Source organism: Xanthomonas sp. LF07-6 (genome assembly GCF_034105445.1).
In the GTDB taxonomy this organism is placed as follows: Bacteria; Pseudomonadota; Gammaproteobacteria; order Xanthomonadales; family Xanthomonadaceae; genus Xanthomonas_A; species Xanthomonas_A sontii.
Genome location: NZ_JAXGGI010000001.1, coordinates 630,661 through 684,705, shown reverse-complemented (window position 1 = coordinate 684,705; position 54,045 = coordinate 630,661). Strand labels below are relative to the sequence as shown.

The 54,045-nt window shown below is 70.0% G+C and carries 54 protein-coding genes and 1 riboswitch (1 of these 55 only partly in view); of the genes, 19 read left to right on the top strand and 35 right to left on the bottom strand.

Going from position 1 to position 54,045, the window contains the following annotated elements:
- Window positions 1-78: 78 nt before the first annotated feature.
- Window positions 79-1,242 carry a zinc-dependent alcohol dehydrogenase gene (locus SLW56_RS02815; protein WP_017910142.1) on the top strand — a complete coding sequence of 388 codons (1,164 nt, stop codon included), beginning with the start codon at window positions 79-81 and terminating at the stop codon, window positions 1,240-1,242.
- Window positions 1,243-2,066: 824 nt separating this feature from the next.
- Here the strand turns inward: SLW56_RS02815 and SLW56_RS02810 are convergent.
- Window positions 2,067-4,181 carry a catalase gene (locus SLW56_RS02810; RefSeq protein WP_320694318.1) on the bottom strand — a complete coding sequence of 705 codons (2,115 nt, stop codon included), beginning with the start codon at window positions 4,179-4,181 and terminating at the stop codon, window positions 2,067-2,069.
- Window positions 4,182-4,413: 232 nt separating this feature from the next.
- Window positions 4,414-7,275 (bottom strand): aminomethyl-transferring glycine dehydrogenase, encoded by a 2,862-nt coding sequence (gcvP, locus tag SLW56_RS02805; RefSeq protein ID WP_295915470.1) that lies wholly within the window; start codon window positions 7,273-7,275, stop codon window positions 4,414-4,416.
- A gap of 102 nt (window positions 7,276-7,377) precedes the next feature.
- Window positions 7,378-7,482, bottom strand: a riboswitch (glycine riboswitch).
- Window positions 7,483-7,770: 288 nt separating this feature from the next.
- Here gcvP and SLW56_RS02800 point away from each other — a divergent pair.
- From SLW56_RS02800 to SLW56_RS02790, 3 genes are read left to right on the top strand one after another with little or no spacing between them, the layout of a single operon-like run.
- Window positions 7,771-9,021, top strand: a complete 1,251-nt coding sequence (locus SLW56_RS02800; protein WP_267116810.1) for a multidrug effflux MFS transporter — start codon at window positions 7,771-7,773, stop codon at window positions 9,019-9,021.
- Between the two features lie 50 nt (window positions 9,022-9,071).
- A complete protein-coding gene (locus SLW56_RS02795) occupies window positions 9,072-9,482 on the top strand; it encodes a hypothetical protein (protein ID WP_017910138.1) in 411 nt (136 codons plus the stop codon).
- 4 nt (window positions 9,483-9,486) lie between these two features.
- Window positions 9,487-10,017, top strand: coding sequence for a GNAT family N-acetyltransferase (locus tag SLW56_RS02790; protein WP_017911298.1), 531 nt, complete (start codon window positions 9,487-9,489; stop codon window positions 10,015-10,017).
- A 30-nt stretch (window positions 10,018-10,047) separates the two neighbouring features.
- Here the strand turns inward: SLW56_RS02790 and SLW56_RS02785 are convergent, their stop codons facing one another.
- The 3 genes from SLW56_RS02785 to SLW56_RS02775 all read right to left on the bottom strand — a co-directional run bounded on the left by SLW56_RS02785 (window position 10,048) and on the right by SLW56_RS02775 (window position 14,630).
- Window positions 10,048-12,066 carry a M2 family metallopeptidase gene (locus tag SLW56_RS02785; RefSeq protein WP_295932766.1) on the bottom strand — a complete coding sequence of 673 codons (2,019 nt, stop codon included), beginning with the start codon at window positions 12,064-12,066 and terminating at the stop codon, window positions 10,048-10,050.
- Between the two features lie 126 nt (window positions 12,067-12,192).
- Window positions 12,193-13,854 (bottom strand): phosphoethanolamine transferase, encoded by a 1,662-nt coding sequence (locus tag SLW56_RS02780; RefSeq protein ID WP_267093665.1) that lies wholly within the window; start codon window positions 13,852-13,854, stop codon window positions 12,193-12,195.
- Window positions 13,851-14,630, bottom strand: a complete 780-nt coding sequence (locus SLW56_RS02775; protein ID WP_148828813.1) for a phosphatase PAP2 family protein — start codon at window positions 14,628-14,630, stop codon at window positions 13,851-13,853. The genes SLW56_RS02780 and SLW56_RS02775 overlap by 4 nt, the downstream gene beginning before the upstream one ends.
- Before the next feature lie 304 nt (window positions 14,631-14,934).
- On the opposite strand from SLW56_RS02775, the gene SLW56_RS02770 reads away from it, so the two are divergent.
- Both SLW56_RS02770 and SLW56_RS02765 read left to right on the top strand, forming a co-directional pair.
- Window positions 14,935-15,636: a response regulator transcription factor gene (locus tag SLW56_RS02770; protein ID WP_010340248.1), complete on the top strand. Its 702-nt coding sequence runs from the start codon at window positions 14,935-14,937 to the stop codon at window positions 15,634-15,636.
- Entirely contained in the window at window positions 15,626-16,939 is a 1,314-nt protein-coding gene (locus SLW56_RS02765; RefSeq protein ID WP_267093666.1) for a HAMP domain-containing sensor histidine kinase, read from the top strand. The genes SLW56_RS02770 and SLW56_RS02765 overlap by 11 nt, the downstream gene beginning before the upstream one ends.
- An 11-nt stretch (window positions 16,940-16,950) precedes the next feature.
- Here SLW56_RS02765 and SLW56_RS02760 read toward each other — a convergent pair whose 3' ends face one another.
- From SLW56_RS02760 to SLW56_RS02740, 5 genes are all read right to left on the bottom strand, one after another.
- On the bottom strand, window positions 16,951-17,448 hold the full coding sequence (locus SLW56_RS02760) for a hypothetical protein (protein WP_152243701.1): 498 nt from the start codon (window positions 17,446-17,448) through the stop codon (window positions 16,951-16,953).
- 125 nt (window positions 17,449-17,573) lie between these two features.
- Complete coding sequence (gene minE / locus SLW56_RS02755; protein ID WP_017910131.1) at window positions 17,574-17,831, bottom strand: cell division topological specificity factor MinE; 258 nt, start codon at window positions 17,829-17,831, stop codon at window positions 17,574-17,576.
- A 2-nt stretch (window positions 17,832-17,833) separates the two neighbouring features.
- Window positions 17,834-18,643, bottom strand: coding sequence for a septum site-determining protein MinD (minD, locus tag SLW56_RS02750; protein WP_010340244.1), 810 nt, complete (start codon window positions 18,641-18,643; stop codon window positions 17,834-17,836).
- A gap of 36 nt (window positions 18,644-18,679) precedes the next feature.
- Window positions 18,680-19,441 carry a septum site-determining protein MinC gene (gene minC / locus SLW56_RS02745; RefSeq protein WP_148828815.1) on the bottom strand — a complete coding sequence of 254 codons (762 nt, stop codon included), beginning with the start codon at window positions 19,439-19,441 and terminating at the stop codon, window positions 18,680-18,682.
- 2 nt (window positions 19,442-19,443) lie between these two features.
- Window positions 19,444-20,037 (bottom strand): GNAT family N-acetyltransferase, encoded by a 594-nt coding sequence (locus SLW56_RS02740; RefSeq protein WP_010341204.1) that lies wholly within the window; start codon window positions 20,035-20,037, stop codon window positions 19,444-19,446.
- 140 nt (window positions 20,038-20,177) lie between these two features.
- Here SLW56_RS02740 and SLW56_RS02735 point away from each other — a divergent pair, with 140 nt between their 5' ends.
- The 4 genes from SLW56_RS02735 to SLW56_RS02720 all read left to right on the top strand — a co-directional run bounded on the left by SLW56_RS02735 (window position 20,178) and on the right by SLW56_RS02720 (window position 24,106).
- Entirely contained in the window at window positions 20,178-21,368 is a 1,191-nt protein-coding gene (locus tag SLW56_RS02735; protein ID WP_152240199.1) for a sensor histidine kinase, read from the top strand.
- Window positions 21,368-22,009, top strand: a complete 642-nt coding sequence (locus SLW56_RS02730; protein WP_017907693.1) for a response regulator transcription factor — start codon at window positions 21,368-21,370, stop codon at window positions 22,007-22,009. The genes SLW56_RS02735 and SLW56_RS02730 overlap by 1 nt, the downstream gene beginning before the upstream one ends.
- A 457-nt stretch (window positions 22,010-22,466) precedes the next feature.
- Complete coding sequence (locus SLW56_RS02725; RefSeq protein ID WP_320694317.1) at window positions 22,467-23,633, top strand: polyketide cyclase; 1,167 nt, start codon at window positions 22,467-22,469, stop codon at window positions 23,631-23,633.
- Window positions 23,634-23,734: 101 nt separating this feature from the next.
- Window positions 23,735-24,106: a DUF423 domain-containing protein gene (locus SLW56_RS02720; RefSeq protein ID WP_267093667.1), complete on the top strand. Its 372-nt coding sequence runs from the start codon at window positions 23,735-23,737 to the stop codon at window positions 24,104-24,106.
- A 58-nt stretch (window positions 24,107-24,164) separates the two neighbouring features.
- On the opposite strand, the gene SLW56_RS02715 is transcribed toward SLW56_RS02720, so the two are convergent.
- The 12 genes from SLW56_RS02715 to SLW56_RS02660 all read right to left on the bottom strand — a co-directional run bounded on the left by SLW56_RS02715 (window position 24,165) and on the right by SLW56_RS02660 (window position 33,744).
- Complete coding sequence (locus SLW56_RS02715) at window positions 24,165-25,601, bottom strand: FAD-binding oxidoreductase (protein ID WP_320694316.1); 1,437 nt, start codon at window positions 25,599-25,601, stop codon at window positions 24,165-24,167.
- Between the two features lie 40 nt (window positions 25,602-25,641).
- The gene (locus SLW56_RS02710; protein WP_267093669.1) at window positions 25,642-26,238 is read right to left on the bottom strand and encodes a hypothetical protein; all 597 of its coding nucleotides are present in this window, start codon (window positions 26,236-26,238) and stop codon (window positions 25,642-25,644) included.
- A complete protein-coding gene (locus SLW56_RS02705; RefSeq protein ID WP_267093670.1) occupies window positions 26,235-27,044 on the bottom strand; it encodes a D-alanyl-D-alanine carboxypeptidase family protein in 810 nt (269 codons plus the stop codon). The genes SLW56_RS02710 and SLW56_RS02705 overlap by 4 nt, the downstream gene beginning before the upstream one ends.
- Window positions 27,045-27,126: 82 nt before the next feature.
- Complete coding sequence (locus SLW56_RS02700) at window positions 27,127-27,945, bottom strand: APH(3') family aminoglycoside O-phosphotransferase (protein ID WP_152240195.1); 819 nt, start codon at window positions 27,943-27,945, stop codon at window positions 27,127-27,129.
- Window positions 27,946-28,191: 246 nt separating this feature from the next.
- On the bottom strand, window positions 28,192-28,785 hold the full coding sequence (locus SLW56_RS02695) for a hypothetical protein (protein WP_320694315.1): 594 nt from the start codon (window positions 28,783-28,785) through the stop codon (window positions 28,192-28,194).
- On the bottom strand, window positions 28,782-30,107 hold the full coding sequence (locus SLW56_RS02690; protein WP_267093672.1) for an alpha/beta fold hydrolase: 1,326 nt from the start codon (window positions 30,105-30,107) through the stop codon (window positions 28,782-28,784). Before SLW56_RS02690 ends, SLW56_RS02695 begins: the two co-directional genes overlap by 4 nt.
- A 1-nt stretch (window position 30,108) precedes the next feature.
- A complete protein-coding gene (locus tag SLW56_RS02685) occupies window positions 30,109-30,285 on the bottom strand; it encodes a DUF4177 domain-containing protein (RefSeq protein ID WP_267093673.1) in 177 nt (58 codons plus the stop codon).
- A complete protein-coding gene (locus tag SLW56_RS02680; protein ID WP_148828821.1) occupies window positions 30,282-30,461 on the bottom strand; it encodes an Arc family DNA binding domain-containing protein in 180 nt (59 codons plus the stop codon). Before SLW56_RS02680 ends, SLW56_RS02685 begins: the two co-directional genes overlap by 4 nt.
- Entirely contained in the window at window positions 30,458-30,748 is a 291-nt protein-coding gene (locus SLW56_RS02675) for a hypothetical protein (RefSeq protein WP_267094141.1), read from the bottom strand. Before SLW56_RS02675 ends, SLW56_RS02680 begins: the two co-directional genes overlap by 4 nt.
- A 13-nt stretch (window positions 30,749-30,761) precedes the next feature.
- The gene (locus SLW56_RS02670; RefSeq protein ID WP_026143690.1) at window positions 30,762-31,634 is read right to left on the bottom strand and encodes an SPFH domain-containing protein; all 873 of its coding nucleotides are present in this window, start codon (window positions 31,632-31,634) and stop codon (window positions 30,762-30,764) included.
- A gap of 342 nt (window positions 31,635-31,976) precedes the next feature.
- Window positions 31,977-32,603, bottom strand: coding sequence for a DapH/DapD/GlmU-related protein (locus SLW56_RS02665; protein ID WP_295941976.1), 627 nt, complete (start codon window positions 32,601-32,603; stop codon window positions 31,977-31,979).
- Complete coding sequence (locus tag SLW56_RS02660) at window positions 32,593-33,744, bottom strand: aromatic ring-hydroxylating dioxygenase subunit alpha (protein WP_267093676.1); 1,152 nt, start codon at window positions 33,742-33,744, stop codon at window positions 32,593-32,595. The genes SLW56_RS02665 and SLW56_RS02660 overlap by 11 nt, the downstream gene beginning before the upstream one ends.
- A 194-nt stretch (window positions 33,745-33,938) precedes the next feature.
- Between SLW56_RS02660 and purT the strand changes: the two genes are divergently transcribed.
- Window positions 33,939-35,126 (top strand): formate-dependent phosphoribosylglycinamide formyltransferase, encoded by a 1,188-nt coding sequence (purT, locus tag SLW56_RS02655; protein ID WP_017916348.1) that lies wholly within the window; start codon window positions 33,939-33,941, stop codon window positions 35,124-35,126.
- Between the two features lie 78 nt (window positions 35,127-35,204).
- Here the strand turns inward: purT and SLW56_RS02650 are convergent, their stop codons facing one another.
- From SLW56_RS02650 to SLW56_RS02620, 7 genes are all read right to left on the bottom strand, one after another.
- A complete protein-coding gene (locus SLW56_RS02650; RefSeq protein ID WP_267093677.1) occupies window positions 35,205-35,840 on the bottom strand; it encodes a hypothetical protein in 636 nt (211 codons plus the stop codon).
- Complete coding sequence (locus SLW56_RS02645) at window positions 35,837-36,478, bottom strand: hypothetical protein (RefSeq protein ID WP_223875685.1); 642 nt, start codon at window positions 36,476-36,478, stop codon at window positions 35,837-35,839. The genes SLW56_RS02650 and SLW56_RS02645 overlap by 4 nt, the downstream gene beginning before the upstream one ends.
- 7 nt (window positions 36,479-36,485) lie before the next feature.
- The gene (locus SLW56_RS02640) at window positions 36,486-37,241 is read right to left on the bottom strand and encodes a PhnD/SsuA/transferrin family substrate-binding protein (protein ID WP_320694314.1); all 756 of its coding nucleotides are present in this window, start codon (window positions 37,239-37,241) and stop codon (window positions 36,486-36,488) included.
- Window positions 37,238-37,738 (bottom strand): PAS domain-containing protein, encoded by a 501-nt coding sequence (locus SLW56_RS02635; RefSeq protein WP_017916351.1) that lies wholly within the window; start codon window positions 37,736-37,738, stop codon window positions 37,238-37,240. The genes SLW56_RS02640 and SLW56_RS02635 overlap by 4 nt, the downstream gene beginning before the upstream one ends.
- 10 nt (window positions 37,739-37,748) lie before the next feature.
- Complete coding sequence (locus tag SLW56_RS02630; RefSeq protein ID WP_017909884.1) at window positions 37,749-38,132, bottom strand: roadblock/LC7 domain-containing protein; 384 nt, start codon at window positions 38,130-38,132, stop codon at window positions 37,749-37,751.
- Window positions 38,133-38,453: 321 nt separating this feature from the next.
- Window positions 38,454-39,686, bottom strand: coding sequence for an endonuclease/exonuclease/phosphatase family protein (locus SLW56_RS02625; RefSeq protein ID WP_295908331.1), 1,233 nt, complete (start codon window positions 39,684-39,686; stop codon window positions 38,454-38,456).
- A 91-nt stretch (window positions 39,687-39,777) separates the two neighbouring features.
- Window positions 39,778-40,539 (bottom strand): arginyltransferase, encoded by a 762-nt coding sequence (locus tag SLW56_RS02620; protein ID WP_295959804.1) that lies wholly within the window; start codon window positions 40,537-40,539, stop codon window positions 39,778-39,780.
- Between the two features lie 200 nt (window positions 40,540-40,739).
- Between SLW56_RS02620 and SLW56_RS02615 the strand changes: the two genes are divergently transcribed.
- Window positions 40,740-41,342 (top strand): EF-hand domain-containing protein, encoded by a 603-nt coding sequence (locus SLW56_RS02615; protein ID WP_043092804.1) that lies wholly within the window; start codon window positions 40,740-40,742, stop codon window positions 41,340-41,342.
- 361 nt (window positions 41,343-41,703) lie between these two features.
- Here SLW56_RS02615 and SLW56_RS02610 read toward each other — a convergent pair whose 3' ends face one another.
- From SLW56_RS02610 to SLW56_RS02600, 3 genes are all read right to left on the bottom strand, one after another.
- Window positions 41,704-42,225: a DUF2007 domain-containing protein gene (locus SLW56_RS02610; RefSeq protein WP_017908863.1), complete on the bottom strand. Its 522-nt coding sequence runs from the start codon at window positions 42,223-42,225 to the stop codon at window positions 41,704-41,706.
- Between the two features lie 10 nt (window positions 42,226-42,235).
- Complete coding sequence (gene tesB, locus SLW56_RS02605; RefSeq protein WP_010341175.1) at window positions 42,236-43,144, bottom strand: acyl-CoA thioesterase II; 909 nt, start codon at window positions 43,142-43,144, stop codon at window positions 42,236-42,238.
- 72 nt (window positions 43,145-43,216) lie between these two features.
- Window positions 43,217-43,996 carry an enoyl-CoA hydratase/isomerase family protein gene (locus SLW56_RS02600; RefSeq protein WP_320694313.1) on the bottom strand — a complete coding sequence of 260 codons (780 nt, stop codon included), beginning with the start codon at window positions 43,994-43,996 and terminating at the stop codon, window positions 43,217-43,219.
- 34 nt (window positions 43,997-44,030) lie between these two features.
- On the opposite strand from SLW56_RS02600, the gene SLW56_RS02595 reads away from it, so the two are divergent.
- Complete coding sequence (locus SLW56_RS02595) at window positions 44,031-44,477, top strand: copper chaperone PCu(A)C (protein ID WP_320694312.1); 447 nt, start codon at window positions 44,031-44,033, stop codon at window positions 44,475-44,477.
- A gap of 217 nt (window positions 44,478-44,694) precedes the next feature.
- Here SLW56_RS02595 and SLW56_RS02590 read toward each other — a convergent pair whose 3' ends face one another.
- Window positions 44,695-45,102: a thioesterase family protein gene (locus SLW56_RS02590; RefSeq protein ID WP_017912417.1), complete on the bottom strand. Its 408-nt coding sequence runs from the start codon at window positions 45,100-45,102 to the stop codon at window positions 44,695-44,697.
- Window positions 45,102-48,101: an excinuclease ABC subunit UvrA gene (gene uvrA, locus SLW56_RS02585; RefSeq protein WP_017916358.1), complete on the bottom strand. Its 3,000-nt coding sequence runs from the start codon at window positions 48,099-48,101 to the stop codon at window positions 45,102-45,104. Before uvrA ends, SLW56_RS02590 begins: the two co-directional genes overlap by 1 nt.
- A gap of 296 nt (window positions 48,102-48,397) precedes the next feature.
- Here uvrA and rplU point away from each other — a divergent pair, with 296 nt between their 5' ends.
- The 3 genes from rplU to cgtA all read left to right on the top strand — a co-directional run bounded on the left by rplU (window position 48,398) and on the right by cgtA (window position 50,307).
- The gene (gene rplU, locus SLW56_RS02580) at window positions 48,398-48,718 is read left to right on the top strand and encodes a 50S ribosomal protein L21 (protein WP_010341170.1); all 321 of its coding nucleotides are present in this window, start codon (window positions 48,398-48,400) and stop codon (window positions 48,716-48,718) included.
- A 12-nt stretch (window positions 48,719-48,730) separates the two neighbouring features.
- On the top strand, window positions 48,731-48,991 hold the full coding sequence (rpmA, locus tag SLW56_RS02575; RefSeq protein WP_010341169.1) for a 50S ribosomal protein L27: 261 nt from the start codon (window positions 48,731-48,733) through the stop codon (window positions 48,989-48,991).
- Between the two features lie 260 nt (window positions 48,992-49,251).
- Window positions 49,252-50,307 carry an Obg family GTPase CgtA gene (gene cgtA, locus SLW56_RS02570; RefSeq protein WP_017916359.1) on the top strand — a complete coding sequence of 352 codons (1,056 nt, stop codon included), beginning with the start codon at window positions 49,252-49,254 and terminating at the stop codon, window positions 50,305-50,307.
- 121 nt (window positions 50,308-50,428) lie between these two features.
- On the opposite strand, the gene rpsT is transcribed toward cgtA, so the two are convergent.
- A complete protein-coding gene (rpsT, locus tag SLW56_RS02565) occupies window positions 50,429-50,701 on the bottom strand; it encodes a 30S ribosomal protein S20 (RefSeq protein ID WP_010341167.1) in 273 nt (90 codons plus the stop codon).
- A gap of 116 nt (window positions 50,702-50,817) precedes the next feature.
- Here rpsT and murJ point away from each other — a divergent pair, with 116 nt between their 5' ends.
- The 3 genes from murJ to ileS all read left to right on the top strand — a co-directional run.
- The gene (gene murJ, locus SLW56_RS02560; protein ID WP_152236244.1) at window positions 50,818-52,410 is read left to right on the top strand and encodes a murein biosynthesis integral membrane protein MurJ; all 1,593 of its coding nucleotides are present in this window, start codon (window positions 50,818-50,820) and stop codon (window positions 52,408-52,410) included.
- Between the two features lie 309 nt (window positions 52,411-52,719).
- The gene (locus SLW56_RS02555; protein ID WP_267093681.1) at window positions 52,720-53,718 is read left to right on the top strand and encodes a bifunctional riboflavin kinase/FAD synthetase; all 999 of its coding nucleotides are present in this window, start codon (window positions 52,720-52,722) and stop codon (window positions 53,716-53,718) included.
- A 6-nt stretch (window positions 53,719-53,724) separates the two neighbouring features.
- Window positions 53,725-54,045, top strand: partial view of an isoleucine--tRNA ligase gene (gene ileS / locus SLW56_RS02550; protein ID WP_320694311.1) — the 5' portion only. It continues 2,511 nt past the right edge of the window; the window shows 321 of its 2,832 coding nt (coding positions 1-321); it begins with the start codon at window positions 53,725-53,727; the stop codon falls past the right edge of the window.

The following is a 54,045-nucleotide window of genomic DNA, read 5'->3' as shown; positions in this document are numbered from 1 at the left end:
TCACGGCGTGGTCACCGACGATGCACGGCATCGGCGGCGACACTGCGGGCACGTGTTCGCAGACGAAAGGACCTACCCATGCAAGCTCTGACCTATCACGGCACCCGGGACGTGCGCGTGGAAACCGTTCCCGACCCGGTGCTGGTCGAGACCGACGACATCATCCTGCGCGTCACCGCCACCGCGATCTGCGGCTCGGACCTGCATCTGTACCGCGGCAAGATTCCCGATCTGCACACCGGCGACGTGCTCGGGCACGAGTTCATGGGCGTGGTGGAAGACGTCGGCCCGGACGTGCAGCGGGTGAAGAAGGGCGACCGCGTGGTGATCCCGTTCGTGATCGCCTGCGGCGAATGCTTCCATTGCCGCCTGACCGAATATGCCGCCTGCGAGACCACCAACACCGGCAAGGGCGCGGCGCTGAACCAGAAGGGCATCCGCCCGCCGGCGGCGCTGTTCGGCTACAGCCATCTGTACGGCGGCGTGGCCGGTGGCCAGGCGGAGTACGTGCGCGTGCCCAAGGCCAATGTCGGCCCGTTGGTGGTGCCGGACGTGCTGCACGACGAGCAGGTGCTGTTCCTGTCCGACATCCTGCCCACCGGCTACCAGGCCGCGGTCAACGCGGGCGTGCGTCAGGGCAGTACCGTGGCGATCTTCGGCGCCGGCCCGGTCGGGCTGATGACCGCGGCCTGCTGCCGCATGCTCGGCGCCGAGCGGATCTTCATGGTCGATCGCTATGCGTACCGGCTCGACTTCGCCCAGCGCACCTACGGGGTGATTCCGCTGAACTTCGAGGAGATCGACGATCCGGCCGACATCATCGTCGGCCAGACCGACGGGCGTGGCGTGGACGCCAGCATCGACGCGGTGGGCTTCGAAGCCAAGGGCAGCACGGTGGAGACGGTGATGGCCACGCTGAAGCTGGAAGGCAGCAGCGGCACGGCGCTGCGCCAGTGCATCGCCGCCACCCGCCGCGGTGGCACGGTCAGCGTGCCCGGCGTGTATGCCGGCTTCATCCACGGCTTCCTGTTCGGGGACGCCTTCGACAAGGGGCTGAGCTTCAAGATGGGCCAGACCCATGTGCAGCGCTTCATGCCCGAACTGCTGGAGCACATCGGCGAGGGCCGGCTGCGGCCCAACGAGATCATCACCCACCGACTGAGCCTGGCCGAGGCGGCGCAGGGGTATTCGATCTTCGACAAGAAGGAGCAGGATTGCCGCAAGGTGATCCTGACGCCGTGACCGTGGTGTGGCTGGGTGCCCCATGGCGGGTCACCCGGCCCCGGGGCCGCGCCTGAAGGTGTCGGAACGGGCGTAAAGCATGGTGCGTTGCACAACCTGCGAGGCGGTCCTGCGCGCCTGGGCATGGGCGTTCGGCCTGCCTGGCGCGAATGGGGGACATAGCGCCAACCGTCCGTCGCGAGCAGGTGAAGATTTCACACCTCCTTCACCTTGCTCCGATGTAGACGCGCCGCCCCGAGGCTCGGGATAAGTTTTTCCCGCCGTCGCCGTCAGGCGGCCACGCGGGAGTGGTCTGCCTGCTTCTTGTCAAGTGCGTGACAAGCTTTTTGACCACGAATCAATGACTTGGATGTTCCGGTGCGGTGAGGGTGGCATCGGCGGCTTGTCCACAGGGGGTGTGGATGACTTCTGCATAAGGTTGTGGATAAGGCCGATGCCGGCCCGTGACACAACAGTGTCAAGAGGGGTGGCGAAAAATTGACCAGGCGATTTTGCGGCCGCGATTGGGCCGGACCTTTGACCCTGTGCCGTGACCCCGCGGGGTGCACATCCGGGTCGTGGTCTGGGCGTTGACCACGGGCGCCGATCGCCTCGCGGTCGTATGGGTGCCTGTGTCGCACGGCAGTCCGGAGAACGCGCGGGTGCGACCATCAGGCGAGGGTGTGGCTGTCCCGAGGCGATCGCGTCGCCGAGTGCCGAAGATCCCGGGCCGCGGCCGGCGTGTGGCCGGGGTTCGCGAGCTGGCGAGTGAGGAGCCCTGTCAGCTTTCCCGGCATCGCCATGGCGCCAGCCGTGCGGCGCCATGGCGGAAACCGCTGCCCTGCTCAGGCCAGCAGGCGCAGCTTCGGCTCGCGGCTCCACTGCCGGGTCTTGGCCGCGGTCACGAAGCCCTTGCTGTCGCTGGCTTCGACCACCCCGGCATCCTTCTGCACGTTCCCGGCCTTCAGCAGCGGCTGCGCGCCGGCGTCGGCGGCGATCGCCTTGAGGTGGGCGGAGGCGTTGCTGACGAAGTCGATGGCCGCCGACTCCTTGCTCAGCCGCTTGCCGGCCTCGGCCGACAGCACTACCGCCACCGCGTCGAACACGAACGAGGGTGTGCCGGCCAGCTGGCCGTCGGCGGCCAGGCGTTTGCCGTCGCTGAGGACGGCGCCGCCGAGCTTGGGCGCGACGATCTTGACCGCCGCGCCGGCGTCGGTGGCGGCCTTGCGCAGGTCGCGCACCAGTTTCGCGTCCGAGCCCTCGTCGATCAGGATGCCGATCGCGCGGCCCTGCAGCGTCGGCTTCATGCGGCCGATGAGCTGCAGCGCCGGCGACAGCGGCAGGTCCTGCGGCGCGACCGCGGCCGGCGGCGCCGGCGGCAGCGCGTCCAGGCCCAGGCCGTCGGCGACGCGTTGCGCCAGCTTGGGATCGACGTGGCGCAGGTGCCCGACCACCGCCTCGCGCACGTGCGCGGTGTCGACCTTGGACAGCTCGAACACCAGCGCCGAGGCCACGTGCGCCTGTTCCGGCTGCGTCTGGCTGCGGTAGAACATCCGCGCCTGGCTGTAGTGGTCGGCGAAGCTCTCGGCACGCACGCGGCCCTTGGCGCCGTCGTCGGGCTGGGTGCGGTGGCTGACGAAGCCGCGCGCGGTCTCGCGCGGGCTGTCGGCCTGCAGCGAGCTGGGTTCGTAGGCGACGCGGCCCTTGGGCACGCCCATCTGCATGTGGCCGTCGCGCTGCATGTTGGCGAACGGGCACTTCGGCGCGTTGATCGGCAACTGGTGGAAGTTCGGCCCGCCCAGGCGGCTGAGCTGGGTGTCCAGGTACGAGAACAGGCGGCCCTGCAGCAGCGGGTCGTTGGAGAAGTCGATGCCGGGCACGATGTTGGCCGGGCAGTACGCCACCTGCTCGGTCTCGGCGAAGAAGTTGTCCGGCCAGCGGTCCAGCACCATGCGCCCGACGATCTGCAGCGGCACCAGTTCCTCCGGGATCAGCTTGGTGGCGTCCAGATGGTCGAACGGGAAGGCGTCGGCCTGTTCCTGGGTGAACAACTGCACGCCCAGTTCCCATTCCGGGAAGTCGCCGCGTTCGATCGCCTCGAACAGGTCGCGGCGGTGGAAGTCCGGGTCGGCGCCGGCCAGCTTCACCGCCTCGTCCCAGATCGTGGACTGCAGGCCGAGCTTGGGCCGCCAGTGGAACTTGACGAACGTGCTGCGGCCCTCGGCGTCGAGCAGGCGGAAGCTGTGGATGCCGAAGCCTTCCATCATGCGCAGCGAGCGCGGGATGGTGCGGTCGCTCATCGCCCACATGATCATGTGCAGCGATTCGGGCATCAGCGAGACGAAGTCCCAGAACGTGTCGTGTGCGCTGGCCGCCTGCGGAAAGCCGCGGTCCGGCTCCATCTTCACCGCGTGGATCAGGTCGGGGAACTTCAGCGCGTCCTGGATGAAGAACACCGGGATGTTGTTGCCCACCAGGTCCCAGTTGCCTTCCTTGGTGTAGAACTTGACCGCGAAGCCGCGCACGTCGCGCGGCGTGTCCACCGAGCCGGCGCCGCCGGCGACGGTGGAGAAGCGGGTGAACACCGGGGTCTTCACTCCGACCTCGGTGAGCAGCGCGGCGGTGGTGTACTTGGCCAGCGACTTGGTCAGTTCGAAGTAGCCGTGTGCGGCGCTGCCGCGTGCGTGCACAATGCGTTCGGGAATGCGCTCGTGGTCGAAGTGGGTGATCTTCTCGCGCAGGATGAAGTCTTCCAGCAGCGTCGGCCCGCGCGGGGTGGCGCGCAGCGAGTTCTGGTTGTCGGCGACCGGAATGCCCTGGTTGGTGGTCAGCGGCGGATGCGTGCCGCCGGCCTGCTGGTGCAGTTCGTCGCCATGGCCGCGCTGATCGGCGGGCGCGGCGGTGGAGGCGAGGGCGGTGGACGATGCGGAATCGCTGGGCGTGCGCTTGCGGCTGGCCATGGGAGATCGCTCCGGTGCGTGGCGGAAGAAGGCGTCGCGGTGGGGTGCCCGGTGCGTGAGGATGCGGGCGCGGCGGAAGTCCCGATCCTGGGCGGCGCGGCGTGAACGAGCCGTGCAACGCGCCGCATCGCGCGCACTTGTCTACCTCGGTACGCGCACTGCGCACGCATAAAAAAACCCAGCCTCGCGCACGAGGCTGGGTCTCGGGTGCAGCGTCGAACGAGAACGCGGCTCAGACCACCGCGTCTTCCTTGTACGCATCCACCGGGATGCACGCGCACATCACGTTCTTGTCGCCGTACACGTTGTCCACGCGCGCCACCGGCGGCCAGTACTTCTGCTGCTTCAGCGTCGGCAGCGGGAACGCGGCCAGCTCGCGCGGATAGGCGTGGGTCCACTCGCTGGCGGTGACCTGCGCGGCGGTGTGCGGGGCGTGCTTGAGCGGGTTGTCCTCGCGGTCCAGGCGGCCGTCCTCGATCGCGGCGATCTCCTCGCGGATCTGGATCATCGCGTCGATGAAACGGTCCAGCTCGTGCTGCGATTCGCTCTCGGTCGGCTCCACCATCAGCGTGCCGGCGACCGGGAAGCTCAGCGTCGGCGCGTGGAAGCCGAAGTCGATCAGGCGCTTGGCGATGTCCTCGGCGCCGATGCCGCTGGTCTTCTCCAGCGGGCGCACGTCGAGGATGCACTCGTGCGCGACCAGGCCATTGCGGCCGGTGTACAGGGTCTTGTAGTACGGCGCCAGGCGCTTGGCGATGTAGTTGGCGTTGAGCAGCGCGACCTGGGTGGCCTTGCGCAGCCCGCTGTTGCCCATCATGGTGATGTACATCCAGCTGATCGGCAGGATCGAGGCGCTGCCGAAGCTGGCGGCGCTGACCATGCCGACCTCGCCGTCGCCGCCCAGGGTCTTGGGCAGGTACGGCGCCAGATGCGCCTTCACCGCGCAAGGGCCGACGCCGGGGCCGCCGCCGCCGTGCGGGATGCAGAAGGTCTTGTGCAGGTTCAGGTGCGACACGTCCGAGCCCCACTTGCCGGGCTTGGCCAGGCCGACCAGCGCATTCATGTTGGCGCCGTCGGTGTAGACCTGGCCGCCGTGCGCGTGCACCGCTTCGCAGATCGCCACCACGTCTTCCTCGAACACGCCGTGGGTGGACGGGTAGGTGATCATCAACGCGGCCAGACGGTCCGAATACTTCTCGGCCTTGGCGCGGATGTCGGCGACGTCGACGTTGCCGTTGCCGTCGCACTTGGTCACCACCACGGTCATGCCGCACATCTGCGCCGAGGCCGGGTTGGTGCCGTGCGCCGATTCGGGGATCAGGCAGATGTCGCGATGGCCTTCGCCGCGGGCGCGGTGATAGGCGCGGATCGCCAGCAGGCCGGCGTACTCGCCCTGCGCGCCGGAGTTGGGCTGCAGGCTGACCGCGTCGTAGCCGGTGCACTCGACCAGCATCGCTTCCAGTTCGTCGATCAGCTGCTTGTAGCCGACGCTCTGCTCGGCCGGGGCCAGCGGATGGATCGCGCCGAACTGCGGCCAGGTCACCGGGATCATCTCGGCGGTGGCGTTGAGCTTCATGGTGCAGCTGCCCAGCGGGATCATGGTGCGATCCATCGCCAGGTCCTTGTCGGCCAGCGCGCGCATGTAGCGCAACAGTTCGTGCTCGCTGTGGTGGGTGTTGAACACCGGGTGCTGCAGGAACGCGCTGTGCCGCAGCAACTGCGGCGGCAGCGCATCGGCGGTGGCGGCGTCGAGCGCGTCCACGTCGGCCTGCGCGCCGAACAGCTGCGCCAGCGCGACCACGTCGGCGCGGGTGGCGGTCTCGTCCAGGCTGATGCCCAGCGACGCGCTGTCGATCGCGCGCAGGTTGATGCCGGCCACGCGCGCCTTGGCGTGGATGGCCTCGGCATCGACGCCGGTGACGTGCAGGGTGTCGAAGAAGCGCTCGCCGACGGCGACGCCGGCACCGCGCAGCGCTGCGCCGAGGATCGCGGCCAGGCGGTGGGTGCGGCGGGCGATGCGCACCAGGCCCTCGGGGCCGTGGTACACCGCGTACATCGAGGCCATCACCGCCAGCAGCACCTGCGCGGTGCAGATGTTGGAGGTGGCCTTCTCGCGGCGGATGTGCTGCTCGCGGGTCTGCAGGGTGAGGCGGTAGGCGGGGTTGCCGGCGGCGTCGATCGACACGCCGATCAGGCGGCCCGGCATCGAACGCTTGTAGGCGTCGCGGCAGGCCATGAACGCGGCATGCGGGCCGCCGAAGCCGAACGGCACGCCGAAGCGCTGCGAATTGCCGACGACGATGTCCGCGCCCCATTCGCCGGGGGCGGCGATCAGGGTCAGCGCGAGCAGGTCGGTGGCGACGGCGACCAGGCCGCCTTGCGCATGCACCGCGTCCGCCAGCGCCTGGTGATCACCGATGTGGCCGAAGCTGTCCGGATACTGCAGCAGCACGCCGAAGCACTCGGCCTGCAGCGCTTCCTCCGGCGTGCCCACGCGCAGCACGATGCCCAGCGGCTCGGCGCGGGTGCGCAGCAGTTCCAGGGTCTGCGGGTGCACCGCGTCGTGCACGAAGAAGGTGTCGGACCTGGACTTGGCCGAGCGCTTGGCCAGGGTCATCGCCTCGGCCGCGGCGGTGGCTTCGTCCAGCAGCGAGGCGTTGGCGATCTCCATGCCGGTGAGGTCGGCGCACATGGTCTGGAAGTTGATCAGCGCTTCCATGCGGCCCTGCGAGATCTCCGCCTGGTACGGGGTGTAGGCGGTGTACCAGGCCGGGTTCTCGAGGATGTTGCGCAGGATCACCTTCGGCGTGTGGGTGCCGTAGTAGCCCTGGCCGATGAAGCTGCGGAACACGGTGTTCTTGTCGGCGATGGCGCGGATCTTGGCCAGCGCCTCCTCCTCGGTGATGGCGTCGGGCAGCGCCAGCGCGGCGGGCGACTTGATGTTGCCCGGCACGATGGCGTCGGTCATCGCCTCCAGCGAGTCGTGGCCGACGGTGCGCAGCATGTGCGCGATCTCGGCGTCGTTCGGGCCGATGTGGCGCTCGATGAAGGCGCAGTGGTGTTCGAGGTCGCGCAGCGAAGAGGTGTGAGACATGGCAGTCGTCCGGCTGAGGAAGGCACGAGGAGGCAGGGACGCGCGCAAGGCCGTCGTCGGGCCGCAGCGGCGGGCACGATCGACGGGAAGCACGCGTCTTCCCAATGCCCCTCTGTCCTTTTGCCTGAGAGTTTGGAAGCGGCGGCTGGCGCTGCGCTTCGTGCCCCTTCGGCGCCGGGTTTGACCGGTCTCTCCAGAGTCTTGGTGCGGGTGGTATCGGGCCTGAGCGATTACGGGCGTTTGCGCCTTCGGCAGCGGGTCGCCCCGCTTCTCCCACCTTGCTGCGCCGCGATTATAACGTGGCCGGCGGCGCCCACGGCGGGCCGCGCGCACCCACGCCAGCCTGAATGGGCAAGCCGCGGCGGATGCGCGCCTGCGGCCGCAGCGCGTATCATGGCCGCACTCCCTTTTCTCGCGCCCGTCCATGCCGGACGGCGTCGCCGCGCGTGCGCCCTTCCTGCGGCCGCCGCGGCCGGCTTTCAGGATGATGTCCCCATGACGCTCCCGTCCGTGTCCACACGCCGCATGGCCCTGTTGCTGGCCGGGCTGGCGATGTTCGGTCCGTTCTCCATCGACACGATCTTCCCGGCGTTCCCGCAGCTGGCGCAGCGCCTGCATGCCGATCCGGTGGCGATCCAGCAGACGGTGAGCGTGTACCTGCTGGCCTACGCGCTGATGGGCCTGGCCCACGGGCCGCTGTCCGACGCGTTGGGACGGCGCCGGGTGATCGTGGCCGGGCTGGTCGTGTTCATCCTGGCCTCGGCCGGCTGTGCGCTGTCGCGCGACCTGCCGACCCTGCTGGTGTTCCGCGCGCTGCAGGGCGTCTCGGCCGGCGTCGGCATGATCGTCGGTCGCGCGGTGATCCGCGATCTGTTCCACGGCGACGATGCGCAGCGGCTGATGAGCCAGGTGTCGATGATCTTCGGCATCGCCCCGGCGATCGCGCCGGTCATCGGCGGCTGGATCCTGGGCAGCGGCCGCGGCTGGCCGACGATCTTCTGGTTCCTGGTCGGCTTCTCCTCGCTGTTGCTGGTCGCGACCCTGCGCTGGATGCCGGAGACCCATCCGCCGCAGGCGCGCACGCCGCTGGCGCCGCGCACGCTGCTGCGCGACTACATCGGCATCGCGCTGAATCCGCGCTTCCAGCGCCTGGCCGCGGCCGGCGCGTTCAATTTCGGCGGGGTGTTCCTGTACATCGCCTCGGCGCCGGTGTTCATGATCGACCTGCTGGGCAAGACCGAGCGCGACTTCGCCTGGCTGTTCCTGCCGACCATCGGCGGTATGACCCTGGGCGCGTTCCTGTCCGGGCGCATGGCCGGGCGGCTCGGGCCGATGCGCCAGGTGCGCTTCGGCTTCGTCTGCTGCGGCCTGTCGATGGCCGGCAACATCGCCTACACCGCGCTGGCGCCGGCCATCGCGCTGCCCTGGGCGGTGCTGCCGATCTTCTTCGCCGGCCTGGGCACCGCGCTGATCTTCCCGATCCTGGCGCTGGCGGTGCTGGACATGTATCCGCGCCAGCGCGGGCTGGCCTCCTCGCTGCAGGCCTTCACCCAGTTGATGGTCACCGTGCTGGTGGCCGGGGTGCTGTCGCCGCTGCTCAGCGGCCATGCCCTGCACCTGGCGCTGGGCTCGGGCGCGTTCTTCCTGCTCGGCTGGGGCTTCTGGCGTTGGGAGCGGCGCAGCGGCAAGCGCCTGCCGCGGCCGGATGCGCAGGTGCCGCGGCTGGAACCGGCCGACCCGCTGTGAGCATCGCCGCGGTTGGGCTATCGTCGTCGGGTCATCGTTGAGGAAACCGCATGTCCATCCAGTCCAAGCAGCGCCGCGACCTGCGCAAGAAGCTGGCCGAGCGCCTGCGCCACCGCGCCGAGGGCGCCGCGCCGGCCGCGCCCATCGAACCGCATGCGGAACTGCGCGACCAGCAGCGCACCTTGCTGGCCGGCATCGTGCGCCGCGACGGCGAGTGGGTGCTGGGCATGGACGGGCGCATCGCCGGGCAGAGCGAGAGCGCCGCGCAGGTGCTCTCGCTGATCATGCAGGCGGCGGAGCTGCACGAGCGCGCCGGCACGCCGGTGCGGCTGATGTACTCGGACGCGCTGAAGGACGCGGCGCAGGCCGATGCGCAGGCGCAGGGCCTGAGCTTCGAGGAGTTCAAGACGCGCCACGCCCAGGTCATGCGTCGCGACGACGGCGCGGCGGCTCCGGCTTGAGGCCATGGGCCAGAGCGCCGGCCAGGCTGCGCAGGAGGCCGTGTCGCTGGCGCGGGTGCGGCGCCGCGACGGCATCGCGCTGATCCAGGCGCACCGCGCCAGCGTCGCCCTGCATCACCCGTGGACCTATCCGTTCACCGATGTGCCTGGCTTCGAGGCCTGGTACGCGCAGACCCTGGACGGCAGCAACATCGCCCTGCTGGCGCGCGAACGCAGCAGCGGCGCGCTCGCCGGCCTGTTCACCTTCAGCCAGGTGGTCGGCGGTTGCTTCCAGAGCGCCTATCTCGGCTACCACGCCATGGCCGGCTGCGAAGGCCGCGGACTGATGACGCATGCGCTGCGCCTGTGCGTGGCTTACGCCTTCGCCGAACTGGGCCTGCACCGGGTGGAAGCCAACATCCAGCCGGACAACACCCGCTCGCTGGCGCTGGCGCAGCGCGCCGGCTTCCGCCGCGAAGGCTATTCGCCACGCTACCTGCGCATCGGCGGGGTGTGGCGCGACCACGAGCGCTGGGCGCGGCTGGCGGACGACTGAGCTGGCGGTGGCCCATGCGGCTGGCAGCGCTCAATGCCGAGACGGTGGCGTGGTCGGGGCCGGCGTAGGGGATGCGGGCGAGGTGGTTTGCGCCGAGACAGGCGCCGACGCCTCCCATCCGCACATCCGCCCCTGGTTCTGCTGCTTGAGCCATTCTTGCATTGGCGCGAAGTATTCCAGCAGCGGGCCGGCGTCGATGCGCTCGCTGCCGGTCAGTTCCTTGAGCGTGGCCTGCCACGGCTGGCTGGCGCCACGTTGCAGCATCGACCAGAACTTCTGTCCGGCCTCCTTGTTGCCGTAGAAGGTGCACTCGTACAGCGGGCCCTTGTAGCCGGCGGCGTCGCACAGGCTCTTGTAGAACTGGAACTGCAGGATGTGCGAGAGGAAGTAGCGGGTGTAGGGGGTGTTGGCCGGCACGTGGTACTTGGCGCCGGGGTCGAAGAAGTCCTCGCCGCGCGGCGTCGCCGGCGCCACGCCCTGGTACCTGGCCTTCAGCTCCCACCAGGCCTGGTTGTAGCGGTCCGGGGCGATCGAGCCGTCGAACACGCCCCAGCGCCAGCGGTCGATCATCAGCCCGAACGGCAGGAACGCGACCTTGCTCAGCGCCATGCGCATCTGCGCGTTGATCAATGCTTCGCGGCCCACCTGCGGTGCGTCGACCAGGCCGATCGAATGCAGGTACTGCGGGGTCATCGCCAGCACCACGGTGTCGCCGATGGCTTCGTGGAAGCCGTCGTTGGCACCCGCCTGGAACAGCGGCGGTAGCGGGTTGTAGGCCAGGTCGTAATAGACGTGGCCGAGTTCGTGATAGATGGTGGTGAAGTCCTCTTCGTTCGGCTTGACGCACATCTTGGTGCGCACGTCGCCGGCCATGTCCATGTCCCAGGCGCTGGCGTGGCAGACCACGTCGCGGTCCAGCGGCTTGATGAACTGGCTGCGCGTCCAGTAGCTGTCGGGCAGCCTGGGCATCGCCAGCGAGGTGTAGAAGTCCTGCGCGCGCTCGGTCATCTGCCGTGCGCTGAGCAACTGCGCCTCGCGCTGGGCCATGAACCGCGCTTCCGGCGAGGTGTCGCCGTTGCGCCGCGCCAGCGCCGCGCTCAGGTTGCCCTGGTACTGCCGCTCCAGTGCGTCGGTGATGTCCAGGCTGCCGGCGCCCGGGTAGGGCTGCAACAGGTCCCACAGGTTGCTCCAGTCCTGCTGCCACATGTTGCCGAGCAGGTGCGCCGGCAGCAGGCCGCCGGGCAGTTCGCCCTTGTCCTTGCCGTATTCGGCGTCGAGCTTGCCGCGCGCGTAGCAGTGCAGTTGTTCGTACAGCGGCTTGACCTGGGCCCACAGCCGGTCGGTCTCGGCGGCGAGCTGTGCCGGCGGCATGTCGTAGCCGCTGCGCCAGAGTGCGCCGGTGTCGGCGTAGCCCATGTCGCGCGCGCCTTCGTTGACCAGTTCGACGAAGCGCTGGTAGTCCTTGCGCATCGGTTGCACGGCGGCGTGCCAGCCCTGCCAAGCATCCAGTTGCTGGTCGTAGTCGCGGCTGCGGCGCAGCACGTCCTCCAGTTCGCCCAACTGCCGGCAACGGCGCGCGTCGCCCTCGCCGGTGCAGTAGGACGCGGCACCGTACGCGCCTTCCATCTTCGTCGCCAGCGCGGCCAGTTCGCCCAGCCGTGCCGGATCGCGTGGCGCCGGCATCGCGGTCATCTGCTGCAGCAGGCGCAGTGCGCGGGCGCTGTCGGCCGACATCGGCTTGCCGTCGTAGCGCCGGGCCTGCGCGATCCAGCCGTTGAGCGTGGTCAGCCAGCGCGCGTTGGCCCTGGCCGCCAGTCGCTCGCTGTCGCCGTTGATGTAGGTCGCCGACAGCCACTGCGCCGCGGTCAGTTCCGGCAGCAGCGCGCGGTACTCCTCGTTGATGCGGGCGACGAACTGGTCGGCGCTCTCGCCCTGGGGCTGGGCCGCGGCGGGGGCGGCGGTGTCGGCCGCGGGTTCCTTGCGGCAGGCGGACAGCGTCAGCAGGCTCGCGCCGAGGCACAGCGCGAGCAGCGGAGAGCGATGGGTCACGGCGAATCCTTGCAGGGCGATTGCCCGGAAGGCTAGTGGCCCGCCCGCACCGCCGCAAGTTCGGGCGGCGCGCTCTGGGTCGCGCCGCCGCGTCCGCTTACGCCACGAGCGCGCGTGGGCCGGCGGTCATTGCGGCTTGGCGCACTGCGCGAACAGGTCGCGCGCATGGTCGTAGACGCCGGTCCTGACCTGCATCAGGCCCAGCACCGACGGGAACAGGTTGTCCTGGTCGGCGTAGCGGCGCGACCGCGCCTGCAGGCAGGCCAGGTCCAGGCCGCGCGCGCTGGCGAAACCCGGCGAGAACCACATCACCATCGGCACGTGGGTCTGCTCCTGCGGCGCGATCGCGTAGGGCACGCCATGCAGGTACAGGCCCTTCTCGCCCAGCGACTCGCCGTGGTCGGAGAGATAGATCATCGCCGTGTCGTAGTCGGGCATCGCCTGCAGCGCGTCGATGGTGCGCGCCAGCAGGTGGTCGGTGTACAGCAGCGAATTGTCGTAGGCGTTGGTGATCAGTTCGCGGCTGCAGTTGCCCAGGTCGGCGGTGTCGCAGGTCGGGGTGAAGCGGCGGAACGCGGCCGGGTAGCGCTCGAAGTAGCTGGGGCCGTGGCTGCCGAGCTGGTGCAGCACCACGACGCGGTCGCCGGGCTTGGCGCGCACCTGCGCCGCCAGGTCCTGCAGCAGGATCTCGTCCATGCAGCGTCCGTCCTTGCACAACTGCGGATCCTTGGCGTCGTCCAGGTGCTGGATCTGCAGGCCGTCGCACACGCCCTTGCAGCCGGACTGGTTGTCGCGCCACAGCGTGCTGATGCCGGCGTGCTCGAGCACGTGCAGCAGCGACTGGTGCTTGCGGATGTTGCTCTCGTTGTAGTCGTGGCGGCCGAACGGCGAGAACATGCACGGCACCGACACCTCGGTGCTGGTGCCGCAGGAGTGCATGTCGGGGAAGTTGATCACGTCGCGCTTGGCCAGCTCCGGCGTGGTCTGCCGTGCATAGCCGTTGAGGCCCCAGTTCTGCGCGCGGGCGGTTTCGCCCAGCACCACCACCAGCAGCCGCGGCTTGCTGCCCGGCGCACGCGCGGTGGCCTTGGCGTCGTGCTCCAGCGGCAGTTTCGGCGCCTTGCGCGTGGGGCTGTCGGACTTGAAGTTCTGCCGCAGCGCGACCAGGTAGTTGATCGGCGTGGCCAGGTAGCGGATCTCGCGATGGTTGCGCATCATCGCCGACAGGTCCTGGAACGACAGCATCGCAGCGACGCCGCCCAGCGCCAGCATGCCCACCAGGAAGCCGGCGCGGATCGCCAGCGCCTTCAGCGGCGAACGCCGGATCAGCCGCACCCGCCACAGCACCAGGATCGGCAGCGCCGCGTAGAACAGCAGCGGCGCGATCAGCGCCGGGGTCATCAGCTCGCGCGATTCCTTGTGGTCGGTGGCCAGCACGTTGCGCAGCATGTCCGCGTCCAGGTAGACGCTGTAGCTGTTCATGTAGTGCGCGGCGAACGCGGTGGTGATCAGCAGCACCGTCAGCACCGGCTTGGCGATGCCGCGCCACAGCAGCAGGCCCAGCAGCAGGCCGTGCACCGCCAGCAGCAGCAGGAACAGCGACAGCGCCAGCTTCACGTCGCCGCCGTGGCCGCTCATCGCGCTGCGCCAGAACATGCCGTTGCAGGCCAGGGCGAAGAACGCGCTGGCCGCCAGCGCCAGCATCTCGTTGCTCAACTGCGGGCGCCAGGCCCACCAGCGGGCGCGGGAGGCGGTGGACGGCGAGGGCGGGGCGACGGAATGGCTCATGCGGCGGAATCGTTGGTAGTGGAAGGGCGTCGATCGGCCTGCGACAGGGTCGCGCGCGGCCACAGCATCGCCCGGTACAGGCCCAGTGCCACGCCCCAGCACAGGGCCAGCGTCCACAGGTCGTGCGACATGAAATGCGCGCCGCGCAGCTGTTGGCCGAGACCGAACAGCAGGCCTCCCCCGAGGCCGATCGCCAGCGCTGGCCAACGCCAGGCCGGCTTGAGCGCCAGCGCGACGAAGTACAGCCCCACCCAGGCATAGCCGGCACTGGAATGACCGGCGGGGAAGCATACCCCGCGCGGCATGCCCGCCGGGCGTGTCTCGAACAGGCCCACGAAGATCCGCTCGCCGCCATAGCGGACCAGGTCCCAGGGGCAGTCCATGTGGGTCACCGACTTCAGCAGCGACACCACGCCGGTGCTCAGCGCCACCGTCAGCAGCAGGTACAGCAGCGGCAGCCGGTAGCGGCGGGCATCCGGACGGCGCCAGGCCCACACCGCCAGCGCGGCGGTCACCGCCCATGCCGCCGCGCTCAGCATCTTGCCGTCGTGGTGGATCAGGCTACGGGTCAGCGCAGCATCCTTCAGCGCCCACTGTCCGCCTTCCCAGCGATACAGCAGGTCGGCGATCCAGAAATCCCCGCCCAGGCCCATCAGCACGCCACTGGCCAGCAGCACCAGCGCCAGCGGCACCCAGAGGTGGAACAAATAGAAATGCCGGCGTGCGCCGAGGTGGGGCGCCGCCGCAGCGGACAATCGCAGGGGCGTACTGATCATGGTCGACGAAAGCGGCCAGGGACGGCGGGAAAGTGGGGGCATGGTCGGGTTGCCGGTGTCGGATAGCTGTCGGAACTGCCGGTGAGAGGGCCAGGGCTTCAGCGAAGGTTGCGCACCGCCGCACTGATGCAAGCGCCGGGCCATACAAGTCCGTGACCGGCAGGAATGCCAGCCTGAGGATGTCGTGTTGGGATTCCTTCCAGGGTTTGTCGAGATTCGATCAAGGGCGCGCGGCCGTTCTGACTTCGTTCCGACACGCTTCCGCTAGCATGGGCAGGTCCGTCCCCCGAATTCGAGCGCGCCCATGCGGCTGCTGGTCATAGAAGACAACCGGAACCTGGTCGCCAATCTGTTCGACTACTTCGAGGTGCGCGGCCACACGCTGGACGCGGCGCCCGATGGCGTGACCGGCCTGCACCTGGCCACCACCCAGCGCTACGACGCGCTGATCCTGGACTGGATGCTGCCGCGCCTGGACGGGCAGCAGGTGCTGCGTGCGCTGCGCGAGGAGCACCATGCCGACGTGCCGGTGATCATGCTGACCGCGCGCGACGAGCTGCCGGACAAGATCGCCGGCTTCCGCGCCGGCGCCGACGACTATCTGACCAAGCCGTTCGCGCTGCCGGAACTGGAAGTGCGGCTGGAGGCGCTGCTGGTGCGCGCCAGCGGCCGCGGCCGCAGCAAGCTGCTGCGCGTGGGCGACCTGCAGCTGGACCTGTCCACGCTGGAAGTGACCCGTGGCGGGCGCACCCTGCATCTGTACCCGGCCTGTCGCAAGCTGCTGGAGGTGCTGATGCAGGCCAGCCCGGCCGCGGTCACCCGCGATCGCCTGGAGCAGGCGCTGTGGGGCGACGAGCCGCCGGACGGGGACATGCTGCGTTCGCACATCTACGACCTGCGCCGCAGCGTCGATGGCCCGTTCGCGGCCAAGCTGATCCACACCCTGCCGCGCATCGGCTACCGCCTGGCGGTGGTCGGCCCCCACGAGGGCGAGCATGCCGACTAGGGCCGGGCTGCGGCAGCGGCTGACCCTGTGGCTGGTGGGCTACGCGGCGCTGCTGTCGCTGGCGGTGTTCGTGCATGGCTACATCGTCAACGACCAGGCCGAGCAGCTCACCTGGCGTTCGTTGCTGACCTCCGAGCTGGACCACTTCCTGGCGCGCAGCGCGGCCGACCCGGACTATCGCTGGATCGACACCCGCACCGTGAGCCTGTACGGCGACGAGGGTGGCGCACCGCTGCCGCCGGCAGTGACGGCGCTGGGTCCGGGCCTGCACGACGAAGTGCAACTGGAAGGCAGCGAGAAGGTGGTGCTGGTGCAGGACGTGCGCGGCCGCCGCCTGGCGCTGGCGCTGGACATCACCGAACTGCACGACCACGAGGACAACCTGGCGCTGTGGATGCTGGTGTCCAACGCGGTGGCGGTGCTGCTGCTCGGCGCGCTGGTGGCCTGGGGCATGGGCCGGGTGGTGCAGCCGCTGATCGACATGGCCCAGCGCATCGGCAGCCTGCGCCCGGACCGGCCCGGGCAGCGCATCGAGGTGCATCCGCGCGCCAGCGCCGAGCAGGTGGTGATTGCCGAAGCGCTGAACGACTACCTGGCGCGCAACGACCTGTTCGTGGAGCGCGAGCGCGCCTTCATCGACAGCACCAGCCACGAACTGCGCACGCCGGTGGCGGTGATCGGCGGCGCCGCCGAGCTGGCGCTGGAGCAGCACGACGTACCGCCCAGCGTGCGCAACCAGTTGCTGCGCATCCGCCGTACCGCCAGCGGCGTCGGCCAACTCATCTCGCTGCTGCTGGTGCTGGCCAAGGATCCGGCGCGGATGGCGCGTGGCAGCGACCTGGTGCGGCTGGACCAGTTGTTGCCGGAGATCGTCGAGGACCACCGCCACCTGTGCGCGGACAAGCGCCTGGAACTGGCCCTGGCGCCGATGCCGCCGTGCGAGGTGGAGACGCCGCTGGCGATCCTGCAGGTCGCCATCGGCAACCTGTTGCGCAACGCCATCGAGAACAGCGACAAGGGGCAGATCCAGATCACGATGTTGGCGCCAGGCGTGGTCTGCATCGACGATCCCGGCCACGGCATGAGCCCGGAAGAGATCAGCGCGATCTACATGCGCATGGCGCGCGGCGGCGGCAGCCGCGAGGGCAGCGGCATCGGCCTGGACCTGATCGCGCGGCTGTGCGAACACCTGGGCTGGGCACTGCACCTGGATTCGCTGGCCGGCAGCGGCACCCGTGCGACACTGGACCTGAGCAGCGCGCTGAAGCGCCCCGGCGCGTCGCCGCCGTCGCCCACGTCGTAAGGACGACGGGGCTAGGCTTGCGCCGGCAGCAGCCCGCGTTGCGCCAGCCAGGCGCGCGCGTCGTCGGCGTCCTGCTCGAACCAGGCGCGGGTGGAGCCCAGCCGGTAGGTGTAGCCCCAGGCGTCCATGTCCGCCATCAGCCGCGCGCGGCCCACGCCGGGCAGGGCGTCGGCCAGCACGATCTGCAGGTAGCAGGTGGCGTCTTCTTCTTCCACCGAGTCGGTGGCGTCGGTATGCACCTGCGCGCGCCGCTGCGGCGGCAGCACGATCAGGTGGCAGGCTTCGTGCAGCAGCGAATGCACCGGCGTGTCGTCGCGCACATAGACGTCGCTGGCGATCACCCCCGCCTCCGGCTCGCCCCAGTAGCTGCCGGGAATGGCGGCGCCGTCGGCGACGCGGTGCAGGGTCAGCCCGTAGCCGGCCAGCAGCGCACGCGGCGCGTCCAGGCCGATCGCGCCCACGGTCAGCACCTGGGCGGCGGCAGCGGGGAGGGCGGCGTCGGTCTGCATCGTGTGGAGGTCGTCGGGATGGAAAAGGCGCGGAGGGCGCGCCCGATCACGGCAGGCGGGCGCGTCGCGGCGCCTGCCCGGATCGACGCGTCAGCCGCGGCGGCTGCCACGGCCGACGCGCGGCCTCAGGGCGTCGGCCCTTCCGGCAGGGCGACGGAGATGTCGAGCACGTCGTGCTCGCCGTCCTTGACCAGGTCCACCTTGACCGCGTCGGCGTCGATGTTGACGTACTTCTTGATCACTTCCAGCAGCTCGCGCTGCAGCAGCGGCAGATAGTCCGGGCCGCCGCGCTGGCTGCGTTCCTGCGCGATGATGATCTGCAGGCGGTTCTTCGCGGTCTCGGCGGTGTTCTTCTTGGTCTTGAGGAAATCGAATAGTCCCATGCTCACCCTCCGAACAACTTGGTGAAGAAGCCCTTCTTCTCCACGGAGATGAAACGCATCGGACGTTCCTCGCCGAGGATGCGCGCCACGGCGTCCTCGTAGGCCTGGCCGGCCGGGGATTCCGCGTCCAGGATCACCGGCTCGCCCTTGTTGGAGGCGTTGAGCACGTCGCCGGATTCGGGGATCACGCCGATCGCCTTCAGGCCGAGCACTTCCTCCACGTCGCCGATGCTGAGCATCTCGCCGGTTTCCACGCGCGCCGGGCTGTAGCGGGTCAGCAGCAGGAACGCGGGCAGGCTCTTGCCGCTCTCGGCCTTGTGGGTCTTGGAGTCGAGCAGGCCGAGGATGCGGTCGGAGTCGCGCACCGAGGACACTTCCGGATTGACCACCACCACCGCGCGGTCGGCGAAGTACATCGCCAGGAACGCGCCCTTCTCGATGCCGGCCGGCGAATCGCAGACGATGTAGTCGAAGCCGTCGGCGGCCAGGTCCTTGAGCACCTTCTCCACGCCTTCCTGGGTCAGCGCGTCCTTGTCGCGGGTCTGCGAGGCGGCCAGCACGAACAGGTTGTCGAAGCGCTTGTCCTTGATCAGCGCCTGCTTCAGCGTGGCTTCGTTGTGCACCACGTTGACGAAGTCGTACACCACGCGGCGCTCGCAGCCCATGATCAGGTCGAGGTTGCGCAGGCCCACGTCGAAGTCGATCACGGCGACCTTCTTGCCGCGTCGCGCCAGCCCGCAGGCCAGGCTCGCGCTGGTGGTGGTCTTGCCGACGCCGCCCTTGCCGGAGGTGACAACGATAATTTCAGCCAAAGGACTATCTCCTGATACGTTCGAGGTTGGGCCGCGTCAGTCTTGCGCGGCGATCATGATCTGGTCCTGCTCCAGCCAGACCTGGACGGCCTTGCCACGCAGTTCCTTGGGAATATCGTCCAGCACCTTGTAGTGGCCGGCAATGGCGACCAGTTCGGCGTGGAAGTCGCGGCAGAAGATCCGCGCCTCGGTGTTGCCCTGGGCGCCGGCCAGCGCACGGCCGCGCAGCGTGCCGTAAATGTGGATGCTGCCGTCGGAGATCACCTCGGCGCCGGCGCCGACGGTGGCCACCACGGTCAGGTCGCAGTTCTCCGCATACAGCTGCTGCCCGGAGCGCACCGCGCTCTTCTGCATGCGCCCGGGTTGCGGCCGTGCCGCCGGAGCGGGCGGCGGCGGAGGCGGGGGCGGCGGCGAGACCGGTGCCGCCGCCGCAGCGGGCGCGCCGCCATCGAAGCGCTCGTACTGTGCGCGGAACTTGGCCAGCAGCGGCAGCCCCAGCGCCACCGACAGCTCCTCGATCTCGCGGGTGCCGTAGGCCAGCGCCACCGGCAGCACGCCGGCGTCGCGCAGGCCGTCCAGCAGCGCCTGCGCGGTGGCCACGTCAGGGGTCTGTGCCAGCCCGCCGAAATCGATGATCACCGCGGCACGGCCGAACAGCTTGGGCGCGCGCTGCACGCGCTCGCGCATCTCCTGGCTCAGCCGCGCCACGTCCAGCGTGCGCACGCGCAGGTTGGCGATGCCGACCTGGCCGATCTTCAGTTCGCCGGCCTGCTCGAAGTCCAGATTCACCGACGACACGCTCAGGTCCCGGTCGGGCGCTGCGCCCGCTGCAGACGATGGGCGTGGCCGGCCCAGGGCAGGTCGGGCAGGGTGTCGCCGTAGGTTTCGCGCACCCAGGCGTAACTGCACAGATCCTTCAACAGCATGCTCGCACGCACCTCCACTTCGTTCATCGTGTTCTGGCCCACTTCGCGGAAACCGAAGCTGCCATGGAACAGCAGCGCCGCATCGGCGCCGTGATCCAGGAAAACCTCGCACGCCAGTTGCGGGTAGCGCAACTCGGCGTAGCTCTGCACGTCGGCGTAGAACGCCCGGCCGACGCCGCCGCCGCGGCGGCGGCTGGCCACCACGATGCGGTCGATATAGAAAAACTGCGGGTAGCGCTCGCGGAACCAGGCGAAGTTGCTGCTGTCGTGGTCGCTGTCGCTGCCGAAGCCGACCAGGAAGCCGGCCAGGTTGCCGTCGCGCTCGGCGACGCGGAAGTACTCTGCGGTTTCGTAGAAGCGGTGCAGCTTGGCCGAATCCAGCGGCAGGATCGCCAGTCCGGCGTTGTTGTTCAGGGCCAGGACCGAATCGAGCTCGTGCTCGCGCACGTCGCGGATGACGATCGACATTGAGACTCCATTGCTGATGCGCGCGCGGCCCCGTGCGGACCGCAGGGGCGGATTATCGCACGCGCGACCCGGGGCGGCGAGCCGCGCCGGCATGACTTCCGTGGGAGTGCAATGCGCGCCGTTCATCCTAAGATGGCTGCATGTTGGGATATCTCAGCCATACCCGCGTCCTGCGCTATGCCGGCCTGTTCACCTGGGCCGTCATCTGCATGCCGTTGCTGTACCTGTACTGGGAGCCGGTCGAGGAATCGGGGCGGATGCCCAGCGGCGAGGTGTGGCTGCTGCTGGCCAGCTACCTGGGCTTCGGCGTGGTCTATTTCCTGCTGACCCGGCGTCTGCACAGCGGCGACGGCGTGCGTTGGTACGACCGCGGCATGCTGGTGCTGCTGACCATCTGCGCCCTGGCGGTCGGCTACCTGCACCGCTCGGGGCTGGGCAGCATCCTGATGATGGTCGCGGCCGGGGTGATCCCCTGGCTGCTGCCGGTGCGCGCCGGCGTGGCCTGGCTGCTGCTGAGCCAGCTGGCGGTGCTGCCGGTGTACCTGACCATCGGCTTCCCGCCGTTCGAGGCGCTGATGCAGTCGCTGCTGTACGGCGGCTTTTCCATGTTCATCTTCGTCACCAGCCTGGTCGCGCGCCAGCAGACCCAGGCGCGGGAGGAGCAGCGCCAGCTCAACGCCGAGTTGCGCGCCACCCGTGCGCTGCTCGCCGAGAGCGCCCGGGTCAACGAGCGCACGCGGATCTCGCGCGAACTGCACGACCTGCTCGGCCACCACCTGACCGCGCTCAGCCTGAACCTGGAAGTGGCCGGCCATATCACCGAGGGCCGTGCGCAGGAGCACGTGCAGCAGGCGCATACCCTGGCCAAGCTGCTGCTGACCGACGTGCGCGAGGCGGTCAGCCAGTTGCGCGACAGCGGCGCGATCGACCTGGCGGCGGCGCTGCGGCCGCTGGCCGAGCGGGTGCCGTCGCTGCAGATCCATCTGCAGGTGGAGGAGCCGCTGACCGTGGAGGATCCCGAGCGCGCGCACGTGTTGCTGCGCTGCACCCAGGAGATCATCACCAACGCGGTGCGCCACGCCCAGGCCGACAATCTGTGGATCGAGGTGCGCCGCGACGGCCCGCAGGTGGTGATCCAGGCGCGCGACGACGGCCGCGGTTGCGAGACCCTGGCCCCCGGCAACGGCCTGCGCGGCATGCGCGAGCGCCTGAGCCAGTACGGCGGCAGCCTGGACGTGGCGGCCGCGCCGGGTGCCGGCTTCCGCCTGCGCGCCGCGGTCCCCGGCGCCGCCACCTTGCTGCCGCCTGCCGTTCCCCAAGGAGTGTTGTGATGATCCGTGTGTGTCTGGTCGACGATCAAACCCTGGTGCGGCAGGGCATCCGCTCGCTGCTGGCGCTGGACGGCGGCATCGAGGTGGTGGCCGAGGCCAGCGATGGCCGCCAGGCGGTGGAGCTGATCCCGCAGGTGCTGCCCGACGTGGTGCTGATGGACATGCGCATGCCGTCGATGTCCGGGCTGGAGGCGCTGCAGACGCTGTCGCGCGCCGCCGCGCTGCCGCCGACCATCATCCTGACCACCTTCGACGACGACCAGTTGGTGCTGGCCGGGCTCAAGGCCGGGGCCAAGGGCTATCTGCTCAAGGACGTGTCGCTGGAGCAACTGGTCGGCGCGATCCGTACCGTGGCCGCTGGCGGCTCGCTGGTGCAGCCGGCGGTGACCCAGCGCCTGCTGTCCGGCCTGGAGCATATGCGCAACGACTTCGTCAGCCTGGACCGGCCCGACCCGCTGACCGACCGCGAGACCGAGATCCTGCGGCTGATGGCCAGCGGCTTCTCCAACAAGGAGATCGCCAACTCGCTGGGCGTGGCCGAGGGCACGATCAAGAACCACGTCTCCAACATTCTCTCCAAGCTCGGCGTGCGCGACCGGACCCGTGCGGTGCTGAAGGCGTTCGAGCTGCAGCTGGTCTGACCGAGCAGGATGCCCCCGCCCGGCGCCGCAGGTGGTCTGAACGAGACAGGATGACGGCCGGCGGAGGCGGGTCGCGCGCACGCCGGCCGGGTCCCGTGTCACCGGAGGCCATGCAAACCGTGCCGGCATGGCGTTGTCGCGCCTGTCGCGCGCAGGCAAGTGGTCTGGCCTCGGCTTGGCGTGGCCCGGACACTTCCGGCTGTCCGAGAGTGCCGCCGTTGCTCGATTCGATGCGGGCAGGTCCTGAGTGCGTCGGCCTGTCCGCCGCCGTCGCCGGGACAATGGTCTGGTCGTCCCCAGCGCCGCGCGCACCGGCGTTGCCGGCACCGCGCAAGGCCGTTGCGGCGCGGGGCGAAGCGGCATTCCGTGATGTGCTGACCACGGACAGCGAAGCCTGCTAGGATGGGCGCTTCGCTTCATCAACCCGGCCGTGGGATCGGCCCCGGAGACCTCCTGAATGACCCGTATTATCGAGTTCCTGATCGCCCTGGGGATCGTGGCTGGCCTGTTCGTCATTGTCGGCGTGGTGCTGCCCTCGGAGCGTCACATGTCCGAAAGCGTCGAGACCAATCGGCGCATGACCATCGTCTATGACACGGTCAACAGCCTGCGTCGGTTCAAGGACTGGAACCCCCTGGTGCTGCGCGACCCGCGCATCGAGCTGAAGCTCTCCGGCCCGGAATCCGGTGTCGGCGCGCGCCTGGACTACAGCTCCAAGGAGGGCTACATCGGCAAGGGTAGCTGGACCATCACCTCGACCGAGAAGAACAAGGACGTGGTCATCGCCATCGAGGACGAGACCAAGGGCAAGGACAAGACCACCACCTTCAAGCTCGAGTCGACCGGCAAGAACGGCCGCAACGTGAAGATCACCCAGGACTACACCGTCAAGTACGGTTGGGACCTGCTGGGTCGTTACGCCGGCCTGTACGTCAGCCGCCATGTCGGCGACGACATCAAGCTGGGTCTGTCGCGCCTGAGCAACGTGCTGGCCACCGTGCCGAACGTGGACTACCGCTCCGACGACACCCCGCTGAAGGACCTGAAGGTCGTCGACGTCCCGGCCGAGGACCTGCTGGTGGTCAACGCCGGCAACATCGACCGCGACAACGACTCCATCAAGAAGTCCATCAAGGACAACCAGGAGTGGATCAAGCGAGTGATGGACGCCAACGGCCTGGAAGCGGCCGGTCCGGTGCGCATCGTCACCACCGACTTCGGCTCGGACAAGTACGCGTTCGACGTCGCCCAGCCGGTCCGCAAGCGTGCCGGTGGCGCGCCGAAGGACGACGCCAAGAAGGATGAGAAGAAGGACGACAAGAAGGACGACGTGGCCGCCGCGCCGGTCGATGCCACCCCGTTTGCCGCCTCCGGCGAGCCGCTGAAGGTGACCATCCCGCAGGGCGCCCCGGTGACCTACCTGCGTACCGAAGCGCACCGTTCCGCCTTCGCCAGCTACACCGGCCACATGGCGGGCCTGGATGCGGCGCGCAATGCGCTGCGTGCCTGGGCCGCGACCAGCGGCTACGACGTGACCGACCGTCCGTACGAAGCCTGGAAGGGCGGAGTGGACAAGTCGTTCACGCCGGAAGGCACCTACGACATCTACTGGGCGATCAAGTAAGTCCTGCCCTGGTGGACGAGTGAACCGGAACGCGCCGCATCTTGCGGCGCGTTCTGTTTATGGGGCCGGCAAACGCTGCCGCGCTCCCGGAGGAAACCCTCATGCTGACGTTCGATCGCCGTACGCGCGGGCCGTTCTGGCTGTGCAGTGCCGGCGCGCTGCTGGCGGCCGTGTCCATCGGCCTGTCCGCCTATGCTTCGCACGGCGTGGCCGAGCCCCTGGCGCAATCGCACCTGCAGACCGCGGCGCTGTACGCCTTCGGCCACGGCGTGGCGCTGGCGGCGCTGGGACGCCGCAGCGAGCGCTTGCTCGCCCGGAGTGCGCTGTGCCTGTTGCTGCTCGGCACCGTGCTGTTCTCCGGCAGCCTGGCCGGCAACGCGCTGGCGCAGTGGCCGACGCGTCTGGCGCCGATCGGTGGCACCACGCTGATGCTGGGCTGGCTGCTGTGGGCGGTGGACGCGCTGCGGCGCTGAGGCCGGCAATTCGCCGCATGCCGTCCCGGCCCTGGCAGTGTCGGGCGCGCGTACCGGGCTACGCGCGCGGCAGGTACTTGTCCCACAGATGGTTGCGGAAACGTCCCTCTGGGTCCACCTGACGCTTGATCCGCGCGAACGCCGCTGCCTCCGGATAGGCCGCGGCGAACTGGCGTGTGCTGGCATGCAGGCGGTATGGCAGGTAGTAGCGGCCGCCGTGTGCCAGTGCGGCATCGATCAGCTGCCGCGTCCATATCGCCGAGGCGCGGTCCGCGGCCATTCCGCTGCGCTGCTTGTGGTACAGCACGAACGAGAACACCGGTTGCGTCGCCCAGCGCAGCAACGCCACCGTATCGGCGGGCGAGTGGCGGATGGACACGTTGAGCGCAGTGACCGCGTGGCGACGCAGGATCGCGGCCATTTCCTGCGCGAATGCGGCGAATGCGGGCACCGGCACGAAGTATTCCTGCAGCAGGAAGGTGGATAGCCGCCGGGTGCGCGGTTCCAGCGCATTCGCATCCAGGCTGGCCTGGCAGTTGCGGCGCATGACCGCTGGCGTGTGCAGCAGCGGTTCGGTCTGATAGCGCTCGCGCAGCCACGGGCCTATCGGTAGCTCCGAGGCAGCCCAGATCAGGGTCTGTTCGCGCGCGTAGTCCTGCCCGCGGGGCAGCAACCGGCGGGGCTCGGTCGGTGTCGCGGTGCTGCGTCGCCAGGTCACCGCCAGTGGCCGGTCGAAGCGTGGTGGCATCAGATCGGCGTTGTGCATGACCGCCAGCGGATCGCCGGCGATGCGTTCGGCGAAGAAGGCCGGGTAGTCGGCCAGTGGTAGCTGCTGGACGTGGCGTTCGAGTACATCGTTGTGGGCCAGCGACAGCTCGGCCTCGGTGATCACGCCGAGCCCGCCGTAGCCGCCGATCGCCGCGGCGAACAGCGCCGGTTCACGCTGGCGATCGAGTTCGTGCACGTTGCCTTGCGCATCGACCAGTTGCAGTGCCTGCACCGTGTGCGCGATGGGGCCGGCGTGCAGGTAGCGGCCGTGGCAATTGACCGAGATCGAGCCACCGACGCTGAAGTTGCTGTAGCTCTGCATCACTGCAATCGAAAGATCGTGCGGATCGATCCGGTCCTGCACATCGCGCCAGCGCATGCCGCTGCGCACGCGGATCCGCTGCGCTTCCCGATCCAGCCGCACCACGCCGACCAGGCTGCGCAGATCCAGATGCAGCGAATCGGCGGCACTGACCTGGCCGCCCATGCTGTAGCACGCGCCCCCAACCGACACCGTGCCGTTGCTGTCGCGCAGCAGGGCGGCCACCTCCGCGGTGCTGCGCGGTTGCGCGATACGTGCGACGCGGGTCCGGTCGATGGCGGCGATGTCGCCGACCTCCAGTGGATCCGGGGCGCTGCGGCCGCATCCCGGCAGCGCCAGGGCGGTGCCCGCGCCGAGCAGCGTGGCGCAGGCGGCACGGCGGCTATGATCGATGTGCTCGTCCATCAACGACGCTGTCCTTGGAGCCGATGGGGCAGTGGGTCGCTCAGGGGGCGGCCACCAACTCGATCCGCGTCTGCAGCCGCACCCACGCGTCCTGGCTGGGATCGTTGACCGTGACCTGCACGGTGTAGGTGCCGAGCGGGTCGCTGTCCTCGAAACGCAGTTGCACCGACAGCGGCGCCAGTTCCAGCAGGCCGGCGGCGGCCGGTGGGCCGCCCATGCCCAGCGGCCGCATCGGGTCCTGCAGGGTGGTGCTGCCGTCGGGGCCGAGCACGCGCAGGCTCATCTGCGCATCGCAGGCGCCGCCGTTGTTGGGGCTGGGCGCGCAGCCGGCGTACAGCAGCGCCACGCGCAGCAACTGGCCGCGCTGCACGCGCGCGATCGTGCGCAGGTTCGGCGCATGCGCGGCCTCGGTCTGCCCCCACTCCTGCGCGAACGCGCTGAAGTCGGCGTCGTCGGCGATCTGCAGTGCGGCGGCGAAGGCCTTGTCGTGGCCGCGCTCGGCGCTGTCCGGCAGCGCCTGGCCCTGCCGGTCGTGCCATTGCGCGGCGGCGCAGGTGGGCAGGGCCAGGGCCAGCAGGGTCAACGCCCGCCAGGCGGCGGTGCCGGCGCGCGGCCGGCGGGTATCGGAACGGGTCATGCGCAAGCGGCCTCCTGCCAGCACCAGTGCCAGGGTTCGTAGACGATGCCATGCGGGTTGTCGCGCGGATAGCTCATGCGGTAGCCGAAGGCGCCGGCGTGGTCGTGCAGCCAGGCGAAGGCCGGCGTGCGCTCGAAACTTTCCTCGGCCGGCGGCTCGCCGGGTGTGCCGATGTCCAGGGCGTGCCCGCTGTGGTGCTCGCTGAAGCCCGGCGCGGCATTGACCGCGAGGATCTGCTCCAGGGTCTGCCTGCGGGCGAACTTGCGCGCGAAGATGCCCAGTTGATACGCGTGGCTGCGATAGCCGGAGATCGCCTCCAGCACCACGCCATCGCGCGCGGCGGCATGGCGCAGTGCGTGCCAGGCGCGTGCGGCGCCGGCGCTCAGCCACAGCGGGCGTCGGTAGCGGTCGTCGCCGGCCGCGTGCAGGGTGGCCGGTTCCGGCTGCAGCGGCAGGCCGGTGCGTTGCGCGTAGGCGTCGGCGGCCAGGCCCAACTGGTCCAGTTGCTCCTGCAGCGCGTGCAGCGGCAACCAGGTCTCATCAGCCGCCATCGTGCCGCGTGCGGGCAGCGCGTCGAGCCGATCCAGGGCCGCGTCGATGCCGGGTTCGTGCATCAGTCGCGGCACCAGCGCGTGCAGTCCGTGTGCGTTCGCGGTCGCCAGGTAGCGCCCGTCGTGCTTGCGCCGCAGCAGCCAGGTCGCCTGCGTGAGCTGGCGCGCGTCGGCGTTGCTGCGCGCGCGCAGTCGCGCGGCCGGTAGCAGTTCGATGGTCTCGGTGTTGAGCAGCAGGCTGGGGACGGTGCGCATCGGCACAGGGTAGGGCCAAGCAGCGCGGGCGGCCAGTCGTGGGGCGATCCTGCCGCGTTGCACACGACGCGGCAGACGCGGCTCAGAAGAACTCGTCGAGCAACTGGTGGAACTGCAGCCGCGTGAGGTCCGGCGTGGCGATGCCGTACGCGGCGAAGAAGCGATCGGCGAGCGCCGGGTCGAATTCGTCCAGGCAACTGGCCAGGATCGCCAGGTCCTGGTACGGGTCGGCGACGCCGGCGCGGCCGAGGTCGATCACGCCGACCACGTGGTCTGGCGCATCGAGCAGGATGTTGTCCAGCGAGTAGTCGCCGTGGCACAGCACGCGCTCGCTGGCCAGCGGCAGCAGCGCGGTCATCGCCTGCCACACCGCCTCCGCCGACCAGCCGGCACGCGCCTCGTTGAAGTCCTCGGTGTCGACCAGGCCCGCCTGCAGCCGGCGTTGCGCAGCGGCCAGGCGCAGCGGGTGAGTGGCGTCGAACGGACAGGTATCGATCGGCGTGGCGTGGAAGCGGCGCAGGAACTCGGCCAGCGCCTGCGCGATGCGTTGCGCCTGCGCGGGCGCGTCCTGCAGCCATTGGTAGGCGGTCCTGCCCGGCAGCGCTTCGCTCAGCAGCCAGGCGCCGGCGGCGTCGGCCTCGAAATGCAGCACGCGCGGCACGCAGCCCGTTCCGCGCAGCCAGTGCAGCCGCGCGAACTCGTCTACCACGTCGTCGTGCGAGGCGCCGGTGCCGCGCTTGAGGTACAGGTCCGGCGTGCCGGTGCCGCCGAGCCGATAGACCATGGCGCCTGCTTCGCCGACCAGATTGCGGTGCCAGTGCAGGCCGTGCAGCCGCGCCGACAGCGTCGGCGGCAGCGCCGGTGCGGTGGCGGGAGTCTCGCGGGGCGCGGTGTGGTCCATCGGACCGATCCTTGAGGCGTCATGTGGAGGCGGCGTCGTCGCCGTCGTCGCGACGCGCGCGGCTGGCGACGAGGACGCGCGTGGCTGGTGTTCCAGCATATATCGCTTCGCGTACGCCAGAACGCTCGACGCGGTGTGCTCCACGGATCGGGCGCGTCGCGCGGCGAGACCTTGCCGCACCGCGCAGCATGTCGTGCCCTGCGCGGCCGGTCGCAGCAGCGACCGACGCGGCGAGGCCCGCCGGACTCAGGCCATGCGGCGCGCCGTGCCGCGCGTGTCTTCGCCGCAGTGTGCTTGTGCCGCGAGTGTCTGCCATTCCTGCAGCACCTGCCTGGGGTGTTCGACGCTGAGCAGCAGCCAGCCGCCGGCGTGCAGCGGAACGGCCAGGACGCGATCGCTGCTGATCAGGCAGAACGCCTTGTGCCCGTCGCGGGTGCGGTAGTGGCCGGCATGGAAACCGCGGTAGCCGAAACCGAGCAGCTTCAAGGCCGGCTTGAAGCCGGTGTGCTCGGACAGCGCGATCACGCGCGCGTCCCCCAGGCGCAGCGCCGCCAGCGGTACGCGCTTGGTCAGGAACGTCGCACGCACGTCCACCAGGCCCTCGTGCAGCAGCACGCGCTGCCGCGCGAAGGTGGCGGTGCCGGCCACGCCGATCAGCGCCAGCAGCCCGAAATGCCACCACAGCGCACCAGGCCGCGCGGCATGCAGCGCGAAGGCAGCGATCACGGCGGCGACGAGCAGCAGCGGCAGCCACAGCCACAAGGCCAGGCCCAGCCGATGCGCCGGCGCCACCGGATACCGCCGTGCCGGGGAGGGCGACGTGGAGCGCAGCCGGCTCATGGTGTGGCGCCGTGGCTGGCGGGCAGGGCGCGCACCCAGGCGGCGACATCGGCGATCAGGGCCAGGTCGACGTGGCCGGGCGTGGCGTACTCGGCCGGTCCGGGGGCGCCGCTGCCGGCGATGCCCAGGTGGTTCAGTGCGGCGTAGCGGTGCAGGGTGGCATGCGGATCGTCGGCCAGCGCCTGTTGCCACCGCTGCCAGTCCGGCGCGGTGACCTGGAAATCGCGCTCGCCCTGCAGCCACAGCACCGGCATCGGCCCGAGCGCGCGGACGTCGGCGACCGGATCGATCTGGTCGAACGCGCGCCAATAGGTGGCAGGTACGTCCAATGGCGAATCGCTGCGCGCGACCTCGCCACTGCCGCGGACCTTGGCCACGCGGCGCTCAAGCTCGGCCAGCGCCGCCTGCCGCTGCGGCGACGGTGGATGTTCCTGGCTCAGCAGGTAGCGGTTCTGCTCGATCAACAGGTCCAGCAGCGGTCGCGCCGGCGCCGCCCACAGCACGATGCCGGCGGTCTTGCCGGAGCGGCGCGCGACGCGGGCGGCGAGCATGCCGCCCTGACTGTGGCCCATGACCACGATGCGCGCAGGGTCGATGCCGGGCGTGCGCGCCAGCGCCGCCACCGCGGCGACGGCGTCGTCGGTGGTCTCGTCGTCCATGGTGAACCCCTGGTTGATGCGCCCGGCAAAGCTCTCCGGCAAGGCGAAGGTGCGCTTGTCGTAGCGCAGCACCGCGATGCCCTGTGCGGCAAGCCCGCGGGCGACGTCGAGGAACGGACGGTTCGGGCCGATGGTCTCGTCGCGGTCCTGCGGGCCCGAGCCGTGCACCAGGACCACCGCCGGGAACGGACCCTTGCCTGCCGGCAGGGCCAGCGTGCCCGGCAGCGGACCGACCGCAAACGCCTGTTCGCTGAAGCCGGCGTCGGCGGCGGGCGGCGCCGGCGCCGGCGGTGGTGCGGGAGTGAACAGCAGGCCGGCGATCTTGCCGTCCGCGTCGATCGACACATGCGCCAGCAGTGCGCCACGCTCGAACTGCAGGCGCTGTTCGATCACGCGCAGCCCGTGCTGCTCGCGTTCGCTGGCCGGGCCGCGCTGCTGCAGCGCGCCCAGTTGCGTGGACAGCGTGCGCCAGGCCTGGGCCAGCTTTTCGGGTGGCACCGCCTTGGCCATCGCCGGGGTGAACTCGGCCTCGACCGCGGCCAGGTCGCCGGCCTGCAGGCGATCCAGCAGCGCGCTGGCGGTCTGTTGCGGCGCCGCAGCCAGCGCCGTGAGCGGTGCCAGCAGCGCCGTCAGCAAAGCCGCGAGGACCCGATGCCGGCGCATGTCAGACCTCCCGCTTGAACAGCAGCAGCGGCTTGGTGCCCGGTAGTGCGATGACGTTGACCAGTTCCCAGCCGAGCTTGCCGTGCTTGTTCAGGTCGGCCTGCAGTTCGTCCAGTTTCAGGCCCAGCATCAGCGTGGTCTTGGCCTCGACGGTGAGGTACTCCCAGCGCTTGCTCATGAGGTGCGTTCCTTGTCGTCGCCGGGCTTGGGCAGCCGGCCCGCCTTGCGCAGCGCGTCGCGCAACACGTATTCGATCTGCGCGTTGAGGCTGCGCAGTTCGTCGTCGGCCCAGCGCTGCGCCGCCGCCAGCACGTCGGCGTTGATGCGCAGCGGATAGGCCTTCTTCTCGCTCATGACCGCTCCTGCCGCGCGGCGTCGCTGCGCCGCAGGTGCAGCAGCATCGACACGATCAGCGCGTTCACCACCAGCAGCAGTGCGATGGCCACCGCATAGACGCCGGCGCGCTGGCCGCCGGTCCAGTACAGCGCCGCGGCGCCGAGCAGGATCGCCAGGCCGATCAGCGCCCAGCGCAGGCCCAGCCCGCGCGCGCGGTCGTCGCCCTTGCCGCCGACCCAGGCGGCGATGACCAGGGCCGGCAGGCCGGAGAAAGCGAGCGCCAGCGGCGCGATGGCGGCGTGCATGGACATCGGCACCTCAGTACAGCGAGCCGGCGTTGACGATCGGCTGGGTGCCGCGGTCCGAGCACAGCACGGTCAGCAGGTTGCTGACCATGTGCGCCTTGCGCTCCTCGTCCAGTTCGACCACGCCGTTCTTCTGCAGTTCGGCCAGGGCCATCTCGACCATGCCCACCGCGCCGGCGACGATGCGCGTGCGCGCGGCGATCACCGCGTTGGCCTGCTGCCGCTGCAGCATCGCCTGGGCGATCTCCGGGGCGTAGGCGAGGTGGCTGATGCGCGCCTCGATCACGTCCACGCCGGCCTGGGTCAAGCGTTCGTCGAGGTGGCGCTTGAGCTGTTCGCTGATCTCGTTGGGATGGCTGCGCAGCGAGATCTGCCCGTCCTCGTGCTGGTCGTAGGGATAGCTGGTGGCCATCGCGCGCAGTGCCGCCTCGGACTGGATGTGCACGAAGCTCTCGTAGTCGTCGACGTTGTAGACCGCCTCGGAGGCATCCATCACCTGCCACACGATCACCGCGGCGATCTCGATCGGGCTGCCGTCCAGCTCGTTGACCTTGAGCCGCCCGCTCTCGAAGTTGCGCACGCGCTGGCTGACCTTGCGCTTGCTGAAGAAGGGATTGTTCCAGCGCAGGCCCGGGTCCTTGACCGTGCCCACGTAGCGGCCGAACAGGCTCAGCACCGCGGCCTGGTTCGGTTCCAGCGCGTACAGGCCGACCACCAGGAACAGCGCGACGGTCAGCACCGGGATCGCGACCAGCAGGGTCCACGGCATCGCCGACGGCTGCAGCACGCCGGTGGCGATGATCGCGCCGGCGCCGGCCACGAACACCAGGACCAGGCCCACGATCATCGGGATGCCGGGCAGGGAGGAACGGGGCTGCTCTTTCATGGTGGACGTCCTTGGGTGGTTGGACGAAAAGATATCAAATTGATATCAGGTTGCAAGAGGCGGGGAGTGGGGAATCGGGAATGGGGAATCGTGGGGGCGGGTTCATGGGGGCGGGCGGGTCTAGGGGAGCCGGCTACCCACCTGCGTGCGGCATCCGCTTTTGAGGACCGGGAAGGTGCTGAAGTCGCGCGGTATGCAGAGGCGGGCAGCCCGGGTGTCGACTTGGCGGGCGTCGGCGGTGTGCATCCATCGGCCGCGTGCCGTCACGCCGGGGGCAGCAGACCCAGCGCTTTTATGATTCCCCAATCCCGATTCCCGATTCCCGGCCGCCGAGGCGGCCACTCACCCGCCGAGGATCAACACCGGCGTGCGAAAGCCGCTGAGGTGGTGGGTGCCGGTGGCGATGTCGCTGCGGTAGCGGCCGGGGATCTCGATCTGGCAGCGTTTGCCGATGCGCACACCGGGGCCGATGTCGACCTGCCGGCCGAGCGTGGCCTGGGCGCCGATCTGCGCTTCGGCACCGAGTGTCACGCCGGCCTCGATCCACGCCGAGGCGCCGACCTTGACCGCCGATTCCAGTACCGCCGCCGCGCCGATCCAGGCGTTGAAGCCTATTTCGCAGTGCGCATCGACGAGGGCGCCGGCGCCGATCGCGCAGTTCTCGCCGACGCGCGCGCTGGCCGCCACCTGCGCGCCGCGGCAGATCAGCGGCGGCATCCTGAAGCCGCGCGCCTTCAGTTCGCCCATCAGCTCCTGGCGGCGGAAGTTGAGGAACTGCGCGCCCCAGGCGACGAAGGCGGTGGCGCCGGTGTCGGCCAGTGCGTGCAGGGCATCCAGGTCGAAGCGGTAGTCCTTGCCCTGGGCCACGTCCACCGGATGCAGCACGCACTCCGGCGCCGCCTCGGCCCAGGCCGCCAGCGCCCAGCGCAGCAGCGCACCGCTGCCGACCACGTACTTGTCAGAGGACATGGCGGTTCTCCATGACGTCCATGTACCAGCGTTCGATCTGCATGTTGGCGTGCTCGTAGTCGCCCAGCACCGCGCGCGGGGCGCCGGCGCGCAGTCCCGACTGCACCTGCTCCATGATCTCGATGTCCTCGCGCAGTACCTTCTCGGCGCCGTGCAGGTGCCCGAGCAGCACCGCGTCGGAACCCGGATAGCGATGCTTCTTGCGCGCGGTGACGTAGTACACCAGCAGGTCGGTGCGCTGCGCCGATACCGGCTGGTGGTGCTCGATGATGAAGGAATAGCCGCCCGAGCCCGAGGCGATGTGCAGGTTCGGGTACAGCAGCCAGTTCAGATACCAGTCGTCGTTGCCGAAGCGTTCGACGTGCGCGTGCCAGGGGTAGTGCGCCATCGCCACCAACGGCTCGTTGAGCCCGCCGCTGCTGAAATCGCGCAGGCGCGCCAGATGCGCCTCGCGCGAGGCGCTGCCCTCGGCATGGTAGCGGCGCGCCTCGGCGACGCCGGCATCGTCCATCTGCACCTGGAACTTCACCTGCTGCGCCAGCGTGCGCGCATGCACGAAGCGCGGGTGCAGCGCGTCGCGCAGGTTCTCGTAGGCCAGCTTCCAGTTGAAGTCGGCCTCGAAGGTCGCCACCAGCACTTCGTCGTCGAACTGTTCGGAAGCGGCGCGCAGCATCTCCAGCGCCTCCAGCGAGAACTGCGCCTCCAGCGGCATCGGCGTGGGCGACAGGTTCACGAACACCAGCTTGCCGATGCAGGCCACCGCGAAGCGGCGCAGCCGCAGGCAGGCGCGCGCCTCTGGGGCCAGGCGGTAGGCATCGTCCTGGAACGGGATATTGTCCACGCCGCCGTCGGCGCCGTAGCGCCAGCCGTGGTAGCTGCAGACCAGCGGGCGCACGCCCTGCGGTTGCTGTTGCAGCGGGTTCTGCCGGTGCAGGCACAGGTTGTCGAAGGCGCGCAGTTCGCCGTCGATGTGCTGCACCACCACGTCCACCCCGCAGATCGAGCGGCGCACGAAGGCGTTGGGCTTGTCCAGCAGCATGCGCGGCGCCACGAACTGCCACAGCGGCTTCATCAGGAGCTCGCGCTCGCGCGCAAACCAGGCCTCGTCGATGTAGGCCTCGGCCGGCATCAGCGAGTGCATGGGCGCGCCTCGGCGGTGCGGCAGGGCGTGCCGTGGCGGTGTTCGGCGCTGTGTGCGTGCATGGCGACATCCCCAGTGACGCTGCGGAAGATAGCACCTCGCTGCGCACCGACGATGCCGTGGCCGGTCCTGTGCCGGGGTGGGGCACTGGCCCGGTAGAATACGGCTCCCCTCTTCGCGCAGGCGCCGCCGCCATGGTCACTCTGGGAACCCCGCTGTCCGCTTCCGCCACCCGCGTGCTGCTGCTCGGCTCCGGCGAACTCGGTAAGGAAGTGGCGATCGAGCTGCAGCGCTTCGGCGTGGAGGTGATCGCGGTGGACCGCTATGCCGACGCCCCGGCGATGCAGGTCGCGCATCGCAGCCACGTGGTCGACATGCTCGATGCGATGGCGCTGCGCGAACTGATCGCGCGCGAGCAGCCGCACCTGATCGTGCCGGAGATCGAGGCGATCCACACCGAGACCCTGGTGGCGCTGGAGCGCGACCTCGGCCAGCGGGTGATCCCGACGGCGCGTGCGGCGCGGCTGACCATGGATCGCGAAGGCATCCGCCGCCTGGCCGCCGAGACCCTGGGCCTGCCGACCTCGCCTTACCGCTTCGTGGACACGCCCGAGCAGTACCGCGAGGCGATCGCCGCGGTCGGCCTGCCGTGCGTGGTCAAGCCGGTGATGTCGTCCTCCGGCAAGGGCCAGAGCACGCTGCGCAGCGCCGCCGATATCGACGCGGCGTGGGAGTACGCGCAGACCGGTGGCCGCGCCGGCGCTGGCCGCTGCATCGTCGAGGGTTTCATCGACTTCGAGTACGAGATCACCCTGCTGACCGTACGCCACGCCGGCGGCACCGCGTTCTGCGATCCGATCGGGCACTGGCAGAAGGACGGCGACTACCGCGAGAGCTGGCAGCCGCAGCCGATGTCGGCGCTGGCCCTGCAGCGCGCGCAGGACATCGCCCGCGCGGTCACCGACGATCTCGGCGGCTGGGGCCTGTTCGGCGTGGAGCTGTTCGTCAAGGGCGACGAGGTCTGGTTCAGCGAAGTGTCGCCGCGGCCGCACGACACCGGCCTGGTCACCCTGGTGTCGCAGGAACTGAGCGAGTTCGCCCTGCATGCGCGTGCGATCCTCGGCCTGCCGATTCCGGCGATCCGTCAGAACGGCCCGTCGGCCTCGTGCGCGCTGCTGGCCCACGGCGAAGGCGTGCCGCGCTTCGGCAATGTCGATGCTGCCCTGCAGGCGCCGGACACCGCCCTGCGTCTGTTCGGCAAGCCCAGCGTGCACGGCCACCGCCGTGTCGGCGTGACCCTGGCCCGTGGCGCAAGCATCGACGAGGCGCGGCAAACCGCCCGCGACGCCGCCGCGGCCCTCACCATCGACCTGGACGCATAAAACGGCGAGCGCTCGGAAAGCGGGGCCAAAGGGGACCCGCTTTCCCATTCCCCACTCCCGATTCCCCATTCCCAGCCGCTAAGCCGGCGGCGCAAACCGTGCCGCCGCCAGGCGGATGCTCCACACCAGTTCGACCATCGCCAGGTTGTTGAGCAGCGCCTCGCCGCCCAGCACCAGCCAGTAGCCGGCGCCGTCGACCCAGAACGGTACGAACGACCAGTCCGGCAGCAATAACTGCGGCTCGCTGTAGAACGCCACGTAGCGGTGCGCGCCGTGCCAGCCGCGCGCGCTCTGACGCTGAGCGAAGCCGGAGAAGTCGGCCGCGGCCACGCTCAGCGTGTCGGCCTGTTCCTGGTCCAGGCCGGCATGGCCCAGGCAGAAGCCGCTGTCGGAGGCCAGCACCGCGCGGCGTTCGGCCGACAGCGGGGCGATCACATGCTGGGCGAAATCGTCCAGGCGGATTTCCGGGCCCGGCACTGCGCGCCGCAGCAACTGCACCCATTGCTGTTCGCGCGCCTCCTGCAGCAGCCGCTGTGCGTCGCCGCCCACGCGCTGGCGCCACTCCTGCAGCGACAGCGCGCCGTGCGCGCCGAGCAGCAGTTGCAGCGCGCGCTGCAGGCGGTCGGGCGTGGCGCTGGCGAAGCCGTGCAGCACGCCGTGCGGGGTCGGCATCAGCCAGGTCGGTTCGGAGCTGGTCGGGTCGGGGGCGATCATCGCGGCGCACTCGCGCTGGAAAAGGACAGGGCGTCGACGTTGCGGCCACCCAGCGGCTCGCGCTGCTGCAGCCAGCGCGCGGTGCTGTCCCAGCGGTCGCCCAGGGCCAGCGCATGGCGGCGCAGTTCGCGCGTGGCGAGCATGAAGGCGAGCTTGTCCTGGCAACTGATGCAGTAGTCCAGGAACTCGCGCTCGCAGCGCGCCGCGGCGATCGGTGCGCCGTCGCACAGCGCGTCCACCACCTCGCGCACCATCCGCCGCGAATGGTCCGGGCTGGCCCGGCGCACCCGCGCCGGCACGTCGGCGGACGGCCGCGCCAGCACGCTCCAGCGCGTGGCCAGGGCGTTGATCGGCAGCAGCGCGTGGCCCTGGCTGTGGCGCTGGAAGGTCTCGGCCACGTGCGGCGCCAGATGCGCCGCGGCCATCTGCAGCGCCAGCTGGCGCAAGGCGACGTCGTGCCGCGGCAAGGCCACGAACAGGTCGGCCAGCACGCCCTGGGTCGGTTCGTTGTCGTGCAACTGCAGCGCGGCGTGCAGCCGCGCCAGGTGCGCGGCGGCGTCGCGCGGGTCGCGCAGCAGGGCACGGGCATGGGTGCGCATCACCAGGCGTGCAGGATCGCGAGCGGGAAGCGTGGGCATGGGCGCCTCAGTCCAGCAAGGTGTCGATCAGGTCGATCATGAATTCGGCGTCCTCCGTGGCCATCGCCTCGAAGCCGCGTTCCAGGCCCAGCGCGTCGAGCATCGCCTGGTCGTCGCGATGCGCGGCATCGCCCAGCGCCAGCAGGGCGTCGCGCAGCGCCGGCAGTTGCGGGCCCAGGCGCGGATGCGCCAGCAGCACGTGGCCGATGTCGCACAGCGCGCTTTCCACCAGCGGACGCAATCGCGCGCGGGTCAGGCGCGACAGACCGTGGTAGGCGGTGGCCAGGAACAGGCCGGCATCGGCTTCGCCTTCCAGCAGCAGCCGCGCCACCGCGGCGTAGCTGCTGGCCGGGCGCCAGGCGATGCGTTCCGGCTCCAGGTCGGCCGGTTCCAGCAGGCGCAGGCCGATCAGGCGCACGTCGTGGTTGGCGGTCAGGGCGATGCGGCAGCCGTAGGGCAGGTCTTCCACGCAGCGCGCCGGCGCCTCGGCCGCGGTCGCGATCACCACCTCGTCGGCGTGCCCGCGCGGCCTGACCAGCGGCAGGTAGCCGCGGTCGCGGATCAACGCGCTGGCGTCGAACGGGCTGGCGTACACCAGGTCGACGACGCTGTCGTCCAGCAACTGCCGCTGTTCGGCGGCATCGGCCGGCATCAGCAGGCGCAGGCCGATGCCGGCGCGGCGCTGCAGCACCGTGCTGAGCAGGTACCAGCCGCCGAAGTATTCGGGCGCGAAGTCCGGCGCGACCAGGAACGTGCAGCTCATGCCAGCGGCTCCGCGCGTTCGTCCTGCAGCCATTGCGCGTACAGCGGCTGCAGCGCGTCGATGCGCCGCCGCGACGGCTTGCGCCGCACCGAGGTGAAGCCGACCACGCGGCCGTCGCGGACGTTCGGCAACGCGGTGGCGTAGACCCAGTAGCAGGCGCCGTCGCGGCGCAGGTTCTTGACGTAGCCGTGCCACTTCTCGCCGGCCAGCACGGTGTCCCAGAGTTCGCGGAATGCGCGCCGCGGCATCTCCGGGTGGCGCAGGATGCAGTGCGGCGCGCCGATCAGCAGTTCGCGCGGCCAGCCGCTGAGTTCGACGAAGGCGTCGTTGGCGTGGGTGATGATGCCGTCCAGGTCGGTGCGCGAGACGATCAGGCGCCCGTCCGGATAGGCCACCTCGCGTTCGCTCCAGTACACCGTGCGGCGGCTGCCGTCGTGGTAGCGCAGCTCGGCGCTGCGGTGCGGCTCGTGCGGCGCTTGCATCGGCGGCAGCGGCATGGCGGCGCCCCTACAGGATCTGTTGCAGCGCCTGCGCGGCGCGCTTGATGTCCAGGAACACCAGGCCGAGCTTGGCGCTGGGCTTGGCCAGCACGGTGAGCACCGCCTCGCGGCCGGCCGCACTCATGATCACGTAGCCGAGTTCGCCCTGGATCAGCACCCGCTCCAGCGCGCCGCGCGCCAGTTCACGCGCGCTGCGCTCGCCCAGCGCGAGCAGCGCCGCGGACATCGCGCCGACGCGGTCCTCGTCCATGCCCTGCGGCATCGCCGAGGCGATCATCAGCCCGTCCAGGGAGATCAGCGCCGAGGCCTCGATATCGGCGGTGGCGCCGTTGAGGCCTTCCAGCGCCTGTTGCAACTGTTGCGTTCGCATGCTCGCCATCCGCTTGCGCATCCCGACCGGGTGCGGGAGGCATTGGACCGCGTCGGCGCAGTCTTGCCCTTGATCTGGATCAAGGCCGATGGCGGTACTCGGCGCAGAGGGCCCGTGCAGGCGAGTCGATCCGACGGGCGGCACCGCTGCCGCGGCGGGACGAGGCGCTCCTTCCGCCCGTGGCGCCTTGCGGCCGGCGCTCGAGGCGGCCGCGCTGGTGGCCGGCCGGGCGCTGGGGGCATGGCGCGCCGCCGGCCAGGCAGAGAAACGGCGGCCGCTAGGCCGCCTGTGGAGCGCTGCCAGGACGGCGCCGCGCAGCGCGCCGCCCTCGTTCGCCGGCGTCTACGGTCCCGCGGCGACGTCGACCCAGACCAGATGGTGGTCGCTGCCGTCGGCGATGGCGGCGGAGGCGTCATTGGAGGCCGGCCAGAACACGCCGCTGTCCAGGTAGCGGAAGTTGCGCGACGGCAACACGTAGTCCAGGCGCATGGTGCCGGCCTTGGGGCCGAAATCGCCGGTGACCTGCTGCGGTGGGCCGCGATGGTCGATGCCGGTGGCCGCGTAGGCGCGCGTGGTCTCCTCGCCGCCAGCGCTGTGCGGGGTGGGGTATTGCAGGACGCGCGGATGCGTCACCAACGCGCGGATCGCGTCGTGGTGGCCGTCGCCGTCGATCACGTCGTTGTTGAGGTCGCCGAGCATCACGAACTGCGCATCGGCGGCCAGCCCGCCGCAGCGGCCGGCGTCGTCGCACAGCCAGCGCGCCTTGCCGCTGCCGGCATCGTCCAGGTACTCGCGCCACAGCCGCAGTTCGTCGTGGTTGCGTGCGGCGTTGCGCTTCTCCGCGCCGTCGAACACCGGCGGGGTCGGGTGCGCCACCAGCGCATGCAGCACGCCCAGCGGGGTGCGCACCGGCACGTCCCAGTGCGACTTGGACGACAGCCGCAGCTGCGCCCACACCGCGTCGCTGTGGAAGAAGCGGCCGGTGGCCGGATCGACCGGGCGCAGCGCGTCGGGCATCGCGCTCCATTTCAGCAGGCGGAAGCTGCGCACCGCCGCGGCGTCGATCGGGTACTTCGACAGCAGCAGCATGCCGTACTGGCCGGGATGCAGGCCGTAGCCCCAGGCGTCGTTGCCGCGCGCGCGGCCTTCGCCGCCGACATGGCCGTCGTTGTCCAGGTCCAGGCCGCTGGGCACGCCGGTGTTGACCGGGGCCAGGTAGCGGTAGGGATAGCGCAGCGCAGCGCCGCCGTGCGGTTGCGGCACCTCGAGGTAGCGCTGCTCGAACAGGTCGGCGGCGCGGTGCGCCTCGTCGTAGTCGAACTCGTTGAGCAGCACGATGTCCGGGCGCACCTGCTGCAGCACCGCGGCGATCTTGCGCGCCTGCGCGCTGTCGCCCTGCAGGGCGGCGATCAGTGCGCCGGGTTCGTCGGCATTGAGCGAGGTGTTGTAGGTGGCCAGGCGCAGTGTCGTGGCGGCGGGCGCGGCGGCGTCGGTCATCGGGGAGGACGTGGGGGCGGTGTGCGCGCAGGCGCCGCACAGCAGGGTCAGGGCGAGCAGGAGGAGGCGTGATGTCATGCGCCGATTTTCGCATGCGCGGCATGTCGGCACGATGGCGCCGCGACGTGCGGCGGCATCGACTGGGCAGCGCGGTAGCGGTTGCCGTCGGCTAGCCGCCGAGCTGGCGCAGATAGTCGTCGAAGTCGCGCCAGTGGCGGCCGTCGTAGGCCTGCAGCGGCCGGAAGCGGCGCTTGTAGTCCATCTTCTGGTGGCCGCGGATCCAGTAGCCCAGGTACAGGTGGCGCAGGCCCTCGCGTCGCGCCCAGGCGATCTGCTGCAGGATCGCCAGGGTGCCCAGGCCGCGCGCGCCGGCGTCCGGGTCGTAGAAGGTGTAGACCGCCGACAGCGCCTGCGCGGCGATGTCGGTGACCGCTACCGCCAGCAGCGGCCCACGCCTTCCGTCCGGCATGCGCTGCCGCAGCTCCAGGAAGCGGCCATGCGACCAGCGGCCGATCAGGAACTGGTCGAACTCGTGCGCGCCGTGATCGTCCATGCCGCCGCCGGGATGGCGGTGGCGCAGGTAGCGCTGGTACAGCGCCAGCTGTTCCTCGTTGCGCTCGGCGGCGACGATGCGGACCTCGACATCGGTATTGCGCGCCAGACAGCGGCGCTGGCTGCGATCGGGCACGAACGCATCGATCGGGATGCGCACCGCAACGCAGGCGCGGCAATGGTCGCAGTGCGGGCGATAGACCAGATCGCCGGAGCGGCGGAAGCCCCAGCTCAGCGCCAGCGGATACAGCGCGCCCAGGCGTGGATCGTGCGGGTCCAGCACCAGGTCGCGGGCCTGCCGCTCGGGCCAGTAGCCACATGCGTGCTGGCCGGTCTGGAACAGCCGCAGGTCGTCGCTGGCGTCGGAATGAATGGCCATGCGTCGAGCATAGCGCTTCGTCATCGCAGGGGCCGCGACTGTCCCGTCGATGAATGCGCCCGGCGGCGGGTCAACCGCGGCGGCGACGGGGCGTTGTCAGCAGGGAAGGCACCGCGGTGCCGGCCCGCGATGCGGGCCGCTTGCGGCGCCGGACGCCTGCCGTCCTCGGCAGGTTTCTCATCATCCTCAGGGAGTGACCCATGAAGTCTCGCAACCCGCTGCTCGCCCTGGCCGTGCTGGCCGTGCTGTCCGGTACCGCCTACGCCGTTCCCCCGCCGCCGGCCGATCCCGCCGCGCCCGCCGATGCCGGCGGCATCGCCGCGCTCGACAAGAACGGCGACGGTGTCATCGACCGCAGCGAGGCCGCCGCCGATCCGCGCCTGGCCCAGCATTTCGACGCCATGGACAAGAACCACGACGGCAAGCTCAGCCGCGACGAGTGGCCGCGCCACGGCCGTCACGGCGGCCCGGGCGACCACGGCGTGCCCGGCGCGATGATGGCCAAGCTGGACACCAACAAGGACGGCCGCATCAGCCGCGCCGAAGCGCAGGCCGATCCCAAGCTCGCCGCGCGTTTCGACAAGATGGACGTGAACAAGGACGGCTACATCGACCGTGCCGACTTCGAACTGCGCGCCAAGCAACATCGCGATGCCTGGTTCACCGCGGCCGACACCAACAAGGACGGCATGCTCAGCCGCGCCGAGTTCGATGCGGCGCAGGCCAAGCGCTGGGCACATCGCCCGGGCGGGCAGCGCGGTGGCGACGCACCGCCGCCGATGCCGGCGCCGGACAGCAACTGAGCCATCCGCCGCGGCGGTGGCCGCGGTGTCACTGCACCAAGGCGCCGATCGACAGCGCCCCTGCGCCCCGCGCGCAGGGGCGTTCTTGTTTTTCCATCTGCCGAAACCTGCCGTCGCGTGCAGTGCGGCGCAGGTGCAGCGCGGGACGCGCGTGGTCGCGCGGGGCGCGTCGACAGCGTCGCGGCCGGTTGCGGTGGCGGTCTCCGCTACGGCGGACGCCGCGCGCAGGATTCGATCGCCGTGCCGATCGGATTGCCGTCGCAGCGTTGGCGCCTCCGCCGTCGCGCAAGGACGATCATCGGCAGGGCGTCATCGCCAGAGGCGACGTCCACCGCATGCGTGGACCTGCGTTCGGCGCGGCTCAGTTGCCGCGGGGTGCCGGCTGCACGCGCACGCGCACTTCGTCGCTGCCGCTGTCCTGCGCCGGGGGCGTGGCCGGTTGCGTCGCGGGTGCCTGTGCTGGTGCGGTGGTCGGCGCGCGGTTGTCGCGATGGCGCAGCACGGTGATCAGCGCCACCGCACCGATCGCCAGCAGCAGGGCGATGCGGATGCGCCAGGCCCAGCGCTTGCCGCCGTCCGCTTCCACCTGCGAGCGGAACTCGTTCAAGTAGGGCGCACGGCCCTGTTCCGGATCGCGGCGGGTGCTGTCGAGCAGGCCGGCGTCGCGCAGCAGTTCGCGTGCGCGCGGCTGGTCGTCGGCGTGCACCACCCACACCGTGGGCTGGGCCTGCGCCGCGACCGGGTCGAGATAGCTGAACTGGCCGCTGCGCCGGGTCCGGTAGGAGCGGCCGTTGCTCAGGCGCACGTCGATGCCGGCATCGCGCAGCAGGGCGGCGACGCCTTCGGCGGTTTCCACGCGTTGGCTGCTGAAGATCTGACGCATGTTCGTGTCCTCAGCGTTTTGCCGGCACCTGCGCCGCGGCGTCGGCGTCGGGGACCACCCGGATCAGGCCTTCCTGTGCGGTGCTGGCGACCAGGGTGCCGTCGCGGGTGAAGAACTGCCCGCGCGCCAGGCCGCGCGCGCCCTGCGCACTGGGGCTGTCCAGCGAGTACAGCAGCCAGTCGTCGGCGCGGAACGGGCGGTGGAACCATAGCGCGTGGTCGAGCGAGGCCATCTGCACGTTCGGCGTGTAGTAACTGATGCCGTGCGGGAAGGTGGCGGTGCCGAGCAGGTGGAAGTCGGAGGCGTAGGCGAGCAGCGCCTGGTGCAGTTCCGGCGCATCGCCGACCGGCTCGCTCAGGCGCAGCCACATTTGCTGGAACGGCGGACGCTTGGGCGGATTCAGTTCGTCGCGCGGATACACGTGGCGGAACTCGAACGGGCCGCCGCGGGAGAGCCAGCGCTGCACCTTGGTCGGCAGCGTCGCCAGCACTTCCGGGCGCGCCGCCGGAGTCGGCTCGATGTCTTCCGGCTGCGGCACTTCCGGCATCTTCAGCTGATGGGTGGCGCCGTCCTCCTGTTCCTGGAACGAGGCCGCGCAGAAGAAGATCACCTTGCCGTGCTGGATCGCGGTGACCCGGCGCACCGAGAAGCTGCCGCCGTCGCGGGTGCGGTCCACGTCGTAGACGATGGGGTGCTCGATGTCGCCGGCGCGCAGGAAGTAGGCGTGCAGCGAATGCACGCGGCGCGCGTTCTCGACCGTGGCCTGCGCCGCCGACAGCGCCTGGCCCAGCACCTGGCCGCCGAACACGTACTTGGTGCCGATGTCGCGGCTCTGGCCGCGGAACAGGTTGTCCTCCAGCCGCTCCAGCGACAGCAGCTCGATCAGTTCGGAGACGACGGGGGCGGGCTTGGCGGACAAGAGGCGGGGCCTGGCGACGGACGTGCGCCGATTATAGCGGGCCGTCCGCGCCCGCCCGCGTGCCCGCTCCGCTCAGCCCTTGCCCAGACGCGCCACCAGCGCGCGCAGTGCGGCCTGGGTGTCCGGCGCCTGCCAGTCGTCGATCAGTCGCTCCAGCCCGATGTGCTCGTCGGCCAGCGCCGCGCGCAGGTCGGCGCGGGCGACGGCACGGGTCTGCAGCATCGGCTGCCGCGGGCGCTTGAGCAGGTCCAGCAGCCAGGCCAGCGCGCGCGCCACCACCAGGTCGGCGTCGACCAGTTCGTCGACCAGGCCGATCTCCAGCGCGCGTTCGGCACTGACCAGGTCGCCGCCGACCAGCAGGCGCTCGGCGCGGTGCGCGCCGACCACCCGCCGCAGCAGGCGCTGGATGCCTTCCGGGGCGACCAGGCCGACCTGGGTCTCGTTCAGGCCGATGTGCAGCGGATGCGCCGCATCGGGGCTGCGCGCCATCACCCGGTAGTCGCAGCACAGCGCCAGCACGCAACCGCCGGCCGGGGCGTGGCCGGTCAGCGCCGCGACCACCGGGATCGGGCTGGCGGCCAAGGCGCGCGCCGCACCGAAGAACTGCTGCCAGCTGCCCAGCAGCTTGGCGCGATCGTCGCCGTGGCCGAGCAGGTGCGGCACGTCCATGCCGGCGGAGAACAGGCGTTCGTTGCCCGACAGCACGATGCCGTGCGCGCCATCGGCGTTGGCCTGCTCGATCGCCTGGATCAGGTGCCGGCACAGGTCGGTGTCCAGCGCATTGACCGGCGGCCGCGCCAGGCGCAGTTCGCGGAGGGGGCCGTGGTTGATCACGTCGATGAGCGTCGTCATGCTGCGGTCTGCTTTCGAAGAAGGAACCTCGGCGATGATAATCAAACCATTCGCTGGCGTATTGTTCGTACTGTGTGCGGTTGCCGCCACTGCGTCGGCCGCGGAACCGGCGTGCGTCACTCTGGAGCAGGGCTGGGCGCGCTTGCCGCCGAATCCGGCGATGCCGATGACCGCCGGCTACGGCGTGCTCCACAACGGCTGCGGCAAGCCGGTCACGGTCGTCGGGGCCAGCAGCCCCGCTTTCGGCGATGTGTCGTTGCACGAAACCACGCTGGTGGCCGGCGTCAGCCGGATGCGCGCGGTCGAGCGCGTGCCGTTGGCGCCTGGCGCCCGCGTGGAACTCAAGCCCGGCGGCATGCACCTGATGCTGATGCAGGGCAAGGGTGCGCTGAGCCAAGGCCAGGCCGTGCCGCTGCAGTTGCAACTGGAAGGCGGCGGCAAGGCCGATGCGACGCTGACCGTGCGCAAGCAGGCGATGTAGGGGAGCCTCCTCGGGAAAAGGCGCCTCCCCTCGTCGTAGGAGCGGTTCTCGTCCCCTTTTGTGGGATCAGCCGCGACGGGCGAAGCCCAGCGTCGGCTGAGACCACCCGTCGTCGGGACTGAAGTCCCTCCCACAAGGAGCGCACGCCGCTCCTGCGTGAGCAGCGCCGCTGCATTGCGGACTATGCGCCGGGCCACGCCCGGCGCAAGCGCAGGCCTCAGCTCGTCGCCTTGCGTACGGCGTCCGGCAGCGGCGCGCTCTTGCCGGTCTGGGTGTCCATCCACACCACCACCACGTGGCCGTCGGAGTACAGCCGGCTTTCGTCCTGCTGGTCGACGATGCGGTGGCCGATGGTCACGCTGCTGGTGCCCAGGCGCTCGACGAACAGTTCGACCAGGATGTCGTTGGGCCACACGATCGGCGCGCGGTAGTTGACGTTGGTCGCCGCCACCACCGGGGCGATGCGATCGCTCATCGAGACGCCTTCCACGCCCAGCATCCAGCGCACGCGCGCCTCTTCCAGGTAGGAGATGTACTTGGCGTTGTTGACGTGGCCCATGCTGTCCATGTCGCGCCAGCGCACGCTGATCGGGATGCGCGCCAGGATCTTGTGTTCGCTGCTCATCAAACGTCCTTCTTCTTCTTGGTGCCGGTGCTGGTGGTGCTCTTGCTGGCCTTGCCGCTCTTGGCGGCCACCGCCTGCTTCTTCGCCGGCTTTTCCGGCTTGACCTTGCGCGGCGGGCGCGCATCGGGCTTGTTGGCCATCGCCGCCGGCTGCTCCGGGCGCGCGCTGGTGGAGGGCAGCATCCGCGCCAGGAACTGGCCGGTGTACGACTGCGGGCAGGCCGCCACGTCTTCCGGCGTGCCGGTGACCAGGATGGTGCCGCCGCGGTGGCCGCCTTCCGGGCCGAGGTCGACGATCCAGTCCGCGGTCTTGATCACGTCCAGGTTGTGCTCGATCACCACCACGGTGTTGCCCTCGTCGCGCAGCTTGTGCAGCACGCCCAGCAGCGCCTCGATGTCGTGAAAGTGCAGGCCGGTGGTCGGCTCGTCGAGGATGTACAGGGTGCGGCCGGTGTCGCGCCGCGACAGTTCCTTGGACAGCTTCACGCGCTGTGCCTCGCCGCCGGACAAAGTGGTCGCGCTCTGCCCCAGCTTGATGTAGCTCAGGCCCACGTCGACCAGGGTCTCCAGCTTGCGCGCGATCGACGGCACCGGCTCGAACAGCTTCAGCGCATCCTCGACGGTCATCTCCAGCACGTCGTTGATGTTGAAGCCCTTGTACAGGATCTCCAGCGTCTCGCGGTTGTAGCGCTTGCCGTGGCAGACGTCGCAGGGCACGTACACGTCCGGCAGGAAGTGCATCTCCACCTTGATCAGGCCGTCGCCCTGGCAGGCCTCGCAACGGCCGCCGCGCACGTTGAAGCTGAAGCGGCCCGGCGAGTAGCCGCGCGAGCGCGCTTCCGGCACCTGCGCGAACAGTTCGCGCAGCGGCGTGAACAGGCCGGTATAGGTGGCCGGGTTGGAGCGCGGGGTGCGGCCGATCGGCGACTGGTCGATGTCCACGACCTTGTCGAACAGGTCCAGGTGCTCGATCTCGCGGTACGGCGCCACGCTGTGCGAGGCGCCGTTGATCTCGTTGGCGGCCAGGGTGAACAGGGTGTCGTTGATCAGCGTCGACTTGCCCGAGCCGGACACGCCGGTGATGCAGGTCAGCAGGCCGGCCGGGATGTCCAGGTCGACGTTCTTGAGGTTGTTGCCGGTGGCCCCGCGCAGGTGCAGGGTCATCTTCGGATTGGCCTTGTGGCGCTTGGCCGGGATCTCGATGCGGCGCTTGCCCGACAGGTATTGCCCGGTCAGCGAGCGCGGCGCCTTCAGCAGGTCCTGCACGCTGCCCTGGCCGACCACCTCGCCGCCGTGCACGCCGGCGCCGGGGCCGATGTCCAGCACGTAGTCGGCCAGGCGGATCGCGTCCTCGTCGTGCTCGACCACGATCACCGTGTTGCCAAGATCGCGCAGGCGGGTGAGGGTGCCGAGCAGGCGTTCGTTGTCGCGCTGGTGCAGGCCGATCGACGGCTCGTCGAGCACGTACATCACCCCGACCAGGCCGGCGCCGATCTGGCTGGCCAGGCGGATGCGCTGCGCCTCGCCGCCGGACAGGGTGTCGGCCTTGCGTTCGAGGGTCAGGTAATCCAGGCCGACGTCGACCAGGAAGCCCAGCCGTTCGGCGATCTCCTTGACGATCTTGCTGGCGATCTCGCCGCGCCAGCCGGGCAGGTCGAGCTGGCGGAAGAAGCTCAGTGCATCGTCGATCGGCAGCACCACCAGGTCCGGCAGCGGGCGGTCGGCGACGAACACGTTGCGCGCGGCCTTGTTCAGGCGCGCGCCCTTGCAGTCCGGGCACGGCCGTTCGCTGATGTACTTGGCCAGTTCCTCGCGCACCGCCGGTGATTCGGTCTCGCGGTAGCGGCGCTCCAGGTTGGGGATGATGCCTTCGAAGCGATGCTTGCGCTGGGTGCGGCCGCCGGCATCGGTGAAGTAGGTGAAGGTGATGGTCTCGTCGCCGCTGCCGTACAGCACCGCCTGGCGCACGCTCGCCGGCAGCGATTGCCAGGGCGCGTCGACATCGAACTTGTAGTGCTTGGCCAGCGAGGCGATCAGCTGGAAGTAGTACGCGTTGCGCCGGTCCCAGCCGCGCACCGCGCCAGCCGACAGCGACAGCTCCGGATGCACCACCACCCGCTCGGGATCGAAGAACTCGGCCACGCCCAGGCCGTCGCAGCTCGGACAGGCGCCCATCGGCGCGTTGAACGAGAACAGACGCGGTTCCAGCTCCGGCAGCGAGTAGTCGCAGACCGGGCAGCTGTACTTGGAGGAGAACAGGTGCGGCGCGGCCGCGGTGTCGTCCAGCGACTGCACCGACACCATGCCGTCGGCCAGCTTCAACGCGGTCTCGAAGCTTTCGGCCAGGCGCTGCTTGATGTCCTCGCGCGGGCGGAAGCGGTCGATCACCGCCTCGATGGTGTGCTTCTGGCGCAGCGCCAGCGCCGGCACCGCGTCGATCTCGTACAGCTCGCCGTCCACGCGCACGCGCACGAAGCCCTGCGCGCGCAGTTGTTCGAACACCTGCGCATGCTCGCCCTTGCGCTCGCGGATCACCGGCGCCAGCAGCATGTAGCGCTGCTCCGGGTCCAGGGTCAGCACCTGGTCGACCATCTGGCTGACCGTCTGCGCCTCCAGCGGATAGCCGTGGTCGGGGCAGCGCGGCTGGCCGACGCGCGCATACAGCAGGCGCAGGTAGTCGTAGATCTCGGTGATGGTGCCGACGGTCGAGCGCGGGTTGTGCGAGGTCGACTTCTGTTCGATCGCGATCGCCGGCGACAGGCCTTCGATGTGATCGATGTCGGGCTTCTCCATCACGCTGAGGAACTGCCGCGCGTACGCCGACAGCGACTCCACGTAGCGGCGCTGGCCCTCGGCGTAGATGGTGTCGAACGCCAGCGAGGACTTGCCGGACCCGGACAGGCCGGTGATCACGATCAGCTTGTCGCGCGGCAGGTCGAGGTCGAGGTTCTTGAGGTTGTGCGTCCGCGCGCCGCGGATGCGGATGTAATCCATCGCCATGAAGAGATTCCGGAATGTGCCGGCCGTGGCGGTGCCGCTGGCCAGTGTGGGGGCGGAAAGGGGACGGCAATCGATCAGCGTACCCAGCTTGTCAGGTGGGGGCAATTGCCGCAGATCCCAGCGCCGCCGGGCGCCGGCGGCTGGCTGGTTCAGGCAGCCGCGCCGGCCCGCGGGGCTTGACAGTCCGGGCCTGGGTGGGCTTGACCCTGCCGCGCGCGGCGGCTTACAATCCCGCTCCTGTCTGCCCGAAACGGCACGGCAGGAACGACCACAATAACTACAGAGGAAGTCTGGTCATGTACGCAGTACTGGTCACCGGCGGTAAGCAATACCGCGTCGCGCAGGGCGAAACGCTCCGCGTGGAAAAGCTCGAAGTCGAAGCCGGCAACGAGATCACGTTCGACAACATCCTGATGCTGGGCGACAGCGACGGCATCAAGATCGGCGACGCGCTGAAGGGCGCCGCCGTCACCGCCAAGGTCGTGGCCCATGGCCGCGCCGACAAGGTGCGCATCATCAAGTTCCGCCGCCGCAAGCACCACATGAAGCGTCAGGGTCATCGGCAGCACTACACCGAAATCGAGATCACCGGCATCGCCGGTGGCGACAAGAAGTAAGGAGCAGCAGTCATGGCACACAAAAAAGGCGTAGGTTCCTCGCGCAACGGCCGCGACTCCAACCCGAAGTACCTGGGCGTGAAGATGTTCGGCGGCCAGGCCATCGAAGCCGGCAACATCATCGTGCGTCAGCGCGGCACCCAGTTCCACCCGGGCGCCGGCGTCGGCCTGGGCCGCGACCACACCCTGTTCGCGCTGGTCGACGGCAAGGTCGAGTTCTCGGTGAAGGGTGCCAAGAAGCGCCGCACCGTGAGCGTGGTCACCGAGGCGTAAGTCGCCGGTGTCCAGGGCCTGCGCCGTGGCGCAGGCTTGCTGACGAAAGCCCCGCTTCGGCGGGGTTTTTGTTTTGCGGCTGGGAGTGGGGAATCGGGAATGGGCAAAGGCGCCTCCCGTGAACTCGCCCTGTCTTGGTTGCGTCAGGCAATGCAGTGATGGATTTTGCCGATCTGTGGCTGCGACATAGAATCGTCGCCGCGGCGATGGCTCGCTTTTTCCATTCCCGATTCACTATTCCCCATTCCCGGTTGTTATCCATGAAACTCGTAGACGAAGCGGAAATCCAGGTCACGGCCGGCAATGGCGGCAATGGCTGCATCGGCTTTCGCCGCGAGAAGTTCATCCCGCTGGGTGGGCCTGACGGCGGCGACGGCGGCAATGGTGGCAGTGTGTGGCTGGTCGCCGACGAGAATCTCAACACCCTGGTCGACTTCCGCCACCAGCGCGCGTTCCGTGCGCAGCGCGGCGAGAACGGCATGGGCCGGCAGATGTACGGCAAGGCCGGCGAGGACCTGACCATCACCGTGCCGGTCGGCACCGTGGTGATCAACGTCGAGACCGACGAGGTCATCGGCGACCTGATCGCGCATGGCGACCGCCTGCTGGTCGCGCAGGGTGGCAAGGGCGGCCTGGGCAACATGCACTTCAAGAGTTCGGTGACGCGCGCGCCGCGCAAGGCGACGCCGGGCGAGGAGGGCGAGGAGCGCACGCTCAAGCTGGAGCTGAAGCTGCTGGCCGACGTCGGCCTGCTGGGCTTCCCCAATGCCGGCAAGAGCACCTTCATCCGCGCCGTGTCCGCGGCCACGCCGAAGGTCGCCGACTACCCGTTCACCACGCTGTATCCGAACCTGGGCGTGGTCAGCGTCGAGGCCTACCGCAGCTTCGTGATCGCCGACATTCCCGGGCTGATCGAGGGTGCCGCCGACGGCGCCGGCCTTGGCGCGCAGTTCCTGCGCCACCTGCAGCGCACCCGCCTGCTGCTGCACCTGGTGGATCTGGCGCCGATGGAGGGTGGCGTGGATGGCGTGTCGCCGACCGAGCAGGTGCGGGCGATCGAGCGCGAGCTGCAGAAGCACGACCCGGAGCTGCTGGCCAAGCCGCGCTGGCTGGTGCTGAACAAGGCCGACCTGATGTTCGAGGACGAGGCGCGTGCGCTGGCCGAGCAGGTCGTCGCCGAGCTGGGCTGGACCCAGCCCTGGTACCTGGTGTCGGCACTGGGCCGCGAAGGCACCTGGCCGATCATGAAGGACGTGATGGCGTTCTTCGACCGCCAGCGCGAGGAGGCGCTGGAGGCGGCCGCCAATGCCTCCTGAGCGTCGCGCCGTCCCGCGGCGCGCGGGGCAGGGTGACGCGCACACGAAAAACCCGGCCGAGGCCGGGCTTTTTCGTGGTGCTGCCGGAAGCGTGGGCGCTTCCGGCGTCGACGGCAGCCGATCAGGCGGCGGTCTTGATCGCCTTGATGCGGGCGCTCAGGCGGCTCTTGTGACGGGCAGCCTTGTTCTTGTGGATCAGGCCACGCGAGCTGAAACGGTCGAGGATCGGCTGGGCGATGGCGAAAGCGGCTTCGGCGCCGGCTGCGTCGTTGGCGTCCAGGGCCTTGATGACCTTCTTGACGGCGGTGCGCAGCATCGAACGCTGAGCCGTGTTGCGCGCGTTGCGCACGACGGTCTGCTTGGCGCGCTTCTTGGCGGACTTGATATTGGCCACGGTGGTGGTTTCCTGGAAAGCTGTGTGGTGGATAAAAACAAGCGGGAGAGTATGAAGCGTCCGAATATTCGCGTCAAGTCAATTGTCAAGAGGGCTGCCGCATGAGCCAGCCGCGCATGCTCCGCGGGCTGCTCTCCTTCAGCAGCATGACCATGGTCTCGCGCGTGCTGGGACTGGTGCGCGACCAGGCCATCACCATTTCCTTCGGTGCCAACGCCACCACCGACGCGTTCTGGGTGGCGTTCCGCATTCCCAACTTCCTGCGCCGGCTGTTCGCCGAGGGCTCGTTCGCCACCGCGTTCGTGCCGGTGTTCACCGAGGTGAAGGAAACCCGCCCGCACGCCGACCTGCGCGCGCTGATGTCGCGGGTGTCCGGCACCCTGGGCGGGGTGCTGCTGCTGGTCACCGCGCTGGGGCTGATCTTCACCCCGCAGGTGGCGATGCTGTTCAATCCTGGCGCTACCGACGACCCGGCCAAGTTCGGGTTGATCGTCGATCTGCTGCGGTTGACCTTCCCGTTCCTGCTGTTCGTGTCGCTGACCGCGCTGGCCGGCGGTGCGCTCAATAGCTTCCACCGCTTCGGCCTGCCGGCGCTGACCCCGGTGATCCTCAACCTGTGCATGATCGCCGGCGCGCTGTGGCTGGCGCCGCGGCTGCAGGTGCCGATCCTGGCGATGGGCTGGGCGGTGCTGGTGGCCGGCGTGCTGCAGTTGCTGTTCCAGTTGCCGGCCTTGCGCGGCATCGACCTGCTGACCCTGCCGCGCTGGGGCTGGCGGCATCCGGACGTGCGCCGGGTGCTGACCCTGATGGTGCCGACCCTGTTCGGCTCCTCGATCGCGCAGATCAACCTGCTGCTGGACACGGTGATCGCCTCGTTCCTGTACGCCGGCTCGCAGAGCTGGCTGTCGCAGGCCGACCGCTTCCTGGAGCTGCCGCTGGGCGTATTCGGCGTGGCCCTGGGCACGGTGATCCTGCCGGCGCTGTCGCGGCACCACGTCAAGACCGATCGCGCGGGCTTTTCCAGCGCGCTGGACTGGGGGCTGCGCACCACCTTGCTGATCGCGGTGCCGGCGATGCTGGGGTTGATGCTGCTGAGCCAGCCGCTGGTGGCGACCTTGTTCCAGTACGGCAAGTTCACCGCCTTCGACACGCGCATGGCGGCGATGTCGGTGTTCGGGCTGAGCTTCGGCCTGCCGGCGTTCGCCCTGCTCAAGGTGCTGCTGCCGGCGTTCTATTCGCGCCAGGACACGCGCACGCCGGTGCGTGCCGGCGTCGCCGCGCTGGTCGCCAACATGGCGCTGAACCTGTTGTTCCTGGCGATCCTGTACCAGTTGTGGGTGCCGGCGGAGCTGCGTGCGCAGGGCGTGCGCGCGGCGCTGGAGGCGGTGCCGGGCCTGCACCTGGCGCTGGGCCTGGCCAGTGCGGTGGCCAGCTACCTCAACCTGTCGCTGCTGTGGCGCTGGCTGCGCCGCGACCAGGTCTACCAGCCCAAGCCGGGCTGGGGCGGTTACCTGCTGCGGCTGGGCGTGGCCTGCGCGGCGATGGCTGCGGTGCTGGCGCTGGGCCTGCACTGGCTGCCGGCGTTTACCACCATGGACAAGTGGCACCGGATCGGCAGCCTGTTGCTGCTGGTCGGCGGCGGCGGCGCGGTGTATCTGCTGGCGTTGCTGGCGCTGGGGTTCCGGCCGCGGGATCTGCGCGAGCATTGAAGCCGGGGTCCGGGGTCCGGGGTCCGGGGTCCGGGACCCGGGAGTTTCCGCGAGTGCTAAGCGCTTGCGATTGAACTGTGGGAGGGGCTGCAGCCCCGACGGGCCTTCCCGGGAAAGCCCGTCGGGACTGAAGTCCCTCCCACAGAAAGTGATCACTTTGTTTTTGCCGGATCGCCTGGCGATGGTCTGGCTCCGCACGCCGATGCTGCCGACCCGGGTCCCGAGCCCCGAGCCAAGCCCCCACCCGCTATACTCGACGGTTACGCATCATCGACCGGCGCTTCCTGCGCCGGCGCTTCGGACCGAGGAATGAGCAGGCTGTTTAGAGACGTCGAGGGCGGGACCCTGTTCCCGCAGGGAAGCGTGGTCTGCATCGGCGCCTTCGATGGCCTGCACCTGGGCCACCGCGCGCTGGTGCGGCAGGCGATCACGCGCGCGCGCGAAGCGGGCGTGCCTGCGGTGGCGCTGAGCTTCGAGCCGCTGCCGCGCGAGTTCTTCGCCCCGGCCGCGCCGCCGCCGCGGCTGACCCTGGCCCGGGCCAAGGTGCAGGGCCTGCTCCAACTCGGCGTCGACAGCGTCGGCCTGCTGCGCTTCGACCGGCGCATGGCCTCGATGAGCGCGGAGGACTTCGTGCAGCGCGTGCTGGTCGAGCGCCTGCGTGCGCGCGAGGTCTGGATCGGCCCGGCGTTCCGCTTCGGCCACAAGCGCGGCGGCGACATCGCGCTGCTGCGTGCGCTGGGCGCCCAGCATGGCTTCGCCGCCGACGAGATCGCGCCGGTGCACCTGCGCGAGGAGCGCATTTCCAGCACCCGCATCCGCGAGCTGCTGGTGGCCGGCGAGTTCGCCCATGCCGCCGAACTGCTCGGCCGCCCGTATGCGATCGGCGGCCGCGTGGTGCGCGGCAAGCAGCTCGGGCGCACGCTCGGCTATCCCACCGCCAACCTGCGGTTCGCCCGCACCCCGGCGCTGTCCGGCATCTACGCCACCTGGGTGCACGGGGTGGCGGCGCAGCCGTGGCCGTCGGTGTCCAGTTTCGGTACCCGCCCGACCGTGCAGGGCGTGGAGCCGCTGCTGGAAGCGCACCTGTTCGATTTCCAGGGCGACCTGTACGGTCGCCACATCGAGGTGGAGTTCGTCGCCAAGCTGCGCGACGAGGAAACCTTTGCCGATCTGCCGGCGCTGACCGCGCAGATGCACCGCGACGCCGCGCTGGCGCGGCAACTGCTCGCTGCGCCTGCCGGCGCGGGCCTGCCGCCCGTGTCCGCCGCCCCGCGCGCGGACCTCCCCCTGAAGACCACCGACCGGTAACTGCCCGTGACCCAGGACTACAAAGCCACCCTCCATCTGCCGGCGACCGAGTTCCCGATGCGCGGCGACCTGCCCAAGCGCGAGCCGGACATCCTGGCGCGCTGGGAGAGCGAGGGCCTGTACACGCGGCTGCGCGACAACGCCCAAGGCCGGCCGCTGTTCGTGCTGCACGACGGCCCGCCGTACGCCAATGGCGCGATCCACCTCGGCCATGCGGTCAACAAGATCCTCAAGGACATCATCGTCAAGTCCAAGTACCTGTCCGGCTACGACGCGCCGTACATCCCGGGCTGGGACTGCCACGGCCTGCCGATCGAGATCGCGATC

Excerpts from the sequence above, each read along its gene's own strand:
- SLW56_RS02775 (WP_148828813.1), bottom strand. The coding sequence starts at position 14,630 with ATGATCAGTACGCCCCTGCGATTGTCCGCTGCGGCGGCGCCCCACCTC.
- SLW56_RS02610 (WP_017908863.1), bottom strand. The coding sequence starts at position 42,225 with ATGCGTCAGATCTTCAGCAGCCAACGCGTGGAAACCGCCGAAGGCGTC.
- SLW56_RS02790 (WP_017911298.1), top strand. The coding sequence starts at position 9,487 with ATGGGCCAGAGCGCCGGCCAGGCTGCGCAGGAGGCCGTGTCGCTGGCG.
- SLW56_RS02680 (WP_148828821.1), bottom strand. The coding sequence starts at position 30,461 with ATGAGCGAGAAGAAGGCCTATCCGCTGCGCATCAACGCCGACGTGCTG.
- SLW56_RS02600 (WP_320694313.1), bottom strand. The coding sequence starts at position 43,996 with ATGACGACGCTCATCGACGTGATCAACCACGGCCCCCTCCGCGAACTG.
- SLW56_RS02555 (WP_267093681.1), top strand. The coding sequence starts at position 52,720 with ATGAGCAGGCTGTTTAGAGACGTCGAGGGCGGGACCCTGTTCCCGCAG.
- SLW56_RS02635 (WP_017916351.1), bottom strand. The coding sequence starts at position 37,738 with ATGCCGCTGCCGCCGATGCAAGCGCCGCACGAGCCGCACCGCAGCGCC.
- SLW56_RS02710 (WP_267093669.1), bottom strand. The coding sequence starts at position 26,238 with ATGACCCGTTCCGATACCCGCCGGCCGCGCGCCGGCACCGCCGCCTGG.
- rplU (WP_010341170.1), top strand. The coding sequence starts at position 48,398 with ATGTACGCAGTACTGGTCACCGGCGGTAAGCAATACCGCGTCGCGCAG.
- gcvP (WP_295915470.1), bottom strand. The coding sequence starts at position 7,275 with ATGTCTCACACCTCTTCGCTGCGCGACCTCGAACACCACTGCGCCTTC.
- SLW56_RS02650 (WP_267093677.1), bottom strand. The coding sequence starts at position 35,840 with ATGATCGCCCCCGACCCGACCAGCTCCGAACCGACCTGGCTGATGCCG.
- SLW56_RS02660 (WP_267093676.1), bottom strand. The coding sequence starts at position 33,744 with ATGCACTCGCTGATGCCGGCCGAGGCCTACATCGACGAGGCCTGGTTT.
- SLW56_RS02720 (WP_267093667.1), top strand. The coding sequence starts at position 23,735 with ATGCTGACGTTCGATCGCCGTACGCGCGGGCCGTTCTGGCTGTGCAGT.
- SLW56_RS02685 (WP_267093673.1), bottom strand. The coding sequence starts at position 30,285 with ATGAGCAAGCGCTGGGAGTACCTCACCGTCGAGGCCAAGACCACGCTG.
- SLW56_RS02595 (WP_320694312.1), top strand. The coding sequence starts at position 44,031 with ATGATAATCAAACCATTCGCTGGCGTATTGTTCGTACTGTGTGCGGTT.
- SLW56_RS02730 (WP_017907693.1), top strand. The coding sequence starts at position 21,368 with ATGATCCGTGTGTGTCTGGTCGACGATCAAACCCTGGTGCGGCAGGGC.
- SLW56_RS02740 (WP_010341204.1), bottom strand. The coding sequence starts at position 20,037 with ATGTCGATCGTCATCCGCGACGTGCGCGAGCACGAGCTCGATTCGGTC.
- SLW56_RS02690 (WP_267093672.1), bottom strand. The coding sequence starts at position 30,107 with ATGCGCCGGCATCGGGTCCTCGCGGCTTTGCTGACGGCGCTGCTGGCA.
- SLW56_RS02770 (WP_010340248.1), top strand. The coding sequence starts at position 14,935 with ATGCGGCTGCTGGTCATAGAAGACAACCGGAACCTGGTCGCCAATCTG.
- SLW56_RS02715 (WP_320694316.1), bottom strand. The coding sequence starts at position 25,601 with ATGGACGAGCACATCGATCATAGCCGCCGTGCCGCCTGCGCCACGCTG.
- SLW56_RS02620 (WP_295959804.1), bottom strand. The coding sequence starts at position 40,539 with ATGGCCATTCATTCCGACGCCAGCGACGACCTGCGGCTGTTCCAGACC.
- SLW56_RS02665 (WP_295941976.1), bottom strand. The coding sequence starts at position 32,603 with ATGTCCTCTGACAAGTACGTGGTCGGCAGCGGTGCGCTGCTGCGCTGG.
- SLW56_RS02645 (WP_223875685.1), bottom strand. The coding sequence starts at position 36,478 with ATGCCCACGCTTCCCGCTCGCGATCCTGCACGCCTGGTGATGCGCACC.
- purT (WP_017916348.1), top strand. The coding sequence starts at position 33,939 with ATGGTCACTCTGGGAACCCCGCTGTCCGCTTCCGCCACCCGCGTGCTG.
- SLW56_RS02625 (WP_295908331.1), bottom strand. The coding sequence starts at position 39,686 with ATGACATCACGCCTCCTCCTGCTCGCCCTGACCCTGCTGTGCGGCGCC.
- uvrA (WP_017916358.1), bottom strand. The coding sequence starts at position 48,101 with ATGGCGATGGATTACATCCGCATCCGCGGCGCGCGGACGCACAACCTC.
- SLW56_RS02615 (WP_043092804.1), top strand. The coding sequence starts at position 40,740 with ATGAAGTCTCGCAACCCGCTGCTCGCCCTGGCCGTGCTGGCCGTGCTG.
- SLW56_RS02590 (WP_017912417.1), bottom strand. The coding sequence starts at position 45,102 with ATGAGCAGCGAACACAAGATCCTGGCGCGCATCCCGATCAGCGTGCGC.
- SLW56_RS02760 (WP_152243701.1), bottom strand. The coding sequence starts at position 17,448 with ATGCAGACCGACGCCGCCCTCCCCGCTGCCGCCGCCCAGGTGCTGACC.
- SLW56_RS02695 (WP_320694315.1), bottom strand. The coding sequence starts at position 28,785 with ATGAGCCGGCTGCGCTCCACGTCGCCCTCCCCGGCACGGCGGTATCCG.
- rpmA (WP_010341169.1), top strand. The coding sequence starts at position 48,731 with ATGGCACACAAAAAAGGCGTAGGTTCCTCGCGCAACGGCCGCGACTCC.
- SLW56_RS02640 (WP_320694314.1), bottom strand. The coding sequence starts at position 37,241 with ATGAGCTGCACGTTCCTGGTCGCGCCGGACTTCGCGCCCGAATACTTC.
- SLW56_RS02810 (WP_320694318.1), bottom strand. The coding sequence starts at position 4,181 with ATGGCCAGCCGCAAGCGCACGCCCAGCGATTCCGCATCGTCCACCGCC.
- minE (WP_017910131.1), bottom strand. The coding sequence starts at position 17,831 with ATGGGACTATTCGATTTCCTCAAGACCAAGAAGAACACCGCCGAGACC.
- SLW56_RS02815 (WP_017910142.1), top strand. The coding sequence starts at position 79 with ATGCAAGCTCTGACCTATCACGGCACCCGGGACGTGCGCGTGGAAACC.
- SLW56_RS02780 (WP_267093665.1), bottom strand. The coding sequence starts at position 13,854 with ATGAGCCATTCCGTCGCCCCGCCCTCGCCGTCCACCGCCTCCCGCGCC.
- cgtA (WP_017916359.1), top strand. The coding sequence starts at position 49,252 with ATGAAACTCGTAGACGAAGCGGAAATCCAGGTCACGGCCGGCAATGGC.
- SLW56_RS02675 (WP_267094141.1), bottom strand. The coding sequence starts at position 30,748 with ATGCACGCCGCCATCGCGCCGCTGGCGCTCGCTTTCTCCGGCCTGCCG.
- SLW56_RS02800 (WP_267116810.1), top strand. The coding sequence starts at position 7,771 with ATGACGCTCCCGTCCGTGTCCACACGCCGCATGGCCCTGTTGCTGGCC.
- SLW56_RS02670 (WP_026143690.1), bottom strand. The coding sequence starts at position 31,634 with ATGAAAGAGCAGCCCCGTTCCTCCCTGCCCGGCATCCCGATGATCGTG.
- SLW56_RS02705 (WP_267093670.1), bottom strand. The coding sequence starts at position 27,044 with ATGCGCACCGTCCCCAGCCTGCTGCTCAACACCGAGACCATCGAACTG.
- SLW56_RS02700 (WP_152240195.1), bottom strand. The coding sequence starts at position 27,945 with ATGGACCACACCGCGCCCCGCGAGACTCCCGCCACCGCACCGGCGCTG.
- SLW56_RS02765 (WP_267093666.1), top strand. The coding sequence starts at position 15,626 with ATGCCGACTAGGGCCGGGCTGCGGCAGCGGCTGACCCTGTGGCTGGTG.
- SLW56_RS02795 (WP_017910138.1), top strand. The coding sequence starts at position 9,072 with ATGTCCATCCAGTCCAAGCAGCGCCGCGACCTGCGCAAGAAGCTGGCC.
- SLW56_RS02725 (WP_320694317.1), top strand. The coding sequence starts at position 22,467 with ATGACCCGTATTATCGAGTTCCTGATCGCCCTGGGGATCGTGGCTGGC.
- murJ (WP_152236244.1), top strand. The coding sequence starts at position 50,818 with ATGCTCCGCGGGCTGCTCTCCTTCAGCAGCATGACCATGGTCTCGCGC.
- SLW56_RS02630 (WP_017909884.1), bottom strand. The coding sequence starts at position 38,132 with ATGCGCAAGCGGATGGCGAGCATGCGAACGCAACAGTTGCAACAGGCG.
- SLW56_RS02735 (WP_152240199.1), top strand. The coding sequence starts at position 20,178 with ATGTTGGGATATCTCAGCCATACCCGCGTCCTGCGCTATGCCGGCCTG.